Source organism: Candidatus Planktophila sp. (assembly GCF_036734405.1).
In the GTDB taxonomy this organism is placed as follows: domain Bacteria; phylum Actinomycetota; class Actinomycetes; order Nanopelagicales; family Nanopelagicaceae; genus Planktophila.
The window spans coordinates 227,399-285,069 of the sequence record NZ_DAIMYR010000003.1; the positions used below are offsets into that span (position 1 = coordinate 227,399).

At 46.7% G+C, this 57,671-nt stretch carries 53 protein-coding genes and 1 tRNA gene (2 of these 54 running past the window's edge); 46 read left to right on the plus strand and 8 right to left on the minus strand.

Translation table 11 applies throughout. The annotated features are described in order from the left end of the window. The 10 genes from gltB to AC9UC2_RS05205 all read left to right on the plus strand — a co-directional run. Positions 1–2,693: the 3' portion of a glutamate synthase large subunit gene (gene gltB / locus AC9UC2_RS05160; RefSeq protein WP_509526031.1), read on the plus strand. 1,825 nt of this gene lie to the left of the window's left edge; only the last 2,693 of its 4,518 coding nucleotides appear in the window; its start codon lies off the left edge, out of view; the stop codon is at positions 2,691–2,693. After that, positions 2,686–4,140, plus strand: coding sequence for a glutamate synthase subunit beta (locus tag AC9UC2_RS05165; protein WP_509526033.1), 1,455 nt, complete (start codon positions 2,686–2,688; stop codon positions 4,138–4,140). Before gltB ends, AC9UC2_RS05165 begins: the two co-directional genes overlap by 8 nt. 9 nt (positions 4,141–4,149) lie before the next feature. Then, positions 4,150–5,589: a pyruvate kinase gene (gene pyk, locus AC9UC2_RS05170; RefSeq protein WP_509526035.1), complete on the plus strand. Its 1,440-nt coding sequence runs from the start codon at positions 4,150–4,152 to the stop codon at positions 5,587–5,589. 16 nt (positions 5,590–5,605) lie between these two features. Further along, positions 5,606–5,678 (plus strand) — tRNA-Leu (locus AC9UC2_RS05175). A 35-nt stretch (positions 5,679–5,713) separates the two neighbouring features. Continuing rightward, on the plus strand, positions 5,714–6,289 hold the full coding sequence (locus AC9UC2_RS05180) for an ANTAR domain-containing response regulator (RefSeq protein WP_509526038.1): 576 nt from the start codon (positions 5,714–5,716) through the stop codon (positions 6,287–6,289). Between the two features lie 153 nt (positions 6,290–6,442). Further along, the gene (locus AC9UC2_RS05185; RefSeq protein ID WP_509526040.1) at positions 6,443–7,591 is read left to right on the plus strand and encodes a branched-chain amino acid ABC transporter substrate-binding protein; all 1,149 of its coding nucleotides are present in this window, start codon (positions 6,443–6,445) and stop codon (positions 7,589–7,591) included. 105 nt (positions 7,592–7,696) lie between these two features. After that, positions 7,697–8,647: a branched-chain amino acid ABC transporter permease gene (locus AC9UC2_RS05190; protein WP_509526041.1), complete on the plus strand. Its 951-nt coding sequence runs from the start codon at positions 7,697–7,699 to the stop codon at positions 8,645–8,647. After that, positions 8,644–9,666 (plus strand): branched-chain amino acid ABC transporter permease, encoded by a 1,023-nt coding sequence (locus AC9UC2_RS05195; RefSeq protein WP_509526043.1) that lies wholly within the window; start codon positions 8,644–8,646, stop codon positions 9,664–9,666. The genes AC9UC2_RS05190 and AC9UC2_RS05195 overlap by 4 nt, the downstream gene beginning before the upstream one ends. 11 nt (positions 9,667–9,677) lie before the next feature. Beyond that, complete coding sequence (locus tag AC9UC2_RS05200; protein WP_509526163.1) at positions 9,678–10,439, plus strand: ABC transporter ATP-binding protein; 762 nt, start codon at positions 9,678–9,680, stop codon at positions 10,437–10,439. After that, positions 10,429–11,148 carry an ABC transporter ATP-binding protein gene (locus AC9UC2_RS05205; RefSeq protein WP_509526046.1) on the plus strand — a complete coding sequence of 240 codons (720 nt, stop codon included), beginning with the start codon at positions 10,429–10,431 and terminating at the stop codon, positions 11,146–11,148. Before AC9UC2_RS05200 ends, AC9UC2_RS05205 begins: the two co-directional genes overlap by 11 nt. Positions 11,149–11,151: 3 nt before the next feature. On the opposite strand, the gene AC9UC2_RS05210 is transcribed toward AC9UC2_RS05205, so the two are convergent. After that, complete coding sequence (locus AC9UC2_RS05210) at positions 11,152–11,562, minus strand: hotdog fold thioesterase (RefSeq protein WP_509526048.1); 411 nt, start codon at positions 11,560–11,562, stop codon at positions 11,152–11,154. A 34-nt stretch (positions 11,563–11,596) separates the two neighbouring features. On the opposite strand from AC9UC2_RS05210, the gene polA reads away from it, so the two are divergent. Further along, on the plus strand, positions 11,597–14,182 hold the full coding sequence (gene polA / locus AC9UC2_RS05215) for a DNA polymerase I (protein WP_509526051.1): 2,586 nt from the start codon (positions 11,597–11,599) through the stop codon (positions 14,180–14,182). Here polA and AC9UC2_RS05220 read toward each other — a convergent pair whose 3' ends face one another. After that, positions 14,183–15,433: an MFS transporter gene (locus AC9UC2_RS05220; protein ID WP_509526053.1), complete on the minus strand. Its 1,251-nt coding sequence runs from the start codon at positions 15,431–15,433 to the stop codon at positions 14,183–14,185. A gap of 104 nt (positions 15,434–15,537) precedes the next feature. Between AC9UC2_RS05220 and rpsA the strand changes: the two genes are divergently transcribed. The 14 genes from rpsA to AC9UC2_RS05290 all read left to right on the plus strand — a co-directional run bounded on the left by rpsA (position 15,538) and on the right by AC9UC2_RS05290 (position 32,042). Continuing rightward, on the plus strand, positions 15,538–16,890 hold the full coding sequence (gene rpsA / locus AC9UC2_RS05225) for a 30S ribosomal protein S1 (RefSeq protein WP_509526055.1): 1,353 nt from the start codon (positions 15,538–15,540) through the stop codon (positions 16,888–16,890). A gap of 110 nt (positions 16,891–17,000) precedes the next feature. After that, positions 17,001–17,588 carry a dephospho-CoA kinase gene (gene coaE / locus AC9UC2_RS05230; protein WP_509526057.1) on the plus strand — a complete coding sequence of 196 codons (588 nt, stop codon included), beginning with the start codon at positions 17,001–17,003 and terminating at the stop codon, positions 17,586–17,588. Between the two features lie 13 nt (positions 17,589–17,601). Beyond that, the gene (gene uvrB, locus AC9UC2_RS05235) at positions 17,602–19,683 is read left to right on the plus strand and encodes an excinuclease ABC subunit UvrB (RefSeq protein WP_509526059.1); all 2,082 of its coding nucleotides are present in this window, start codon (positions 17,602–17,604) and stop codon (positions 19,681–19,683) included. Then, positions 19,680–22,538 (plus strand): excinuclease ABC subunit UvrA, encoded by a 2,859-nt coding sequence (uvrA, locus tag AC9UC2_RS05240; protein WP_509526061.1) that lies wholly within the window; start codon positions 19,680–19,682, stop codon positions 22,536–22,538. The genes uvrB and uvrA overlap by 4 nt, the downstream gene beginning before the upstream one ends. A gap of 4 nt (positions 22,539–22,542) precedes the next feature. Next, a complete protein-coding gene (gene uvrC / locus AC9UC2_RS05245; protein WP_509526064.1) occupies positions 22,543–24,462 on the plus strand; it encodes an excinuclease ABC subunit UvrC in 1,920 nt (639 codons plus the stop codon). Beyond that, entirely contained in the window at positions 24,462–25,442 is a 981-nt protein-coding gene (locus tag AC9UC2_RS05250; protein ID WP_509526067.1) for a phosphotransferase enzyme family protein, read from the plus strand. The genes uvrC and AC9UC2_RS05250 overlap by 1 nt, the downstream gene beginning before the upstream one ends. 4 nt (positions 25,443–25,446) lie before the next feature. Beyond that, the gene (gene rapZ / locus AC9UC2_RS05255) at positions 25,447–26,310 is read left to right on the plus strand and encodes an RNase adapter RapZ (RefSeq protein WP_509526069.1); all 864 of its coding nucleotides are present in this window, start codon (positions 25,447–25,449) and stop codon (positions 26,308–26,310) included. 2 nt (positions 26,311–26,312) lie between these two features. After that, positions 26,313–27,245 (plus strand): gluconeogenesis factor YvcK family protein, encoded by a 933-nt coding sequence (locus AC9UC2_RS05260; RefSeq protein WP_509526071.1) that lies wholly within the window; start codon positions 26,313–26,315, stop codon positions 27,243–27,245. Positions 27,246–27,261: 16 nt separating this feature from the next. Beyond that, complete coding sequence (whiA, locus tag AC9UC2_RS05265) at positions 27,262–28,239, plus strand: DNA-binding protein WhiA (protein WP_509526074.1); 978 nt, start codon at positions 27,262–27,264, stop codon at positions 28,237–28,239. Positions 28,240–28,371: 132 nt separating this feature from the next. Beyond that, entirely contained in the window at positions 28,372–29,370 is a 999-nt protein-coding gene (gap, locus tag AC9UC2_RS05270; protein WP_509526076.1) for a type I glyceraldehyde-3-phosphate dehydrogenase, read from the plus strand. Then, positions 29,370–30,560 carry a phosphoglycerate kinase gene (locus tag AC9UC2_RS05275; protein WP_509526078.1) on the plus strand — a complete coding sequence of 397 codons (1,191 nt, stop codon included), beginning with the start codon at positions 29,370–29,372 and terminating at the stop codon, positions 30,558–30,560. The genes gap and AC9UC2_RS05275 overlap by 1 nt, the downstream gene beginning before the upstream one ends. Before the next feature lie 22 nt (positions 30,561–30,582). Beyond that, complete coding sequence (gene tpiA / locus AC9UC2_RS05280; protein WP_509526166.1) at positions 30,583–31,365, plus strand: triose-phosphate isomerase; 783 nt, start codon at positions 30,583–30,585, stop codon at positions 31,363–31,365. 57 nt (positions 31,366–31,422) lie between these two features. Then, positions 31,423–31,650 (plus strand): preprotein translocase subunit SecG, encoded by a 228-nt coding sequence (secG, locus tag AC9UC2_RS05285; RefSeq protein WP_509526081.1) that lies wholly within the window; start codon positions 31,423–31,425, stop codon positions 31,648–31,650. 50 nt (positions 31,651–31,700) lie between these two features. Beyond that, positions 31,701–32,042, plus strand: coding sequence for an RNA polymerase-binding protein RbpA (locus AC9UC2_RS05290; protein ID WP_509526083.1), 342 nt, complete (start codon positions 31,701–31,703; stop codon positions 32,040–32,042). A 3-nt stretch (positions 32,043–32,045) separates the two neighbouring features. On the opposite strand, the gene AC9UC2_RS05295 is transcribed toward AC9UC2_RS05290, so the two are convergent. The 4 genes from AC9UC2_RS05295 to AC9UC2_RS05310 are packed head-to-tail and all read right to left on the minus strand — an operon-like array spanning position 32,046 to position 37,583. Next, positions 32,046–33,581, minus strand: coding sequence for a phosphoglucose isomerase-related protein (locus tag AC9UC2_RS05295; RefSeq protein WP_509526085.1), 1,536 nt, complete (start codon positions 33,579–33,581; stop codon positions 32,046–32,048). After that, positions 33,578–34,663, minus strand: coding sequence for a transaldolase (gene tal, locus AC9UC2_RS05300; RefSeq protein WP_509526088.1), 1,086 nt, complete (start codon positions 34,661–34,663; stop codon positions 33,578–33,580). The genes AC9UC2_RS05295 and tal overlap by 4 nt, the downstream gene beginning before the upstream one ends. Further along, complete coding sequence (gene tkt / locus AC9UC2_RS05305) at positions 34,663–36,747, minus strand: transketolase (RefSeq protein ID WP_509526091.1); 2,085 nt, start codon at positions 36,745–36,747, stop codon at positions 34,663–34,665. The genes tal and tkt overlap by 1 nt, the downstream gene beginning before the upstream one ends. Continuing rightward, positions 36,702–37,583: a COX15/CtaA family protein gene (locus AC9UC2_RS05310; protein WP_509526094.1), complete on the minus strand. Its 882-nt coding sequence runs from the start codon at positions 37,581–37,583 to the stop codon at positions 36,702–36,704. The genes tkt and AC9UC2_RS05310 overlap by 46 nt, the downstream gene beginning before the upstream one ends. A gap of 39 nt (positions 37,584–37,622) precedes the next feature. Between AC9UC2_RS05310 and AC9UC2_RS05315 the strand changes: the two genes are divergently transcribed. From AC9UC2_RS05315 to AC9UC2_RS05355, 9 genes are read left to right on the plus strand one after another with little or no spacing between them, the layout of a single operon-like run. Further along, complete coding sequence (locus tag AC9UC2_RS05315) at positions 37,623–38,366, plus strand: helix-turn-helix transcriptional regulator (protein ID WP_509526097.1); 744 nt, start codon at positions 37,623–37,625, stop codon at positions 38,364–38,366. Further along, complete coding sequence (gene sufB / locus AC9UC2_RS05320; protein WP_509526100.1) at positions 38,363–39,772, plus strand: Fe-S cluster assembly protein SufB; 1,410 nt, start codon at positions 38,363–38,365, stop codon at positions 39,770–39,772. Before AC9UC2_RS05315 ends, sufB begins: the two co-directional genes overlap by 4 nt. Beyond that, positions 39,772–40,860, plus strand: a complete 1,089-nt coding sequence (gene sufD, locus AC9UC2_RS05325) for a Fe-S cluster assembly protein SufD (protein WP_509526102.1) — start codon at positions 39,772–39,774, stop codon at positions 40,858–40,860. The genes sufB and sufD overlap by 1 nt, the downstream gene beginning before the upstream one ends. After that, positions 40,853–41,149 (plus strand): non-heme iron oxygenase ferredoxin subunit, encoded by a 297-nt coding sequence (locus AC9UC2_RS05330; RefSeq protein ID WP_509526104.1) that lies wholly within the window; start codon positions 40,853–40,855, stop codon positions 41,147–41,149. Before sufD ends, AC9UC2_RS05330 begins: the two co-directional genes overlap by 8 nt. A gap of 22 nt (positions 41,150–41,171) precedes the next feature. Next, positions 41,172–41,924, plus strand: coding sequence for a Fe-S cluster assembly ATPase SufC (sufC, locus tag AC9UC2_RS05335; protein ID WP_509526106.1), 753 nt, complete (start codon positions 41,172–41,174; stop codon positions 41,922–41,924). Positions 41,925–41,929: 5 nt separating this feature from the next. Beyond that, positions 41,930–43,168 (plus strand): cysteine desulfurase, encoded by a 1,239-nt coding sequence (locus AC9UC2_RS05340; protein WP_509526109.1) that lies wholly within the window; start codon positions 41,930–41,932, stop codon positions 43,166–43,168. Continuing rightward, positions 43,168–43,617, plus strand: a complete 450-nt coding sequence (sufU, locus tag AC9UC2_RS05345; protein ID WP_509526112.1) for a Fe-S cluster assembly sulfur transfer protein SufU — start codon at positions 43,168–43,170, stop codon at positions 43,615–43,617. The genes AC9UC2_RS05340 and sufU overlap by 1 nt, the downstream gene beginning before the upstream one ends. Before the next feature lie 2 nt (positions 43,618–43,619). Then, entirely contained in the window at positions 43,620–43,931 is a 312-nt protein-coding gene (locus AC9UC2_RS05350) for a metal-sulfur cluster assembly factor (RefSeq protein WP_445821317.1), read from the plus strand. A 2-nt stretch (positions 43,932–43,933) separates the two neighbouring features. Beyond that, complete coding sequence (locus AC9UC2_RS05355; protein ID WP_509526114.1) at positions 43,934–45,805, plus strand: ABC transporter ATP-binding protein; 1,872 nt, start codon at positions 43,934–43,936, stop codon at positions 45,803–45,805. Here AC9UC2_RS05355 and AC9UC2_RS05360 read toward each other — a convergent pair. After that, on the minus strand, positions 45,785–46,489 hold the full coding sequence (locus tag AC9UC2_RS05360; protein ID WP_509526117.1) for an SURF1 family protein: 705 nt from the start codon (positions 46,487–46,489) through the stop codon (positions 45,785–45,787). The two genes, AC9UC2_RS05355 and AC9UC2_RS05360, sit on opposite strands and share 21 nt — an antisense overlap. A 3-nt stretch (positions 46,490–46,492) precedes the next feature. After that, a complete protein-coding gene (locus AC9UC2_RS05365) occupies positions 46,493–46,765 on the minus strand; it encodes a DUF3099 domain-containing protein (protein WP_509526119.1) in 273 nt (90 codons plus the stop codon). Between the two features lie 192 nt (positions 46,766–46,957). Here AC9UC2_RS05365 and infC point away from each other — a divergent pair, with 192 nt between their 5' ends. The 12 genes in view from infC to argH are tightly spaced (at most 47 nt apart) and all read left to right on the plus strand, a layout consistent with a single transcriptional unit that may run on beyond the window. After that, the gene (gene infC / locus AC9UC2_RS05370; RefSeq protein WP_509526121.1) at positions 46,958–47,608 is read left to right on the plus strand and encodes a translation initiation factor IF-3; all 651 of its coding nucleotides are present in this window, start codon (positions 46,958–46,960) and stop codon (positions 47,606–47,608) included. A gap of 4 nt (positions 47,609–47,612) precedes the next feature. Beyond that, positions 47,613–47,810, plus strand: a complete 198-nt coding sequence (gene rpmI / locus AC9UC2_RS05375) for a 50S ribosomal protein L35 (protein WP_445821734.1) — start codon at positions 47,613–47,615, stop codon at positions 47,808–47,810. A 12-nt stretch (positions 47,811–47,822) separates the two neighbouring features. Continuing rightward, positions 47,823–48,182 carry a 50S ribosomal protein L20 gene (rplT, locus tag AC9UC2_RS05380; RefSeq protein WP_509526124.1) on the plus strand — a complete coding sequence of 120 codons (360 nt, stop codon included), beginning with the start codon at positions 47,823–47,825 and terminating at the stop codon, positions 48,180–48,182. 9 nt (positions 48,183–48,191) lie between these two features. Next, positions 48,192–48,971 carry a TrmH family RNA methyltransferase gene (locus AC9UC2_RS05385; protein ID WP_509526127.1) on the plus strand — a complete coding sequence of 260 codons (780 nt, stop codon included), beginning with the start codon at positions 48,192–48,194 and terminating at the stop codon, positions 48,969–48,971. A 28-nt stretch (positions 48,972–48,999) separates the two neighbouring features. Next, entirely contained in the window at positions 49,000–50,007 is a 1,008-nt protein-coding gene (gene pheS, locus AC9UC2_RS05390; RefSeq protein ID WP_509526130.1) for a phenylalanine--tRNA ligase subunit alpha, read from the plus strand. Then, positions 50,007–52,463 (plus strand): phenylalanine--tRNA ligase subunit beta, encoded by a 2,457-nt coding sequence (gene pheT / locus AC9UC2_RS05395; protein WP_509526132.1) that lies wholly within the window; start codon positions 50,007–50,009, stop codon positions 52,461–52,463. The genes pheS and pheT overlap by 1 nt, the downstream gene beginning before the upstream one ends. A 47-nt stretch (positions 52,464–52,510) precedes the next feature. After that, positions 52,511–53,533, plus strand: a complete 1,023-nt coding sequence (argC, locus tag AC9UC2_RS05400; RefSeq protein WP_509526135.1) for an N-acetyl-gamma-glutamyl-phosphate reductase — start codon at positions 52,511–52,513, stop codon at positions 53,531–53,533. Then, a complete protein-coding gene (gene argJ, locus AC9UC2_RS05405) occupies positions 53,530–54,672 on the plus strand; it encodes a bifunctional glutamate N-acetyltransferase/amino-acid acetyltransferase ArgJ (RefSeq protein WP_509526138.1) in 1,143 nt (380 codons plus the stop codon). The genes argC and argJ overlap by 4 nt, the downstream gene beginning before the upstream one ends. Further along, positions 54,669–55,454: an acetylglutamate kinase gene (gene argB, locus AC9UC2_RS05410; protein ID WP_509526140.1), complete on the plus strand. Its 786-nt coding sequence runs from the start codon at positions 54,669–54,671 to the stop codon at positions 55,452–55,454. The genes argJ and argB overlap by 4 nt, the downstream gene beginning before the upstream one ends. Beyond that, positions 55,451–56,620 (plus strand): acetylornithine transaminase, encoded by a 1,170-nt coding sequence (locus AC9UC2_RS05415; RefSeq protein ID WP_509526143.1) that lies wholly within the window; start codon positions 55,451–55,453, stop codon positions 56,618–56,620. The genes argB and AC9UC2_RS05415 overlap by 4 nt, the downstream gene beginning before the upstream one ends. Then, positions 56,610–57,092: an arginine repressor gene (argR, locus tag AC9UC2_RS05420; protein ID WP_509526145.1), complete on the plus strand. Its 483-nt coding sequence runs from the start codon at positions 56,610–56,612 to the stop codon at positions 57,090–57,092. The genes AC9UC2_RS05415 and argR overlap by 11 nt, the downstream gene beginning before the upstream one ends. Beyond that, a protein-coding gene (gene argH / locus AC9UC2_RS05425) for an argininosuccinate lyase (protein ID WP_509526147.1) crosses the window boundary here: on the plus strand, positions 57,092–57,671 show its 5' portion. 848 nt of this gene lie beyond the right edge of the window; 580 of the gene's 1,428 nt are visible here — the first part of the coding sequence; it begins with the start codon at positions 57,092–57,094; its stop codon lies off the right edge, out of view. The genes argR and argH overlap by 1 nt, the downstream gene beginning before the upstream one ends.

The window sequence follows — 57,671 nt, forward strand, 5'->3', positions numbered from 1 at the left end:
AAGATGGTGCACGAATAATTGTTTTATCTGATCGAGATGGCGATGCAGAAAATGCGCCGATTCCATCACTGCTTCTTACATCTGCAGTTCACCATCACTTGATTCGCGAAAAGACTCGTACCACCGTTGGCTTAGTTGTTGAAGCCGGCGATGTGCGCGAAGTTCACCATGTTGCACTATTGATCGGTTACGGAGCAGCGTGTGTTAATCCATACCTTGCAATGGAATCGGCCGAAGATCTTGTGCTTCAGGGAGTAATTACAGGAATCACTCCTGAAAAGGCTGTTAAGAATTTGATCAAGAGCCTGGGCAAAGGTGTTTTAAAGGTGATGTCCAAAATGGGTATCAGCACTATTGCGTCCTACACAGGTGCGCAGGTATTTGAAGCTATTGGGCTTTCGCAAGAAGTTGTTGATGAATACTTTGTTGGTACAACTTCTCGTCTGGGTGGAGTTTCACTTGATGTAATCGCTCAAGAAACCATTGCACGCCATCACATCGCTTATCCACCTGGGGGAGAAGTTCCAGGAACAAAGCGTCTGCCCATCGGCGGGGAGTACCAGTGGCGTCGCGAAGGTGAACCTCACCTGTTTGATCCAGAGACTGTATTTACCCTGCAACATTCAACACGCAATAAGCGTTATGACATTTTTAAGCGCTATACCGATCGCGTCAATGAGCAAAGCACTCGTCTGATGACACTTCGTGGTTTATTCCAATTTAAAGATGGCGTAAATCCAGCGATTTCAGTTGATGAAGTTGAGCCAATCAGCGCAATCATTAAGCGCTTTTCAACTGGTGCCATGTCTTACGGTTCTATCTCAGCCGAAGCTCACGAGACTCTAGCAATTGCCATGAACCGACTTGGTGGAAAATCAAATACCGGCGAAGGCGGTGAAGAGGTAGAGCGCAATATCCCGATGGCAAATGGTGATTCAAAGCGTTCTGCAATTAAGCAAGTTGCATCTGGTCGTTTTGGTGTCACAAGTAATTACCTTGTTAATAGTGATGATATTCAAATCAAAATTTCGCAAGGTGCAAAGCCTGGCGAAGGTGGCCAGCTACCTGGTAACAAGGTCTATCCATGGATTGCTAAGGCACGTTACTCAACTCCGGGTGTGGGATTGATTTCACCACCACCACACCATGATATTTATTCGATTGAAGATCTTGCTCAACTTATTCATGATCTTAAGAATGCAAATAAGAACGCACGTGTTCACGTAAAGCTGGTTGCCGAAGTTGGCGTGGGAACAGTTGCAGCGGGTGTATCAAAGGCGCATGCAGATGTTGTTTTGATTTCCGGCCACGATGGTGGAACAGGTGCTTCACCGTTGACATCACTTAAGCATGCCGGTGCGCCTTGGGAACTTGGTCTGGCTGAAACTCAGCAAACCTTGTTGCTCAATGGTTTACGTGATCGCATTGTGGTTCAGACCGATGGACAGTTAAAAACTGGACGCGATGTTGTCATTGCAGCTTTGTTAGGTGCTGAAGAATATGGATTTGCAACTGCGCCGCTAGTTGTTTCCGGTTGCATCATGATGCGAGTGTGTCACTTGGATACTTGCCCAGTTGGTGTTGCAACACAAAACCCTGAGCTTCGTAAAAAGTTCACTGGAAAACCAGAATTCGTGGAAACTTTCTTTGAATACATCGCAGAAGAAGTACGAGAGATTTTGGCCCAACTCGGATTCAGAACCCTGCAAGAGGCTATTGGACATGTTGAATTCCTGGATACTCGAAAGGCGGTTGATCACTGGAAAGCTGCTGGACTAAATCTAGAACCTTTGTTAGTACGCCCAGATGTAGACAGTGCATTGCACAACACAACAAAGCAAGATCATGGCTTAGATGCGGCCCTAGATAATCAACTGATTGCCCTTGCTCAACCGGCATTAACTAAGGGCGAAACTGTAAATATTGATCTGCCAGTCCGAAATGTTAACCGTACGGTTGGAACAATGTTGGGTGCAGAAGTCACTCGCAAGTACGGCGCAGATGGATTACCTGCCGGAACTATTGATGTCACCTTGCACGGATCTGCAGGGCAGTCACTGGGTGCATTTATTCCACGTGGAGTCACAATTCGTCTGTACGGTGATTCCAACGATTATGTTGGAAAGGGAATTTCAGGTGGGCGAGTAGTAGTTCGTCCAGATGTAAAGGCCACTTTCCCTTCACAAGACAATGTGATTGCAGGAAATGTAATTGGTTACGGTGCTACCGCTGGAGAAATCTTTATTCGAGGAATTGTTGGCGAACGTTTCTGCGTGCGCAACTCCGGCGCACTAGCAATTGTTGAAGGCATTGGTGATCACGGTTGCGAATACATGACCGGGGGAACCGTCATCGTCCTTGGTCGCACTGGTCGAAACATTGCTGCAGGTATGTCAGGTGGACGCGCATTTGTTTTGGATCTAGATGCTGCAAATGTAAATGCGGACATGGTTGATGTACTGGCAGTTCCGCAGGATCAGAAAGAAATTCTGAAGGATCACATTTCAAAGTACTTTGCAGAAACTGGTTCTGAAATTGCAAACGCGCTACTGAAGGATTGGGAGAAGAGCTTGGCTCGAATCTCACTCATCATGCCGCGAGATTATGCGCGCGTACTTGCCGCGATGGAGCGAGCTACACGTGAAGGATTACCGGTTGATGCACTAGTGATGGAGGTTGCGGCAAATGGCTGATCCAAAAGGGTTTATGACAACGCCGCGCGAAACTCCAAAGCGACGTCCAGTTGATGTGCGCATCAAAGACTGGCGCGAAGTGTATGAACCACAGAGCATGGAACACCTGCAAAAGCAGGCTGGTCGTTGCATGGATTGTGGAATTCCTTTCTGTCATAACGGTTGTCCGCTAGGAAACCTCATTCCTGAATGGAATGACTTGATGTATCGCGGTGACACAAATGAGGCAATTGATCGCTTACATGCGACCAATAACTTTCCTGAATTCACCGGACGTTTGTGCCCAGCCCCATGCGAAACCGCATGTGTTGTTGGGATCAACCGCGATGCAGTGACAATTAAGCAAATTGAATTACGCACTATTGAAGAAGCATTTGGAGCAGGAACCGTTAAACCTTTAGCACCAGATCGCCTTACTGGTAAGACTGTTGCAGTTATTGGCTCTGGCCCTGCAGGTCTTGCAGCAGCACAACAGTTAACTCGTGCTGGCCACACCGTTGCCGTTTATGAGCGTGCTGACAAAATCGGTGGGTTGTTACGTTATGGAATTCCAGAGTTCAAGATGGAAAAGCACATTCTTGATCGCCGATTAGAACAAATGGAAAAAGAGGGAACTCGTTTCCGTCCGGGTGTTGATGTTGGAAATGAATTAACTGGTTCTGACTTGCGAAAGAAGTATGACGCAGTTGTTTTGGCGGTCGGATCTACACAGTGGCGCGATCTTTCAATTAAAGGTCGCGAACTTAAGGGTATTTACCAAGCTATGGAATTTCTGCCATGGGGCAATAAGCAAGCGCTAGGTGAGATAGAAGCACCACCAATTAATGTTGCAGGAAAGCATGTAGTAATCCTTGGTGGCGGAGACACCGGAGCAGATTGCTTAGGAACATCTGTTCGACAAGGCGCAGCAAGTGTTACTCAACTCGAAATTATGCCTCGCCCAACTGATGAGCGTCCATCAGGTCAACCTTGGCCGACTTACCCAATGATTTATCGAGTATCTAGTGCTCATGAAGAAAAAGACAATCGTATGTTTTCAGTGAGTACAGAGGAGTTCCTGGGGGATGGTCAAGGAAATCTACGTGCGATCAAGATTGTTGAAACGCAATTTGTTAATGGAAAGTTTGAAGCTGTGACTGGATCTGAAAAAGAAATTCCATGTAATTTTGTCTTCATGGCAATGGGTTTTACGGGTCCTGAAAAGTCTTCACTAATTACACAACTTGAAGTTCAATTAGATGAGCGCGGGAACATCAAGCGAGACAAAGATTTCCAAACAACAGAAGAGGGAATCTTTGTGGCAGGTGATGCTGGTCGCGGTCAGTCATTAATCGTGTGGGCAATTGCTGAAGGTAGAAGTGCCGCGGCTTCAGTTGATAGGTATCTCACGGGACGCACACAACTTCCTTCACCTATAGCGCCAACTGACCGCCCATTGATGGTTTAAGGTAGACACATGCGTAGAGCGAAAATTGTTTGCACGATGGGTCCTGCCGTTGAATCTGCCGAAAAAGTAAAGGAACTCATCGACGCCGGTATGAATATGGCGCGTTTGAACCTTTCTCACGGCGGATATGAAGAGCACCAAAACCGTCTTGATCGCGTGCGCGATGCAGCAAAAGCTGCAGGAAAGCCGATTGCAATTCTGGTCGACCTTCAAGGTCCAAAGATTCGTCTTGCACGATTTGCAAACGGTCCACATGAATTAGAGCGTGGGGATATTTTTACAATCACAACCGATGAAGTTGAAGGCACCAAGGATCGCGTTGGCACGACCTACAAAGGCTTACCAGGAGATTGCAAGCCAGGAGATCGCATTCTAATTGATGATGGAAAGGTAACTGTCGAAGTTGTCGAAGTTAAGGGCAACGATGTGGTTACAAAAGTTATTCAGCCAGGTGCGGTCAGCAACAGCAAGGGAATTAACCTTCCAGGTGTAGCGGTTTCGGTTCCGGCGCTATCTGAAAAAGACAAAGAGGATTTACGTTGGGGAATGAAAGCTGGTGCAGATTTTATTGCACTTTCATTTGTTCGAAACGCTGCCGACATTAAAGATGTCCACGCCATCATGGATGAAATTGGTTTTCGCATTCCAGTAATTGCAAAAATTGAAAAGCCACAAGCAGTAGATAATCTTGAAGAAATCGTGGCGGCGTTTGATGGCATCATGGTAGCCCGCGGTGATCTTGGCGTAGAGATGCCAATCGAGGAAGTACCACTAGTCCAGAAGCGCTGTATTGAATTAGCCCGCGAAGCTGCCAAGCCCGTCATCGTTGCAACACAGATGCTTGATTCGATGATCACGAACTCTTCACCTACTCGCGCTGAAGCTACCGACTGTGCCAACGCAGTTCTAGATGGCGCAGATGCATTGATGCTGTCTGGTGAAACTTCTGTTGGCGCTTTTGCAATCGAAGCGGTTGCAACAATGGCCCGCATCATCGCGCGCACTGAAGAAGGTGGCTTTGAAATGATTCGTGCATTGCGCACAACTCCAAAGACAAAAGGTGGCGCGATCACTCGTGCTGCAGCTGAAGTAGGCGCAATTGTTGGTGCAAAGTACTTGGTTACCTTTACTCAATCCGGCGATTCGGCTCGTCGAATGGCACGTCTTCGCTCACCTATTCCTATTGTTGCCTTTACACCTGAAGTTGGAACATATAACCGCCTTGCCTTGTCATGGGGAGTTGAACCAGAAGTAACTCCAATGGTTAAACACACCGATGAGATGGTGAAGCAGGCTGATACTTTGTTGATTCAGTCTGGCCGCGCCCAAATCGGCGAAAACGTTGTGATTGTTGCGGGATCTCCTCCAGGAATTCCTGGTTCAACCAATGCAATGCGCGTTCACGTTGTGGGAGATGCCGTTGGCGGAGTGGTTGCTGCTTACCGCTAAGATTGCCTCATTAAGAGCCTCGGTACTCCAACGGTAGAGAGGGCAGTCTCAAACACTGCATAGTGTCGGTTCGAATCCGACTCGAGGCACGCACTGTATGAATTCTGAAAGGGATCAATCGATCATGACGGTTCGCATTCTCGTTGCTGAAGATGAAACCTTAATTCGCATGGATCTTGTAGAAATGTTGCAAGCTGCCGGTTATGAAGTAGTTGCTCAGGCAACCAATGGTCAAGAAGCAATCGATCTAGCGGCCCTGCATACTCCAGATTTAGCAATTCTTGATGTGAAGATGCCAATCCTTGATGGAATTTCAGCGGCCGAAAAAATCATTGAAATAGCGCCAGTTTTGATGCTGACTGCGTATTCGCAAAAAGAGTTAGTAGATCGTGCACGAGATGCCGGAGTAATGGCCTATGTTGTTAAGCCATTTACTATCGGCGATTTAATGCCAGCAATTGAAATCGCAATCAGCCGTCATACCCAGATGAAATCTTTGGCTGCCGAAGTCGCAGATCTTCATGATCGACTTGAAACTAGAAAGCTCATTGATCGAGCTAAGGGATTGTTAATGAAAGCCTTAAACCTTTCTGAACCCGAAGCTTTTTCCTGGATTCAACGGGCCGCCATGGATCGTCGACTGACCATGAAAGAGGTTGCCGAAGCGGTTGTTAACCCCAACGCCGTTCTGGACAAATAGACCTTGGGCCTGTCTCAATAATTGATACCGCAATCCCATTTATAACGAAACTGAGACCTTCTACGCCTACTTTGACCTTGTCTAACGCTCACCCCTGCCATTACTCTTTCAGCCTCCCTGTCCCGGGACACAAGAACAGGAAAGGCAATACCTATGAATAAGAAGTTAACAACTTCGCTGGTCTTTGCTTCAGTAGCTTCGCTTATTTTTGGCGTCACTACAGCATCGACTGCGCAAGCTGCCCCAAAGAAAATCACTCTTGCATTCCAAGGTCCGCTAACTGGTGAAGAAGCACAAGTTGGTCAGGATGAGGTTGCAGGCGTCGAGTACGCAATCAAACTTTTCAATGCTAAGTACAAGAACAAGTATGTAGTTTCACTTGTAAAGGCTGACGATCAGGGCGCACCTGATCAAGCAGCAAAGGTTGCTCCAGGAATTGCATCAAATGCAAAGATCATCGGTCTAGTAGGCGCTGCTTACTCCGGTGCAACAATTGCATCTCTTCCATACTACAAGCAACGTAACCTTCCAATGGTTTCACCATCTGCAACACGTGTATCAATCACAGACCCTTCAGCTGGAGCAATCGGTTTCCCTGTATTCCACCGTGTCGTTGTGACAGACAAGGTTCAGGGTCCATCTCTATTCAAGCTAGCTACAAAGGGTGTAACAGGACCTAAGGCATTTATTGTTGATGACCAATCAGCGTACGGTGTCGGTCTAGTTGACTACATGAAGCCAGGAATTCCAGCTGGACAATCAGTTGGTTTCGACAGCGTTTCAGATAAGACAACTGACTGGTCTGCAACAATTTCTAAGATCAAGACAGCTGGCGCAAACGTTGTGATCTACACAGGTTACTTCCCACAAGCTGCTCCATTCTTTAAGCAGCTTCGCGACAGTGGTTACACAGGAATCCTCGCCGGTGGCGATGGAGTTCTTAGCCCAAGCTTCCCAACACTTGCTCCAGCAGCAGTTCTTGAGGGAGTTCGTCTAACAGCAGGAACTGTTCCTCTATCTGAAATTTCAGCGAAGATGGAAGCAGACTTCAAGAAGAAGATGGGTAAGGCTTCTGGCGTTTACGCAGCTGAGTCAATCGATGCTGCAAACGTATTCCTAAGCTGTGTTGCAAAGGGTGTTTCTACTCGCGCAGCAATGCTTAAGTGTGTCAAGGCTTACAACGGCAAGTCTCTTGCTGGTGCAACCATCAAGTTTGACATTAATGGCGATGTTGCTGGTGGCGCAATGAACGGATTTGAAGTCCGTAGTGGCGTTATCAAGTTCACTGGTCCAATTAAGTAAGTCAAAAGTTCAATAAATTAGATCCAGCAGGCCAAACCAAAAGTGCGGCCTGCTGGGTTTGATTTTTCAGTTTGTCACTCCTTCAACTGTTAGGACGTACGTCGCTTGATAGGTAATTTCTTAGATCAGTTCTGGTCCCTGACCTTTGGTGGATTGAGCCTTGGGTTCATCTACATTCTTATTGCTCTTGGCTACACCCTGGTTTATGGCGTTTTGCGAATGATTAACTTTGCAAACTCTGAAATTTTTATGGTTGGAACTTTCGCCACAGTGATTGTTGTACGAGATCTCTTTAAATTCACGCAAAGTTCCGAGTACGCCACTGGTGTCCGACTTTGGTTTGTTTTAGGAACCGCCCTCATCATCACGATGATCATTTCAGGTCTATTGTCAGTGGTAGTTGAGCTAGTTGCCTATCGTCGATTACGCCGCCGCAACTCCGGAGTCCTCGCACCGTTGATTTCTGCAATCGGTGTTTCAATGGTTTTGGCCGAGTCTGTTCGAATAATGACAGATTCCCGCCCAGTGGCTAGCCCACGTGCCATGGAGAAGAGTTTCATAGGTAAGTTCTTTGATGCGGACATTCGCCTAGACAACACAATCATTGTGATAGCAGCGTTATTACTATTTTTCACTCTTTGGAATTTTATTAATCGAACACGACTTGGTAAAGCAATTAGAGCGGTATCAATGAATCCAAGTGCAGCAAAGTTAATGGGCATTGATATCGACAAAATAGTCTCGGCAACATTCTTAATTGGTGGTGTCATGACAGGAGCTGCAGGATTCTTCTACGTATTAAAGTATGAAAACACAGCTTCGAGTATTGGCTTTGAGTTAGGAATTGCAGCATTTACCGCTGCAATTTTAGGAGGTATCGGAAACATCAAGGGCGCGTTCTTTGGCGGTCTGGCACTTGGCTTGCTTGAGACATACGCTTCTTTCTTCCTTGGTACACAGTGGAAGGCCGTGACAGTCTTTATTGTTTTGGTCATGGTTCTTTACACAAGACCTAATGGTCTCTTCGGCGAATCAATCACACAGACGAGGGTATGATGATAAATATTCGTGATAAAGGCGCGGAAATTTGGGAAAACTCTGGCAAAACAGGCAGAGTGGCAATAGCTACGCTTTCCATTGCGCTGGTTGCCTCACTTCCCTTCATGGGCGGAACAATTTTAAATACACCAATTGCGAGCTATGAGTCTGTTTTAGTTTATCCAATCGCGATGTTCGTTCTGATGGCGATAGGTCTCAACATCGTAATCGGTAAGAGCGGCCTATTGGATCTTGGGTACGTAGCTTTCTTTGCAATTGGTGCCTACACCATGGGTTTATTGGGAACCAAAACTGGACTCAATACTTGGGAGATCCTTCCTATCGGTATCGCAATGTCTATGTTTGCAGGCTTAGTGCTGGGAGTACCGGCGCTTAAGCTCCGCGGTGACTATCTTGCGATCATTACCTTAGGTTTTGGTGAAATTGTTCGAATTGTTGCTCTCAATCTCGGTGCACTTGGCCGTTCTGAGGGAATTATTGGAATTCCAACGCCTCCGCCAATCTTTGGTGTCGAGTTCTCATTCGACAGCCACAGAATTTATTACTGGACTCTTCTCATAATGATTCTCTTTGCAATTTGGATGGTACGTCGACTCTCAGCACGTCGAGCAGGTCGTGCATGGGAATCCATTCGTCAAGATGAGGATGTCGCAGAACTGCTAGGTGTTCCAACCTTCAGGTACAAGATCTGGGCATTTGTGCTTGGCGCATCCGTTGGTGGAGCAGCAGGCGTAATCTATGCATCGAAAACATTATTTATTGCTCCCGACAACTTCACATTGCAGATTTCAATTCTGATTCTTGCATGTGTGGTTTTCGGAGGCATGGGAAATATTTGGGGCGTGATCCTGGGCGCCGTTGTGCTTGGGTACTTACCTGACCGAATTCGTTTCTTGTCAGAGGCTCGACTTTTAGTCTTTGGGTTGGTCCTAGTAATCATGATGAACCTACGCCCAGATGGACTCTTGCCTCGCAAAAAGCGAGAAAAAGCCATTGAAAAGAAGGAGGCAAAGTGAGCACACCAATCATGTCATTGAAAAATGTCACCATGCAGTTTGGCGGCGTTAAAGCTCTCAATGATGTCTCTTTTGACATTAACAAGCAGGAGATCCTTGGTCTGATTGGACCAAATGGTGCAGGTAAAACTACCGTCTTCAATGTTGTCACTGGTGTTTACCAAATCAATTCAGGTGAAATTAATTTCGAGGGAAAGTCACTTGCTGGAGTAAAAAGATACAAAATTACTCAGGGAGGAGTTGCTCGCACATTCCAAAATATCCGTCTTTGGGGGGATATGACATCTTTGGAAAATGTAGTCACCGCAACTGATACTCATAAAAAGTCTGGATTACTTTCTGGCTTATTTGGTATGCCAATTTCTCGTCGAGAAGAAAAAAGAGATAAAGCCCGAGCTCAAGAACTCCTCGACTTTATTGGAATAGGCGAGTACTCAGATCGATTAGCCAAGAATTTGCCGTATGGCGTGCAGCGCCGTCTGGAGATTGCTCGGGCTCTTGGAACTGAGCCGAAGTTGCTTCTGCTCGATGAACCGGCAGCAGGATTCAACCCAGCCGAGAAAGTGGAACTTGCAAATACGATACGAAAGATTCGTGATGCGGGATACACCGTTCTCTTGATCGAGCACGACATGTCCTTAGTTATGCAAGTTTCAGATCGAATCGTTGTTTTAGATTTCGGTGAGAAAATTGCAGAGGGAACCCCATCTGCTATTCAGAATGATCCCCGCGTGATTGAAGCATATTTAGGAGTACAAGAAGATGCGTCTTGACATTAAGGACCTAAGAGTTGCCTATGGAAAAATTGAGGCGATCAAAGGTATATCGATTACGGTCAATGAAGGTGAAATTGTCTCTCTTATTGGTGCAAATGGTGCGGGAAAGACAACGCTTCTAAAGACTATTTCCGGACTTCTAAACCCAACATCGGGAAGTATTGAGTACGGTGGCGAGAGTGTTCTCAAGCATAAAGCGCACAAGAGAGTTTCATTAGGAATTTCTCAAGCACCTGAAGGACGCGGCATCTTTCCTGGTATGACGGTCTTAGAAAATCTAGAGTTGGGCAAGTACCACCTAAAGATGAAGAAGGATGAGATCGAAGAGGACCTGGTTAGAATTTACGAACTTTTCCCTCGGTTGAAGGAGAGAACAGCCCAGGCTGCTGGAACTCTGTCTGGTGGAGAGCAACAAATGCTATCTATCGGCCGTGCATTGATGGCAAAGCCAAAGGTTTTACTCCTAGATGAGCCTTCAATGGGACTTGCGCCTTTGATGATTCAAAATATTTTTAACATCATCACAGAGATCAATAAATCTGGAGTGACGATCTTGCTTGTAGAACAGAATGCTCAGCAGGCATTGCAACGTTCTGATCGTGCCTATATTTTGGAAACTGGAAACATTGTTAAAGAGGCTAAGGCCTCTGATCTTCTCAATGATCCAGCGGTGAGAGAAGCTTACCTTGGAACAGGTGCGCACTAACTCTTAGCGGTCGGCAAGAATCATGCAAGTGATACGGGCAGTGCAGGTGCGCTGTCCGTTTTCATTTGTAATGACAATATCCCAACAGCACAAGGTCTTGCCGATTGAAACTGCTGTTGCAACTCCTGTAACTATTCCTGTTGCAGTGGCTTTGTGATGGGTTGCATTGATATCAATTCCAACGATTCTTCGATTTTCACCTGCATTTAACTGCGTACCGACAGAACCAAGTGATTCAGCTAAAACAACATTAGCTCCACCATGCAAGATGCCCATGGGTTGAGTGTTTCCATCAACTGGCATTGTTGCTACAAGTCTGGTCAATGAGGCTTCGGTAATCTCGATGCCCATCTTCTTATCCAGGGCGCCGCTTCCACGCTCTTTAATAATTGCAAGATAGTCCGGTTCAGTCATGGGCAGAGTCTAACTGGCACTCTACGATGCATCCATGACCAAGCGCCTATTACTTATCGATGGGCATTCAATGGCGTATCGGGCCTTTTTTGCATTACCAGCTGAGAATTTCACCACCGCACAAGGTCAGCACACCAACGCAATTTATGGCTTTGCAACAATGCTGCTATCGCTGCTGTCTACGGAAAAGCCAACACATGTGGCCGTTGCCTTTGACGTCTCACGTAAGACCTTTAGATCTGAAATTTTTCCCGAATACAAGGCTAACCGAGCAAAGACCCCAGATGAATTTCGATCACAAATGTCATATCTGCATGAACTAGTGACAGCCTTTGGAATCACTACCTTTGAAGTTGAAGGCTTTGAAGCAGATGACGTAATTGCAACCATCACTAAGCAGGCCGAGCGCGAGAATGCTGAAGTTTTTATCTGTACAGGTGATCGTGACTCATTTCAGTTAGTTAATGAAAAGACCACGGTGCTTTATCCAAAGCGCGGCGTCAGCGATCTTGTTCGAATGACACCGGCTGCTGTACAAGAAAAATACGGAATGTCTCCGGAACAGTATCCAGATTTTGCCGCACTTCGCGGAGACCCCAGTGACAATCTGCCTTCGGTACCCGGTGTTGGTGAAAAGACTGCCGCAAAATGGGTAGTCGAATATGGTTCATTGCACGAACTGATTGCAAACATCGACAAACTGGGCGGCAAAGTTGGTCAGTCATTACGCGATTCAATTAGTGATGTCATTAGAAACCGAGAACTAACCCAACTAGTTGCCAATGTTCCTTTGGATTTGAGTATCGATTCTTTGGCGTGGAGCGGTGTGGATGAAAACAAAACTAATCCGCTCTTTGAAAAACTAGAGTTCAAAACCCTTAAGGAGCGAATGAAGCCGATTCTACTCAAGGGCACAACTAAGACGGTTGCCCCTGAATTTGAATTATTCGCAGTTGAGATCGCTGAAGGTGTTCTGACTCCTGAAGAAGCGTCAACAAAGATTGCGCAGCATTCGGGTGACATTGCCATTGCATATCAATTAGTTGATGAGAAGCTACATCGTTATGCGGTTGCATTAACGCCAGATGATGTCTTTTTAGTTCATGGTTCAACGATGGGGGATTGGGCAACCAATAAACAAGTTACCAAGATCGCTCATGATGCAAAGTCATTAGCCCGCATCAACGGTTTAACGGGAGTCTGTTTTGATACTTCACTTGCGGCCTATCTAGTTAACCCCGGCGTTCGAAGCCAAGAGCTAAAGGACATACAAGAGCGTTGGGGGGATGGCTCAGCTATCAATGGATCTTCTCCCGAACGGGAACTGTTAACTTCTGCCAGGGCCATGTTGTCCTTGCGAGATTCACTCACGCGCGAATTAAAGGAACGTAACCTGCTCGATCTTTTTACAACTTTGGAACTACCGGTTGCTGATCTCTTGGGACGCATGGAGGCTGTAGGTATAGCGGTCAATAAGAAAGGATTAGAGACACTGGCTGCCTTTTTCGAGGGTGAAGTGAACCGCGAAACAAAAGCGGCGCATGATTCTGTCGGCCACGAATTCAATGTGGCATCTCCTAAGCAGCTACAAGTTGTTTTGTTTGATGAGCTCAACCTTCCTAAAACAAAGAAGATTAAGACCGGCTACACAACTGATGCTGAAAGCCTGGATTGGTTGCATCAAAAAAGTGGGCATCCGGTTTTAACCTCTTTGCTTCGAATTCGCGAAACCAAAAAATTGGGAACAACTGTTGAAGGTCTGATTGCTGAAATTGCCAAAGACGGACGCATTCATACTCATTTCCAGCAGACCGTTGCCGCAACCGGTCGTCTTTCATCAACTGGGCCTAATTTGCAAAACATTCCGGTCCGCACAGAAGAAGGACGCAAGATTCGCGACTGTTTCACCGTTGGCAAAGGTTATGTCGCATTGTTGACTGCAGATTACAGTCAGATCGAAATGCGCATCATGGCTCACTTGTCCCATGATGAAAAATTGCTGGCAGCCTTTGCTTCAGGTGAAGATCTTCATGCAACAGTTGCTGGACTTGTGTTTGGTGTTAAACCATCTGAAGTAGATCCTGAAATGCGTCGACAGATGAAAGCCATGTCGTACGGACTAGCTTATGGACTTTCTTCATATGGTCTAGCGATTCAATTAGATATTTCTCCACCTGCAGCCCAACAATTGATGGACACCTACTTTGAACGATTTGGTGGAATTAGAGACTACTTAAAAACAGTTGTCGAAGATGCGCGCAAAGTTGGTTACACCGAAACAATTATGGGTCGACGTCGTTACTTGCCAGATTTAATGCATGACAATAGACAAAGACGCGAAGTTGCAGAGCGCATGGCGCTCAACGCTCCGATTCAGGGCTCTGCGGCAGACATCATCAAACTGGCGATGCTTAATGTTCAGCGGGCAATTGAAACCGAGAAATTAAACTCTCGCTTACTTTTGCAGATCCATGATGAGTTAATCCTTGAAGTTGTGGCTGGCGAGGAAGAAAAAATAAGTGAACTAGTCAAGCGTGAAATGGGTTCTGCCTATCCTCTGAAAGCACCACTAGATGTTAATGCGGGTCTTGGCCTTACCTGGCATGAAGCGGCGCACTAATTACTTATCTGGATCAGAATTTTCTTTCATGGCCTGAAGGTCTTCTTCATCAGTCGGAACATCATTAGCGGCACTCAGGCGTTCTCGGCCGATAGATAAAATTATAAGACCAATAAAAATCATAACTGGCATAATTGCTAAACCAATTTGTGGAGAATAAGTTTCAGACACGACGCCGCCGGCGGCAGCACCAATTGCCATGAATGAACCTTCTACAGTCCAGATCCAACCAAGTGAAGATGTTTGTGAACCTTTTGGTCTAACCGCTTCCAGGATTTCGAAGTAGAAAACTTTTTGCGCACCACCCAAGAGACCAATGCAGGCGCCAACCAGAGCCATGGTCCAATCAGGATAAGTAAATGCCATTGGTATGCATGCGATAAACCAAAAAATGTAAACTGTTCTAAAGGCAGATAATGGAGCAAGTTTTCTGGAAACTAAGCCTCCCAATAAACCACCAATTACCGTGGCTGCACCATACGTCGCAAGAATCCATGCAACCCGATATTGAACTCCTTCTTGAGTAGCAAAGGCTGGAATCGCAACTGTAAATACCCCTGAGCCAAAGCCGATAAAACAACCCTCTAACATCAGTAGCTGAATAGCTCGATCCCGCCATAACTTTTGCTGATTCTTATGTTTCTTTTCCGGAATCCAATCACGAGAAACGGGAGTGAGCGATAGTGCGATGCCACCGACAAACATCAATGCAGCCGTAGTTCCTAAGCCAAATCCTGGGTGAGAAGAAAGCGATAGCGCAGTAATGACAATTGGCCCAACAACACTTGTTGAACTCATCATTGAAGAATCAAACGCGTACGCCGTACGCAGATACGAATCCGGAACAATGTCTTTCCATAGTGGACGAACAGATAAGTTAATTGGGGGAGCGGTAATTCCCAAAATAAATGCGGTGATTAAAATGGATTCTCTTGTTTCCATTGTGTTGAGCAACAGGATCAGTCCCGAATACAAAGGAACCAAAATACGAATCGGCCACTTTTGACCAAATTTATCCATCACTGAACCGCGAAGTCCTGCAGTCAAAGAACCGGCTAGGGAGTTCAAACCAATGGCAAAGCCAGCCACTGCAATGGAGCCAGTTTCTTGCTCCGCTTTGAAAAAGATACCTAGACCGATCATGCCGTAGGCCAATCGCGCTGGAAATGCGCTAATTCCAAGTCGAATGACCTGTGGGAAAGCCATGAGCTCTCTATATCTATTCATAACGACTGTCAGTCTATCTTTCACGCTCAGGAAAGTAAGTGGATTTGCCCATATGAGCGTGCAAACCGTACCCTTTCCCTTCAGCCGCGAAAGCGGGAACTACTACTTTCTATCCCTACGGAGCACAATTGTCTACACCACAAATTGCAGTAAATGACATCGGATCAGCTGAAGATTTTCTAGCAGCGATCGAAGGCACAATCAGAAACTTTAATGACGGCGACCTAGTATCAGGTGCAGTTGTTCAAGTTGGACGCGAAGAAGTTCTTGTTGATATCGGATACAAGACTGAAGGAGTTATTCCAGCTCGCGAGCTTTCAATTCGCCACGATGCAGATCCAAACTCAATTGTTAAAGTCGGTGAGATTATAGAAGCTCTTGTTCTTCAGAAAGAAGATAAAGAGGGTCGCCTAATCCTTTCCAAGAAGCGCGCACAGTACGAGCGTGCCTGGGGAGACATTGAAGGCAAGAAAGAGCGCGACGAAGTTGTCGTCGGAACTGTTATTGAAGTTGTTAAGGGTGGACTTATCGTGGACATCGGTCTACGTGGATTCCTTCCAGCATCTCTTGTCGAGATGCGCCGCGTACGCGACCTGACTCCATACATTGGCAAGCAGGTTGAAGCACGCATCATCGAACTAGATAAGAATCGCAACAACGTTGTACTTTCACGTCGCGCATTCCTAGAGCAGACACAATCAGAATCACGCACAACATTCCTGAACCAGCTACAAAAGGGCCAGGTTCGCACAGGTGTTGTTTCATCAATCGTTAACTTCGGTGCATTCGTTGATCTTGGTGGCGTAGATGGTTTGGTTCACGTGTCAGAGCTTTCATGGAAGCACATTGATCACCCAGGTGAAGTTGTTGAAGTTGGTGACGAAGTAACTGTTGAAGTTCTCGAAGTAGATTTCGAGCGCGAGCGTGTATCGCTTTCACTTAAGGCAACACAAGAAGATCCATGGCAGGCATTTGCTCGCACCCACACAATCAATCAGGTTGTTCCAGGTGTTGTGACAAAGCTTGTTCCATTTGGTGCATTTATCCGTGTTCACGAGGGAATTGAAGGCCTTGTTCACATCTCAGAGTTGGCAGAACGCCACGTTGAGATTCCAGAGCAGGTTGTTCAGGTTGATGATGAACTCTTTGTAAAGATCATCGATATCGATCTAGAGCGCCGTCGTATCTCACTTTCATTGAAGCAAGCTAATGAAGGTACAGAGATTGAGATCGAAGCATTTGATCCAACTCAGTACGGAATGGCTGCTCGTTACGATGCAGCAGGAAACTTCATTTACCCTGAAGGTTTCGATGCAGATTCACAAGAGTGGAAGCCAGGATATGAAACACAGCGCGAAGAGTGGGAAAAGCAGTACGCCCAAGCTCAAGAGCGTTTCATGGCACACAAGAAGCAGAAGGCTGAAGCAAAGGTGGCTGATGCCGCTGCAACTCCAGCAGAAGAAGTTGCTGCTGCCGAATAAGTAAGAAAGATTCCGACAAAGGAGTCCAGCTTGAAGCCGCGAGAAAAACGTTTGACACTCGCTTACTTCAACTGGACTCCTTTCTCTTTATCCAAAGATAAGATTCAAGCATGCGGGTAATAGCTTTAACGGGTGGCATTGGCTGTGGTAAGTCATTGGCAGCGCAGTACTTTGCTGAACTAGGTGCCCTTGTAATAGATGCGGATCAGTTAGCGCGTGCTGCGATTGAACGTGGCTCAGATGGTTTTGATGAAGTAGTCGCACTTTTTGGTGATTCAATTTTAAAGGATGGAAACATTGATCGCCGAGCTTTGGGTGAGCTTATTTTTAAGGATCCAAAAGCTAGAGCTGAATTAGAGGGAATCATCCATCCTTTTGTCCGTCGCGAATTTGAAGAAGCGGTTGCATCACTCAAAGGCGACGACGTACTTGTTTATGAAATTCCTTTGCTATACGAAACTAATGCGCACGAAAGATTTGACCTTGTCATAACCGTCGAATCAGAATTAGAAAACAGAGTCACTCGCTTACGGGATAGAGGGATGCATATTTCTGAAATCGAGGGCCGAATTGCTGCGCAGGCCACACGGGAACAGCGCATAGAGATTGCCGATTTCCTGATTGAAAATGATGGCAGCGAAGATGAGCTGCTGCGCCAGGTCGAAAACATTTGGGATAGCCTTCACGATAGTAAATAAGTAGGCTTAGCAAATGCGCCCGATATCTGATCTTCAACGCAGGGTCGAGCCCTTTCAAGTAATCAGCGATTATGTTCCGGCAGGAGATCAGCCTGCCGCGATCGCTGAAATAACTAAACGAATCAATGCCGGCGAACGCGATGTTGTTCTGCTGGGTGCAACAGGTACTGGAAAGTCAGCTACAACTGCGTGGCTGATCGAACAGCTGCAGCGGCCCACCTTGGTCCTTGCACCTAATAAGACACTTGCTGCCCAGCTGGCAAATGAATTTCGCGAACTATTACCGAACAATGCCGTTGAATATTTTGTTTCTTACTACGACTACTACCAACCCGAAGCCTACGTACCACAAACCGATACCTTCATTGAAAAGGATTCCAGCGTTAATGAGGAAGTAGAGCGACTTCGACATTCTGCGACGAACTCGCTGCTAACTCGCCGCGACGTCATCGTTGTAGCAACGGTTTCATGTATCTACGGTTTGGGCACACCGCAGGAATACGTAGACCGGATGGTGCGTTTGCGTGTCGGCGAAGAAATCGAACGTAACGCTTTGCTTCGCAGATTTGTAGATGTTCAGTACAAGCGCAATGACATGGCCTTCGAGCGCGGAACTTTCCGGGTTCGTGGCGACACCATCGAGATCATTCCTATGTATGAAGAGCTGGCTATTCGCATTGAGATGTTTGGGGATGAGATCGAGAAGCTATCGACTCTGCATCCCCTAACTGGCGAAATAATTCGCGATGAAGAAGAGATCTTCATTTTTCCTGCCACGCACTATGCGGCCGGCCCCGAAACCATGAAGCGAGCTATCGGCGATATCCAGGATGAACTACAGGTTCAGCTGAATCTATTTGAAAAGCAGGGCAAACTTTTGGAAGCCCAGCGGCTTCGGATGCGCACAACTTTTGACATAGAAATGATGGAACAAATCGGATTCTGCAGTGGAATCGAAAACTATTCCAGACACTTGGATGATCGTGCAGCTGGATCTGCGCCGCATTGTCTACTCGATTACTTCCCGGAAGATTTTCTAGTGGTTATTGATGAAAGTCACGTAACAGTTCCGCAGCTAGGTGCGATGTTTGAAGGCGATGCCTCCCGAAAGCGAACTCTGGTGGAACACGGTTTCCGTCTACCAAGTGCTTTAGATAACCGTCCGCTTAAGTTTCCAGAGTTTGTTGAACGAACTGGTCAAACACTTTACCTGTCAGCAACACCTGGCAAGTACGAACTAGCTAAGGTCAATGGAGATGTAGTCGAGCAGGTTATTCGTCCAACAGGATTAGTAGATCCACAAATTGTGATCAAACCGATTAAGGGTCAGATCGATGATCTACTTAATGAAATCAATATTCGTGCCGCCAAAAATGAGCGTGTTCTAGTAACTACTCTGACCAAGAAGATGTCTGAAGACTTGACTGATTATCTGCAAGAGCGCGGCGTCAATGTTCGCTACTTACACTCTGAAGTAGATACTTTGCGCCGCGTCGAATTACTGCGCGAACTTCGTACCGGTGATTACGATGTACTGATCGGTATCAATTTGCTGCGCGAAGGTTTGGATTTACCGGAAGTATCTTTGGTGGCAATCCTGGATGCTGATAAGGAAGGCTTCCTTCGTTCATCAACATCGTTGATTCAAACAATTGGTCGAGCTGCTCGAAATGTCTCTGGCGAAGTTCATATGTATGCCGATCGAATTACTGATTCCATGGCCAAGGCAATAGATGAGACAAACCGACGTCGGGCAAAGCAGATTGCGTACAACCTAGAACGTGGAGTCGACCCTCAACCGCTGCGCAAAAAGATTGCAGATATCACTGACCTGATTAATCGCGAAAGTGAAGACACCGAAGAACTTTTGTCCCATGAAAAGGGTGGAGCCAAGAAAATTGCCTCATCTGCTGGAATTTACGACAAGTCCTCTACCTCTTTGCCGCGCAAGGATCTGATCGCATTGATAGGCTCGCTCACCGATCAGATGCGCAATGCAGCATCTGAACTTCAATTTGAGGTCGCCGCTAGATTGCGCGATGAAATCAAGATATTGAAGAAAGAGCTACGAATGATGGAAGAGGCCGGGGTTTGAGCATCGATAAGTTGGTTGTACGTGGAGCGCGCGAACACAACCTAAAAAATGTTTCCATCGAACTTCCGCGAGATTCGCTAGTCGTTTTTACGGGCCTGTCAGGTTCGGGAAAATCATCACTCGCCTTTGACACAATTTTTGCTGAAGGTCAGCGTCGATATGTTGAATCCTTATCAGCCTATGCGCGTCAGTTCCTTGGTCAAATGGACAAACCAGATGTGGATTTCATTGAAGGCCTCTCACCTGCGGTATCTATTGATCAGAAATCAACTAATCGAAATCCACGCTCGACCGTGGGAACAATTACTGAAGTTTACGATTACCTGCGTCTGTTGTTCGCTCGTGCAGGAACACCTCATTGCCCTAGCTGCGGCAAAGTTGTCACTCGACAATCGCCTCAACAGATTGTTGATCAGATTCTGGAACTTCCGGCAACGACAAAATTCCAAGTTCTGGCACCAGTTGTCAGAGCCCGTAAAGGCGAATTTGTTGAACTCTTCAATGATCTGATCACTCAGGGGTATTCCCGTGCACGCATTGATGGGGAAGTAGTCCAACTCTCTGATGCCCCTAAGTTAAAGAAACAAGAAAAACATACGATCGAAGTTGTTATTGACCGTTTGACCGCTAAGGCTGAAAGCAAGACGCGCTTAACAGATTCCATTGAAAACGCGTTGCGGTTGGCATCGGGAATTGTCATTCTTGATTTCGTTGATGCAAAAGGTGAGGATAAAGAACGCACTTACAGCGAGCACTTAGCCTGTCATGATTGTGAATTGTCATTTGAAGAATTAGAGCCTCGCTCCTTCTCATTCAACTCTCCATTTGGAGCGTGTGCCGAGTGTTCTGGAATTGGAACAAAGAAGGAAGTGGATGAAGATCTGATCATCCCTGATGATTCAATTTCAATTAATGAAGGTGCGATTGCGCCGTGGTCTGGTGGGCAATCCTCTGATTACTTCTTGCGTTTATTAGAAGCACTTGCCAAGGATCTTCCTTTTTCTCTGGATACGCCGTGGAAGAAGGTGTCAGCAAAAGCTCGTGAAGCGATCTTGAATGGCTACGAGTATGAAATCAAAATGAAGTACAAGGGGCGCTATGGAGCGCGCAACTACACCACCGGGTTTGAAGGTGTTATTCCCTTTATTCATCGCCGACATGAAGAAACTGACAGTGATTACAGCCGCGACAAGTACGAGGCATATATGCGCGAGATTGCGTGCGAAACCTGCAACGGCGCACGACTTAAGCCAGAAGTACTTGCGGTAACTATTGGTAACAAGAACATCTCTGAAATATGTGAACTTTCCATCGCCGATTGTGCAGTTTTCCTGAAGCAAATCAAGCTCAACAAGCGCGAAGCACAGATCGCAGAACGAGTTATGAAAGAGGTCAACGCCCGTCTTGGCTTCTTGCTAGATGTAGGTCTTGATTATTTATCGTTGGCCCGTCCTGCTGGATCGCTATCCGGTGGTGAGGCACAACGCATTCGATTAGCAACTCAGATCGGTAGCGGACTTGTTGGAGTTCTCTATGTTCTAGATGAACCATCAATTGGCTTGCACCAACGCGACAATAAGCGCTTGATTGAAACGCTCACACGTTTACGCGATTTGGGAAACACCTTGATTGTTGTTGAACATGACGAGGAAACAATTCGAACTGCGGATTGGATTGTTGATATTGGTCCGGGTGCCGGAGAACATGGTGGAAAAGTTGTCGTCTCTGGAAGTTATGAAGAACTGATCGCATCCAAAGAATCCATCACGGGTGCGTACTTATCTGGTCGCAAATCTATCGAAATTCCTAAAAAGCGTCGCCCCATTGATCCAAAGCGAAAGCTTGTGGTCAAGGGTGCAAAGGAAAATAACCTCAAAGACATCGAAGTCGAAGTTCCACTGGGTGTATTTGTTTCGGTAACTGGTGTTTCTGGATCTGGTAAATCCACCTTGGTGAATGACATTTTGTACACAACCTTGGCTAACAAGTTAAACGGTGCTCGATTGGTTCCTGGTCGACACAGAACAGTTACTGGTATCGAACTTTTGGACAAGGTTGTGCATGTGGATCAATCTCCGATTGGCAGAACTCCACGGTCAAACCCAGCTACGTACACTGGTGTTTTCGACAAGATTCGTGCGCTGTTTGCCGAAACTAGTGAAGCAAAAATTCGCGGATATCAGCAAGGTCGCTTCTCTTTTAACGTTAAGGGCGGCCGCTGCGAGAACTGTTCTGGTGACGGAACTATCACTATTGAAATGAACTTTTTGCCAGATGTCTACGTTCCTTGCGAGGTCTGTCATGGCGCGCGTTACAACCGTGAAACGCTAGAGGTTCATTACAAGAACAAGACCATTGCAGAAGTACTGAATATGCCTATTGAAGAGGCTGGCGGTTTCTTTGAATCCGTACCGGCAATCGCTCGCTACCTAAAGACTTTGAATGATGTTGGTTTGGGTTATGTTCGGCTAGGCCAATCAGCACCTACCTTGTCGGGCGGAGAAGCTCAGCGCGTAAAGCTTGCAACAGAGCTACAGCGCCGATCAACTGGTCGCACAATTTATGTACTAGATGAACCAACAACAGGATTGCACTTTGAAGATGTCAATAAGTTGTTAACGGTGCTTAATCGTTTGGTTGATACCGGAAACACGGTTGTCGTTATCGAACACAACTTAGATGTCATCAAATGCTCTGACTGGGTTATCGACATGGGGCCTGAAGGCGGTTTCCGCGGAGGATTGGTTGTTGCTGAAGGAACGCCAGAACAAGTAGCTGCAGTCAAAGAGAGCTATACCGGGCAGTTCTTGGGTGAGATTCTAAAGTCAAATAGAAAAGCCCCAGCAAAGAAGTAGTCCAATGGCAGATCCTCAAAGTTATCGGCCTACAAACATCCCGGAACACCCTGGGGTATATCGCTTTTACAACAAATTGGACAAAGTTATCTACGTTGGCAAAGCAAAGAATCTTAAGAATCGCTTAAGCAATTACTTTCAAGCAAATCTTGCGACCAAAACGTATCGCATGGTTCACGAAGCAGTTCGTGTTGATTGGACCATTGTTAGTACCGAACTTGAAGCCTTAGCGCTGGAATTTAGTTGGATCAAGCAGTATCAACCTAAGTACAACGTTCAGTTTAAAGATGACAAGTCCTATCCATATTTAGCCTTATCGCTCAATGATGAATACCCAATGATTTTCATAACGCGCAAGGACAAGCGACCTGGGCTCAAGTACTTTGGCCCTTACACAAACGCCTGGGCGCTACGAAATACTTTTGAAGTTTTGCTCAAGGTTTTTCCGGTCAGATCATGTTCATCAGCTAACTTCACGCGCGCACAGCGCAGTAAGCGCCAATGTTTATTGGGGGACATCGGAAAATGTGCAGCACCATGTGTTGGGTGGATATCACAAGAAGATCACAAACAATTAGCTGGTCGCCTAAATGAATTCATGGAATCGGGTATGGAAAACATCCTGCCTAAGCTTCATGAAGAGATGAACACAGCTGCGGGAAATGAAGAATTCGAGCGCGCAGCACGCTTGCGAGATCAAATCGAATCCTTTGAAAAGGCGCAGAAATCTACTGAAGGCAATTTTTCAGATGATCTGGATGGTGATTTCATTTCGATTTACCACGATGGTTTCCACGCAGCTGGATCGATATTTTCTATGCAACGTGGATCGGTTAAGGGTTCCAGGTCGTGGATTGTGGATCAAGAGATGGTTCTAGAAGGTCAAGATGTCTTGACCTCACTGCTCTATTCAATCTATGGAACCGGTGCGATTGCAGTTCCACGCAATATCTACATTAACGCTGAACCGGTAGATAAAGAGCAGTTAGAACAATGGCTGGGTGGAATTGGATCAACCAAAGTTGAAATCAAAGTGCCACAACGAGGCGAAAAAGTTGAGCTACTCGACACTGTAAAACGTAACGCCCAGTATTCCTTGATTCAATACTTGAGCAAGCGGGCAACAGATGCTGCGGTAAGTGGCAAGGCTTTGACTGAAATAGAAGAGCATCTCAATTTAGGACGAACACCATTGCGGATTGAATGTTTTGATATTTCCAACATTTCAGGCACATCAGTTGTTGCATCCATGGTGGTTTTCGAAGATGGCATGATTAAGAAGAGCGAATACCGACGATTCATCATTGATACCAGCGAAGGATTTGATGACACTCGTGCGATGCACCAAGTGATTACTCGCAGACTTAAGCGTTTGCTTGATGATCGCAAAGAGAATGAAGCCGAAGTTGCAGAACTCGGCGGCAAACCAAGCAAGTTTGCTTATCCGCCTCAGCTCATCGTGGTGGACGGTGGTCAGCCGCAAGTAAATGCCGCACAGCGCGCATTGGATGAGTTAGGGATAAAGGACATTGCGTTGTGCGGATTAGCTAAGCGCTTAGAAGAAGTGTGGATGCCAGGATCGAAGGATCCTCTTATCCTGCCCCGCAACAGCGAAGGGTTGTACCTATTGCAGCGGATTAGAGATGAAGCCCACCGCTTTGCTATTACCTTTCATAGATCACGTCGTTCAAAGGTAATGTTGGAGTCAATTTTGGATGAGATTCCACAATTGGGCTCAGCCCGCAGAGCATCATTGTTAGAACGTTTTGGTTCGGTCGCGGCAATACGTAAAGCAACGGTAGAAGACATCGCAGCAACTCCGGGGATTGGCTCTAAAATTGCCTCAATCATTGAATCTCATCTGTCTTCAATTGCCAGCCAGGGAATCAATACTGAAACTGGCGAGATCTTGGAGAACAAGTAATGGGCAGTGAGTTTTTTGAACTACCGGCAGAAGAGCAACAAAAATCCCTAACCGCTTTTGCTCATGAGTTACTGACTAACTATGGCATCAGCAATACGAAAGTTTCCTGCATCAACTTTGAGTTCAACGCGACTTTTTCGGTCGAAACTGAAACAGGCGTCAAGTACGCCTTACGAGTTAACATCAACTCAACTAGAACGATTAAGAACATGATGGCTGAGATCGAATGGGTCCGCCAACTCAACCGGACGTCGGGCATCAATACCCCCGCACCAATTGCAACTTTAAAAGATGATTTTATTGTTTCCGCCGTCCATCCCGAAACCGGACAGACATTATCTGCCGTGATGTACTCATGGTTAGAAGGGGAAGAAATAGGCGATGAACCAACTTCGGATCAGCTACATGAAGTCGGTAAGGCAATGGCGCTTCTGCATCAAGAATCTTCAGAATTTGTTCTTTCAAGTCGATCCGAATTGCCAACTTTCGATAATTTCTTTTGGGGCACAGAAGATTTTCTCTTCTCTGAAAAATCTAGACTTTCAGTTGCCGATCGAAGTTTGATTCAAGAGGCCCATGATCACATCATGGCGTATACGCGTGATTTGTATGAGACATCACCAGTACACATCATTCACGCAGATTGTCATGGTTGGAATTTGATGTGGCACGAAGGAAAACTTTCAATCTTTGATTTCGATGACTGTGGCTTTGGTGTCCAAGCGCAGGATCTAGCTGTCGCGTTGTATTACTTGGATACGCCAGAGCAAGAGCAAGCCCTTCTGGCTGGCTACGCAAGCGTTAAGCCACTGCCGACTTACTCTGAAAATGCCATGAAAGCACTTCTGCTGCAGCGGCGGTTGTTTCTTTTGAATTACTTGTTTGAAACCAAGAACCAGGAGCACCAAGAGATGCTGCCGGCCTATCTGGAAAAGAGCCTTGAGCGTGTTTCGACCTTCTTGACAGATGTAAGAGGATAAGAGCATGAGCGGACACGAGACCTTAATTCTAACTGGCATGTCAGGTGCTGGGCGATCAACAGTTGCTCACGCCCTTGAAGACTTAGGTTGGTATGTCGTCGACAACTTGCCGCCTGCGCTGCTTCCGGCATTAGTTAGTAAAGGAACGGGGCCACAAGGAAAAGAGTTAGCCGTTGTTGTCGATGTTCGCGGTGGAGAGTTTTTTGATGAATTAACCACTGCACTAGCTGAGTTAAAGAAAAGTAAATCTGCCTATCGTTTAGTTTTTCTAGATGCGACCGATCAAGCATTAGTTCAGAGATTTGAATCAACTAGACGGCCACATCCATTGCAGGGCAAGGATCGAATCGTTGATGGGATCGCACGTGAACGTGAAAAGCTAGAAGAGATTCGCTCTCAATCCGATGTTGCAATCGATACTTCAAACCTCAACGTTCATCAATTAGAAAAGCGAATCGGTGAAATATTTGGTGCAGGAAAGTTGCAAAGAATTCGAGTCAACGTCCTCTCATTTGGGTACAAGTATGGAATTCCAGTTGATTCAGATTTAGTTCTTGACTGTCGGTTTATTCCTAACCCGCATTGGATTCCAGAGCTACGTCCACTAACGGGATTGACTCCACAAGTAAGCGAAAAGGTTTTGGGTAGCGAAGGCGTCAGCGATTTTGTTCAGGATTATGTTCAGTTAGTAAATTCCATGATGCCGGGGTATATGCGCGAAGGCAAGAAATATGTAACGATCGCAGTTGGTTGTACAGGTGGAAAGCACAGAAGCGTTGCTATCACCCAGGAAATCGCACGACAACTCAATGAAATTGGTGCCGAAATTTCAGCACATCCAACGCACCGTGATGTAGGTCGTGAATAGTTTTGACTAAAGTTGTTGCATTAGGTGGTGGCCATGGTTTAGCCGCCACATTGACCGCTTTGCGTCAGATCACTCATCAGTTAACTGCAATCGTTACCGTTGCAGATAACGGTGGTTCTAGCGGACGTTTGCGTGCAGAGTTTCCAATTTTTCCCCCGGGTGATTTACGAATGGCGTTAGCCGCCCTATGCGCAGATGATGAATGGGGTCGTACCTGGGCCCAAATAATGCAACACCGCTTTGAAAGTGATGGCGAACTCAATGGGCATGCGATGGGTAATCTCTTGCTTGCATCAATGTGGAACGCTGGAGAAGATCCCGTTGTAGCTTTAGACAGAGTAGGTCAACTGTTAAAAGTTATTGGTCGCGTCCTGCCAATGGCATCTGTCGCCTTGGATATCGAAGGAACCTTTAATACATCGACCGGAAGAATTGTTGTGCGCGGTCAAAAAGAGGTTGCAACGGCAAAGGGACACATTGAATCTCTGCGCATAATTCCGGAGGATCCTGCTGCGCGAACCGAAGCACTAGAGGCAATTGCTGATGCACAGTGGATCACGATGGGACCGGGTTCATGGTTTTCGAGTGTGATCCCACACTTATTAGTACCTGCCCAACTTGAGGCGTTGCAAAGCAGTAAGGCCCGCAAGATTTTAATTTTGAATTTAGATGCAACTTCACATTCTCAAGGTGAAGAGTTCGCAGGTTCCACCCCTGAAGAGCATCTCAACTTTTTTCATCGATATGCCCCTGGTGTAAAGGTGGATTATTGCCTAGTAGACCATTCAGTTGTGCGGGATGAGCAAGCTTTGCAGCTAGCAGCATCAACCTTGGGTGGAGAGATTGTCGCGGCAGATATTCGTAAAGCACCGGGCAGCATCCATCATGATGCCCAAAAATTAGCTCTCCATTTGGGCCACATTCTCGCTCGGTAAATGGTTGGATTACCCCATGGCAATGACAGCATCAGTTAAAGACGAATTATCTCGTCTCGCAATTACCAAACCATGTTGTCGCAAGGCCGAAGTCTCCTCACTTCTTCGTTTTGCTGGCGGACTGCACATCGCGGCAGGAAAGATTGTTATCGAAGTAGAACTCGATACCTCACAGAGTGCGCGCCGACTTCGAAAAGATATCGCTGACATTTACGGGCATGACTCAGACTTGGCCGTTCTTTCATCCAGCGGTTTACGTAAGGGCTCTCGTTATGTCGTTCGCGTCATCAATGAAGGTGACGCACTTGCCCGCCAAACCGGTTTGGTCGATTCAAATGGTCGACCAGTGCGCGGGCTTCCACCACAAGTAGTTTCAGCTGCAACTTGTGATTCAGAAGCAGCATGGCGCGGTGCATTCATTGCTCACGGTTCATTGACTGAACCAGGTCGTTCATCATCATTAGAAATTACCTGCCCAGGTCCCGAAGCTGCCCTTGCTTTAGTAGGTGCAGCTCGTCGATTAGGAATTGTGGCAAAGGCGCGCGAAGTTCGTGGAGTTGATCGTGTTGTCATTCGTGATGGCGATGCAATCGGTGTGCTGCTTACTCGACTTGGCGCACATGAAAGTGTGATGGCTTGGGAAGAACGCCGCATGCGACGCGAGGTTCGAGCAACTGCTAACCGACTTGCAAACTTTGATGATGCAAATCTTCGCCGTTCTGCTCGTGCAGCAGTTGCCGCCGCCGCGCGTGTGCAACGGGCGATGGAAATTCTTGGGCCAACAATTCCAGATCATCTGAAAGAGGCGGGGGAGTTGCGCATCAATCATGGCCAGGCTTCACTAGAAGAACTCGGTTCATTGGCCGTTCCTCCTATGACGAAGGATGCGATTGCTGGTCGAATTCGACGATTACTAGCCATGGCCGATAAACGCGCTGCAGAGCTTGGAATTCCCGATACTGAGAGCGGCCTCTCGCCAGATTTGCTCAATTAGCCCGCTGATACTTAAGAGTTCACGCATTCTTCACTGGTAAGGTTCTACCTAAGACCCCAGCGTTGTGGCAGTTCTACGAACCACCAGCAGCTGGGCTTTTTCATGTGCCCCACTAGTAGCAAGGACACTTTCATGATTAATGTCGGAATCAATGGTTTTGGACGCATCGGACGTAACTTCTTTCGCGCTTCACTTACAAACCCAAATATCAATATCGTCGGAATCAACGACTTAACACCAAACGAGACTCTTGCTCACCTTTTGAAGTACGACTCAATCTTGGGTCGCCTCGGTCTAGAAGTTACTTTCACAGATGATTCAATCACTGTGGGCGGAAAGACGATCAAAGTTTTCTCAGAGCGCGATCCAGCAAACTTGCCATGGGCATCGGTTAAGGCAGATGTTGTTGTTGAATCTACTGGTATTTTCACAAAGGCTGCAGATGCGCAAAAGCACATCACAGCTGGAGCCAAGAAGGTCATCATCTCTGCGCCAGCAACTGATGAAGACATCACAATCGTTATGGGTGTAAACCACACTCAATATGACGGAGCCAAGCACAACATCATTTCAAACGCATCATGTACAACAAACTGCCTAGCTCCAATGGCCAAGGTACTTCAGGATAACTGGGGAATTGTTAAGGGCTTGATGACAACAATTCACGCCTACACAAATGACCAGGTAATCCTTGATTTCCCACACAAGGATCTTCGTCGTTCACGCGCGGCTGCAACAAACATGATTCCTACATCTACAGGTGCTGCAAAGGCGATCTCACTAGTTATGCCAGAGCTCAAGGGCAAGCTAGATGGTTACGCAATGCGCGTTCCAGTTCCAACAGGATCTGCAACAGATCTAACTGTTGAACTAGCAAAGGAAGCAACAGCTGCCGAAATCAACGCAGCGATGAAGGCGGCAGCAAATGGGCCACTCAAGGGATTCCTTACATACACTGAAGATCCAATTGTTTCTTCAGACATCGTGACCGATCCATCATCATGTATCTTCGACGCAGGTCTCACCAAGGTAATTGGTAACCAGGTCAAGATCGTTGGTTGGTATGACAACGAATGGGGTTACTCAAACCGCCTCGTTGACTTGATCGATTACGTTGGCAAAACTCTGTAATGCCAGATCTTTCAACAATTGATGTAGCAGGAAAGCGGGTCTTTCTTCGTTGCGATCTTAATGTTCCCTTGAAAGAGGGAGTTATTAAGGATGACGGACGAATCAAAGCCTCGCTTCCTACTATTCAAGCGCTACTTGAAAAAGGTGCATCCCTTGTTATTGCAGCACACCTGGGTCGACCAAAAGGTGAAGCAAAGCCTGAACTCTCACTTGCACCAGTAGCACAACGTTTGGCTGAACTACTTGGTCAAGAAGTGAAATTTCCTGGACAGGTAACAGGTGCTGCGGTAACAACAGCGGCGCAAACGCTTACAGCAGGTGAAATTCTTCTTCTCGAAAATATACGTTTCAGTGCAGCAGAGACCAGCAAAGAAGAGACAGAGCGCGCAGCATTTGCGGGCGAACTTGCACAACTTGCCGACTTCTATGTTGGAGATGGTTTTGGTGCGGTGCACCGCAAACATGCATCAGTTTTTGATCTACCAAAATTGCTTCCACATGCAGCAGGAAAATTAGTTGCTGCCGAAGTTGAGGTTCTGAAGAAGCTAACCCAAAACCCAGAACGCCCATATGGTGTTGTTCTTGGTGGCGCAAAGGTTTCAGACAAATTAGGTGTAATAGAAAACTTGCTAGGCAAGGTTGATGTTCTAGCTATAGGCGGAGGAATGGTTTTCACATTCCTGAAAGCTCAAGGTAAAGAGATCGGTACCTCACTTGTTGAATCAGAAATGCTGGATGTGGTCAAAGGGTTAATTGCTACGGCAGAAAAGAATGGCGTCAAGCTTTTGCTCCCAACTGACATTGTTGTTGCACCTGCCTTTGCTGCAGATGCAACCCCAACACTGGTTGCTGCAGATGGAATACCAGCGGATCAAATGGGTCTAGATATCGGACCGGTATCAGCTGCGGCATTTGCTGCAGAAATTGTTAAGTGCAAGACCGTATTCTGGAATGGTCCGATGGGAGTTTTTGAGTTTCCTAACTTTGCCGCTGGAACTAAAGTCGTTGCACAAGCTTTAACACAGGTTTCAGGAATATCTGTTGTTGGTGGGGGAGACTCTGCAGCCGCGGTTCGCGCTCTGGGTTTTGCAGATTCTCAGTTCGGCTACATCTCAACCGGAGGCGGGGCTTCACTGGAATATCTAGAGGGCAAAGAACTTCCCGGACTAAAAGCACTAGAATTAATTTAATTGAACTTGCTGAACATAGGAGCTGACAATGCGTAAACCATTAATGGCAGGAAACTGGAAGATGAACCTCAATCATCTTGAGGCGATCGCAGTTGCTCAAAAGTTGGTTTACGGGCTGGAAGATAAGGATTACGACGCCGTAGATGTCGCTGTTATTCCTCCATTTACAGATATTCGTTCAATTCAAACTTTGGTTGATGGAGATCGTTTGCGCTTGCAGTACGGAGCACAGGATCTTTCCCCAGAGACCAGCGGTGCATTTACTGGTGATATCTCAGGGTCAATGCTTGCAAAGCTTGGCTGTACTTTTGTTGTTATCGGCCACTCAGAGCGACGCGCAATTCATCAAGAATCAGATGCGCTTATCAACCGCAAGATTAAAGCCGCACTTGCTAATGAGTTAACACCAATTTTTTGTGTCGGTGAAGAGCTTGCAATCCGCGAATCAGGAACACATGTAAGTCATGTAATCCGACAGATTCGTGCAGGTCTCGAAGGATTTACAAAGCCAGAGCTGAAGAAGATCGTTATTGCCTACGAACCAGTATGGGCAATTGGAACAGGAAAGACTGCAACCCCTGAAGATGCCCAAGAAGTATGTGCGGCAATCCGTGAAGAGGTCGAAAACATTGGTTCACCTGAAATTGCAGCAAATATGCGCATCCTCTACGGCGGTTCTGTGAAGTCCTCTAACATTGTAGAAATCATGAAGAAGCCCGATGTTGATGGTGCTTTGATCGGCGGAGCGAGCCTAGATCCTGAGGAATTGGCTAAGATCGTTAAATTCCACGCGGTGAAGGAGTAAGCATTACCCCCTTCAGGCGGGTATCCTTACCCCCTACGAACTAGGAGTTTAAGAAAAGTGAAACTAGCTCTATCTATCGCACTTGTTATTACAAGCATCCTCATGATCCTGTTGGTACTTCTTCACAAGGGTAAGGGAAGCGGTCTATCCGACTTATTCGGCGGCGGCATCTCATCTAACTACGGCGGTTCATCAGTGGTTGAAAAGAACCTGGATCGAATCACCATCGTTGCAGGTGGATTGTGGTTTGCTCTAGTTGTTGCGCTCTCGCTTGTGCTCAAGTAAACCAATAACATATTTTCATAATTAACGAAGGTTCTAACAAGGGGATATAGATGGCAAGTGCAATTCGCGGAAGTCGTGTCGGTGCCGGCCCAATGGGCGAGGCAGAGCGTGGCGATTCAATCGCACGTGCTTACGTCTCATACTTTTGCGCTAACGGACACGAAGTTCGTCCATCATTTGCTGTAGAAGAAACCGTTGTTATTCCAGCTGAATGGGATTGCCCTAAGTGTGGTTACCCAGCAGGGCGCGATCGCAACAACCCGCCTAGCCCTGAAGTAAATGTGCCTTACAAGACGCACCTTGCTTATGTGAAAGAGCGCCGCACAGATGCCGAAGGCGAAAAACTTCTTGAAGAAGCTTTACGCAAACTTCGTGGCGAAGACGACGAATAAAAACTAAAGAGATTTAACCGCATCTAGTAGTTCAGATATGCCCATTGCTCGATTTGTAAGATTAAATCGAAGTAGTGGGTATTTTCTTGATGCCAGTGCTTTTCCATCGCCCAACGCTTGCGCTGCTACCAAAGTTTCAAAACCATAGTTTTGTCCTGGAATCGCAATATCTTTCTTTACATCACCCGTAATCTGTAAGAAGACACCATTTTGCTGCCCGCCTTTATGGAACTGTCCCGTTGAATGCAAGAAACGTGGACCCCAACCAAAAGTTACAGGTCGGCCAGATTTATCAGCCAAGATTGCTCGAAGTTCGGCAACTGCGGCATCATCCTTGCGATCAAGGTAAGCCATGATCGCGATGTATCCATCTGTTGGAATTTTTCCGATGAGTTGAGTCAAGGCATCAGTTGCACTGTTTCCAGCACCAAAAATTTCAATTGCGCCATCGGTTACATCTGCAGCAAATGACGGCAGAACACCTTTCCATTCATTCAGAAGCGCTGAAGTTTGTTCCTTGGCTTCTGTGACATTTGGCTGATTGAACGGATCAATCGCAAGAGCTGCGCCAACAAGTGCCGTTACCCATTCCCACACAATGAATTGTGAAGCTAAGTCACCTTCGACAACTAAATCAGCAGCTCCAGCAAAGGCAATAGTAAATGCGCTGCCTTCGCGTCCATTATGAGAATTCTCTGCAACAACAGGCAGGCGACCTACTTGGTTTTTGCCAGTTGATTCAGCAACAAGTTGTTCAATCCAATCGCTCAGTCCTGGCATTCCAGATGCATCATCTGTATACGCCACGTATTGATCAGAAACATATGACAACAGATAGGCGATATCACACACTGTTTGTGAATTAACAAAGAATGCTTTCTTAGTATCGCTTGCATTGTCTAGCAGGACCGAAACATCTACATCTATCAATGCCGCAGGGACCAAACCAAATGGACTCAGCACACTAAATCGCCCGCCTACATGTGGGTCGGCATTTACAACAGTAAATCCACCTTCACGAACTTGTTTATCAAGTGGCGAACCAGGGTCGGTTACAAAGACCATGTGATCTACAGGATTTAATCCGGCATCCTTGAACGCACCCTCAAAGAGTGCGCGCTGTGAGGCGGTTTCAATAGTAGATCCTGATTTTGAACTAACAACTACTACGCTCTTTGAAAGATCAAAAGCTAATGAATGTGCGACATAGTTAGGATCGGTTGAATCTAAAACGAATAACTTCTTTGAGAAAGTTTGTGCAATTACTTCTGGACCAAGGGATGAACCACCCATGCCACACAAGATCACATTGCTCTTATCTCTGTGTTTTGCGGCAAGGGCATCAAATTGCGGCAGTAAATCACGAGAGCTCTCAGGTAAATCAATCCAGTTCAGACGAACTGAAGCTTCGGCTTGGGCTTCTGGTCCCCAGATGGTTGAATCTTTTGTCTTCAATCGCTCATGAAATGCTTGCAGAGATTTGTACTCTGCAGAGCTACGATCGACTTTGGATAAAGCATTTCCCTTGATTGCAATCATTGTTGTTGCGCAGCCTTTACATTTGCTAATAACTCTTCCCATGCTTGGGCAAACTTCTTCACACCATCTATTTCTAGCTCGGTTGTCACCTCATCTAATGAAATTCCCATGGCAGATAGCGCCTTAAGAACTTCGACCGCCTCTGCATAGTTGGTCGAAATAGTGTTACCCCGAACTACGCCATGATCGATTACGGCATCAAGGGTCGATTGAGGCATCGTGTTTACTGTGTCAGGTGCAATTAATTCAATGACATATCGGGTATCTGGATATGCCGGGTCCTTCACTCCAGTAGAAGCCCATAAAGGACGTTGCTTATGTGCACCCTTTGCAGCAAGTGCGCTCCAACGTTCGGAGACAAATTTCTCCTCAAAGAGTTGATAGGCCAAGTGAGCATTTGCAATTGCTGCCTTGCCTAACAAAGCTGTCGCCTCTGGTGAACCATTCTTCTTGAGCAGGCCGTCGATAGATGAATCAATACGGCTAATGAAGAAGGAGGCAACTGAATGCACCTTTGAAGGATCTTCACACTGCTCAACTCCCTTAATGTAAGCCTCAATTACTTGGCCATATCTTTTAACCGAGAAGATCAAAGTCACATTGACGCTAATACCCGCGCTAATCAATGCGGTAATCGCTGGTAAGCCTTCAAGAGTGGCTGGAACCTTAATCATCAAATTTGGGCGATCAATAATTGCCCAAAGCTCCTTACCCGCAGAAATTGTTCCTTCGGTGTCATGAGCTAGACGTGGATCAACTTCAATACTGACACGTCCATCTACACCTTTGGAAGAGTTGTAAATCGAGGTGAACAAATCACACGCTTGGCGAACATCATCAGTAGTCAACTTCTTGACTACCTCATCCACTGTCGAAGCTTTCATCACAGCGATATCGGCGGCGTATTCTGCAGCGCCACTTATTGCCGCACTGAAAATACTGGGATTTGTAGTGACCCCAACGACACCGCTATTTTTGATTCGAGCTGGCAAGGCGTGTGGATCGGTTGATGTTATTTTTGCTCGCGACAGATCATCGAGCCAAATAGAAGTCCCTGCAGTTGCAATATCCTGAACTGACATTAAATTGCCTTCTTTACTTGAGCTACAACGTTTTCGACTGAGAAACCAAACTCCTTGAACAATGTTTTTGCATCAGCAGATGCGCCATAGTGTTCAAGTGAAATTGCTACACCCGAATCACCAATTAACTCGCGCCATCCCTGGGCGATACCGACTTCGATACTGACTTTCAGAACACCGGGGGATAGAACTGAATCTCGATATGTCTTGTCTTGTTCGGCAAACCATTCAAGACAAGGAGCACTCACAACGCGAACATTGATTCCATCTGCAGCAAGTGCGGTTTGGGCATCTATTGCAAGTGAAACCTCGGAACCAGTTGCAATCAGAATTGCCTGTGGGTTTGGAAGATCCTTTAGAACATATGCGCCTTGCGCCGTTCCTGAAGCAGGTTGGCAGGTTGCGCGGTCAAATACCGGCAGGTTTTGACGTGATAACAAAATTCCGCAGGCCCGTCCGCGGGTAATGATCTTTTTCCAGGCTTCCGTTACTTCGTTGGCATCTCCAGGTCGAATTACATCTAGGCCAGGAATCGCGCGAAGTGCGGCAAAGTGCTCGATCGGTTGATGTGTTGGTCCATCTTCGCCAACGCCGATTGAATCATGCGTCCACACAAAGGTTGCCGGAATATTCATTAATGCCGCAAGACGTACCGCAGGGCGCATGTAATCACTAAAGACGGCAAAGGTTCCACCAAATGAGCGCGTTAGTCCATGCAAAGAAATGCCATTTAAAATCGAGCCCATTGCATGCTCACGAATTCCAAAATGAATAATTCGCCCGTATGGATTTGCGCCTTCGATCGAACTACTTGCAGGCAGGAATGATCCACCACCCTTAATGCTTGTGTTATTTGATCCTGCTAAATCTGCAGATCCACCCCAGAACTCGGGCAAGACTGCCGCGATGGCGTTGATTACTTCACCAGAGGCCGCGCGCGTTGCAACATCCTTGCCTGGTGCAAATACTGGAAGCTGCGAATCCCATCCAGCCGGAAGTGATTTTGTTTGTAAACGTTCCAGAAGTTTTGCTTTCTCTGGATTACTACCTTTCCAGGTTGCAAAACGTGTGTTCCACTGTGATCGGGCTTGTGCGCCACGATCTTTAACCAATCGGGCGTGCGCTAGAACTTCAGTTGGCATTGCAAAGTGTTCTTCAGGGTTAAGTCCTAATGCGATCTTTGTCTGTGCAATTTCTTCAGCTCCCAAAGCAGATCCATGCGATGCTGCAGTGCCTTGCGCTTTAGGTGCAGGCCAAGCAATAACAGATTTCATACGGATAAGAGATGGCTTAGTACCTTCTTTCTTTGCCGCCAGCATCGCAGCATCTAGTGCAGCAATATCAACGCTTCCATCCTGTGCTGCAGCCACATCAATTACCTGCCAACCATAAGCACGGTAGCGCGCAGAAACATCTTCGGTAAATGCATTATGAGTATCGCCTTCAATTGAAATTCGATTGTCATCATAAATAATGTTGAGATTTCCCAATTCTTGCGTTCCAGCTAATGATGAAGCTTCTGCGCTAACACCTTCTTGTAAATCTCCATCTGAACAAATAACCCAGATTGAGTGATCAAAAATTGATTGATTACTTGCAGCCGCTGGATCAAGTAATCCACGTTCAAATCGAGCAGCCATGGCCATGCCAACAGCGGTTGCTACGCCTTGGCCTAGTGGACCCGTTGTCATTTCCACACCCGCGGTGTGACCATATTCGGGGTGGCCAGGAGTTAATGAACCCCATGTACGAAAACTCTCTAGATCCTTCATCTCTAATCCATAGCCACTTAAGTACAGTTGTATGTAGAGCGTCAACGATGAATGTCCACAGGAAAGAATAAATCGATCGCGTCCCAGCCATTGAGGATCTGATGGATCATGAATCAAATGACGCTGAAACAATGTATATGCAACTGGAGCAAGGGACATTGCAGTACCTGGGTGGCCATTTCCAACTTTTTGAACAGCATCTGCAGCTAACGCTCTGGCATATGCAACTGCTTGATCATCAAGTGTGGACCAACCCGATACTGTGCTCATTTGCTTTCCATTCTCTTTGTCACCGATAACCACACCCTCCATGAAGCGATCCACACCAAAGTCGATCCAACTAAATGCAAACCAACCAATAGTTCTGGTAGATCTTTAAACCATTGCACATAACCAATTAATCCCTGACCCAGAGCAAAAGCTAGAAAGATCTTCAAACGTTTTTTCGTATGAGTTGAAACTCCATGTACAACAAATAATCCAAAAGTTATTCCAAACAAGGCAATGACTGAATCTGCATGAATCCATGCCATGGTTCGCAGATCAAATGGAAACCTAGGCGCAGTGGCATCTCCGGCATGAGGACCAGAACCTGTCACCATGGTGCCCAAGAAGAGGACGACAAAAGAGGCAATAATGTGAGCGGTCGCAATCTTTTTTACTAAAGGCGCTGGTTCATTCTTCTCTAAAGGTGCAAACCTTTGGGCTCGCAGCGAGGTCGCACCCGCAATCAAAATTATGGACAGCAAAAAATGTGCGGCAACAGTTGCAGGGTGTAAACCGGTTAGTACAGTAATCCCACCGAGAATTCCTTGACCCACAATCCCAAGAACTTGTCCCAAGGCAAGACCCCGCAAATCTTTTCTTCCTGCAGCTAAAACGCTGATCAGAACAATTATTGCGACAAGTACTAGGACAAAGGTGAGCAAACGGTTGCCAAACTCAATCCAAACCTTTACTTGTTCTTCGACTTGGTAAGGCTTTGGGGTATATGAACCCGGGGTGCATTCAGGCCAGGTAGGACAGCCCAATCCAGAACCGGTTAAGCGCACCGCACCGCCGGTCACAACAATTGCGGCTTGGGCAAAGAGCAAGAATCCGCTAGCCGGGGACAGAACTCGTGCCGCCCGTGCTCGCAATGTGCCCATGGTCGTAGCCTATGACTCAGGCGACCCGCACGCTTACGAGTGGCTGAACGTGTCGAATTACGACACAATAGTGTTGTGAAATTAATTGGTGGACATGTAGCAGGGGATGACTCGCGCACCCGTGACCTTGTCGCCCGTTCAATTCTTGAAAACGGCCCATCTACCGCTGCGGTTCTAGGCGAGCGTTTAGGGCTCACACCTGCTGGTATCCGTCGTCATTTGGATTTACTGGTTGCCGATGGAGTGCTTGAGGCACGTGATCCTCGCGCCTCTTCAATCCGCGGTCGCGGTCGACCTTCAAAGGTTTTTGTTATGTCAGACAAAGGTCGCGAAACATTTGAACATTCATATGATGACTTAGCTGTTGCTGCACTGAAATTCATGTCGGTGCAATCTGGGGAGCATCTGGTTAATGCATTTGCCCAATCACGTGCCGATGACATTGAACGAAAAGCAACAGTTGCCATCGCAAAGCGCTCGCACAAAGTTGATGCGCTCGCAACATTTCTTTCTGACCAAGGCTATGCGGCAAGTGTCACGCAAAAGCCTATGGGTGAAGAACTGTGCCAACATCACTGTCCCATAGCTCATGTAGCAGCTGAATTTCCACAGTTGTGTGAAGCCGAGACTGAGGCTCTATCAAAAGTTTTAGGAACGCATGTTCAGCGTTTAGCAACCATTGCCCATGGTGATGGCGTATGTACAACTTTCATCCCCACCGCACAAAACTCAAAAATCCAAAGTTCACAAACAAACACAAGCAAGGGAAAGGTCCGTGCATGACTACAGCACATCCAGAACTCGACGGTCTCGGCAACTATGAATATGGTTGGTCAGATAAGAGTGCGATTGGCGATAACGCCAAGCGTGGACTTAATGAAGATGTAGTTCGTGACATCTCAGCAAAGAAGTCTGAGCCGCAGTGGATGCTTGACCTTCGTCTTAAGGGACTTTCCTTGTTTGAAAAGAAGCCGATGCCTAACTGGGGATCAGATCTTTCTGGAATCTTCTTTGACACAATCAAATACTTCGTGCGTTCTACTGAAAAGCAAGCAACAACGTGGGATGACCTGCCAGATGAGATCAAAAATACTTATGATCGTTTGGGTATTCCAGAAGCTGAAAAGCAGCGTCTGGTGTCAGGCGTTGCAGCACAGTACGAATCTGAAGTTGTATATCACTCAATTCGCGAAGATCTAGAAGCCCAAGGCGTAATTTTCCTTGATACTGATAGTGCGTTGAAACTGCACCCAGAACTATTCAAGGAATATTTCGGAACGGTTATTCCAGTGGGCGATAACAAGTTCGCAGCTCTTAATACTTCAGTATGGTCAGGTGGCTCATTTATTTACGTGCCTAAGGGCGTTCATGTAGATATTCCATTACAGGCATACTTCCGAATTAACACTGAAAATATGGGTCAGTTCGAGCGAACCCTGATCATTGCAGATGAAGATTCATACATTCACTATGTTGAGGGATGTACTGCGCCAATTTATAAGTCAGATTCACTTCACTCTGCAGTTGTTGAAATCATTGTTAAGAAGGGTGCGCGCGTTCGTTACACCACGATTCAGAACTGGTCGAACAACGTGTACAACTTGGTAACAAAGCGTGCAACATGTGCCGAGGGCGCAACTATGGAATGGGTAGATGGAAATATCGGTTCCAAGGTAACCATGAAGTACCCAGCAATTTTCTTGATGGGTCCTCACGCAAAGGGTGAAACCTTATCTTTGGCTTTTGCTGGAGAAGGCCAACATCAGGATTCAGGAGCCAAGATGGTTCACGCCGCTCCGTACACATCTTCATCTGTAATTTCAAAGTCTGTCGCCCGTGGTGGAGGTCGTACTTCGTATCGCGGACTTGTTCAAGTACAAGAAGGCGCACACCACTCCAAGAGCACAGTTAAATGCGATGCACTATTGGTAGACACAATTTCACGATCAGATACATATCCGTATGTTGATATTCGTGAAGATGATGTCTCGATGGGGCACGAAGCAACTGTTTCAAAGGTGAGCGATGATCAGTTGTTCTATTTGATGTCACGTGGGCTAAATGAAGATGAAGCCATGGCGATGATTGTTCGTGGATTTATCGAGCCAATCGCACGCGAACTTCCAATGGAGTACGCGCTAGAGCTCAATCGTTTGATTGAACTTCAGATGGAAGGTGCTGTCGGTTAATGTCAGTTCTTACTACAAACTACTTAACTCCCACGGGTCGTGAAGAAGCTTGGCGTTTCACACCGCTGAAGCGTCTTCGCGGACTTCACGATGGGTCGGCAGTTCAATCTGATCGCTCAACTTTGATTCCCAAGGCTGCGTTGCCTTCGGGAGTTACATTTAGCCGCGAAAATTTAGAGCCACTATCTGTATCCGATGATGTAATCATCGAGCGAGTTAGAGGTGCTGCGGTCCCTGTGGCACATTTAGCTATCGCTGCAAATACTGAAGTGGCTGAACCAATTTTCTTACGCCGCTCAGCAGGAGCGCTAGACACCGCTGAATTTTCACGTGTTCGCATAACACTCGGTACCCATGCGGTGGCAACGGTTATTGTCGAAAATACGACGGACACAGTGTTAGCTGAGGATTTAGAGATTTATTTGGCTCCTGGTGCAAACCTCAAGTTCGTTACCTTGCAAGAGTTTGAATCAAAATCTGTTTACACCGCACGTCACCATGCATTAGTTGATAAGGATGCAACATTTAAATCAATTACGGTGACTGTCGGGGGAGATGTTGTTCGAATCTTGCCAACTGTTGAATTCAAAGCACCGGGAGCATCTGCGGATCTTCTCGGTGTTTACTTTGCAACTGCTGGGCAATTCTTTGAGCACCGAAATCACATTGACCATGCAGTACCTCATGCAAAGTCCAATGTGAATTACAAGGGCGCTTTGGCCGGAAAAGATGCGCACACAGTGTGGATTGGCGATGTTTTGATCCGCGCAGCCGCAGAAGGAACCGATACTTACGAACTCAATCGCAACCTTTTGCTTAGCGATGGTGCACGTGCAGATTCGGTGCCGAATCTTGAGATTGAAACCGGCGAAATTGTTGGTGCAGGTCACGCAAGTACTACAGGTCGCTTTGATGATGAACAGCTTTTCTATTTGATGTCACGAGGAATCGCAATGGCAGATGCGCGTCGTCTAGTTGTACGCGGCTTCTTCAATGAGATTGTTATGGAAATCGGTAATGAAGAGGTACAAAACCGAATTATGGACCGCATTGATGCCGAACTCGAAAAGGCGGCGCACAATGGCTGATTTAACTCTGGAGCAATTGACCGAAGGAAAGCCTGTCCTTATTGAAAAGGATGGCAAATCAATCTGTGTTGCCCGTGTTGGTACTGAAGTTTTTGCAGTGGCCGACACTTGTACTCATTCAGATGCATCACTTTCTGAAGGTGATGTCACTGGCTTCAAGATCGAATGTTGGCTACATGGTGCCGAATTTGATTTACGCACAGGTGAAGCTCTAACGCTTCCTGCAAACATTCCATTAGAAACATATGCAGTATCAATCGACGGAAATGCCGTCACGGTAGAGATTTAGTAACGAGAGAAGAGAGAAGACGATGAGCACACTAGAAATCCGTAACCTGCAGGTATCGGTTGACACTGACAATGGAACGGTTGAGATCCTTAAGGGTGTCGATCTAACAATTAAATCAGGTGAAACCCACGCGATCATGGGACCAAATGGTTCTGGTAAATCAACTCTTGCTTACTCAATTGCCGGTCACCCTAAGTACACAATTACAGGTGGAACCGTCACGCTTGATGGTGCAGATGTTCTCGACATGACTGTTGATGAGCGCGCAAAGGCTGGATTATTCCTAGCTATGCAATATCCGGTTGAAGTACCTGGCGTATCAGTGTCGAACTTCTTGCGTACCGCAGCAACTGCATTACGCGGCGAAGCACCAAAGCTTCGTACGTGGGTCGGCGAAGTTAAGGATGCGATGGAAGCTTTGGCAATGGATCCTTCTTTTGCTACTCGTAATGTCAATGAAGGTTTCTCGGGTGGAGAAAAGAAGCGCCATGAAATTATGCAGCTTGAACTTCTTAAGCCAAAGATGGCGATTCTGGATGAAACAGATTCAGGTTTAGATGTCGATGCACTTCGCATCGTTTCTGAAGGCGTTAATCGCGCAAAGGCAGCTAATGACCTTGGCGTCATTTTGATTACGCACTACACACGTATCTTGCGTTACATCAAGCCTGATTTCGTACATGTTTTTGCTAACGGGCGTATCGTTGAACAAGGCGGACCGGAGCTTGCTGAAAAGCTTGAAGCAAATGGTTACGCAGATTATGCGAGCAAGTAAGGAAAATGAGTTTCAATGTTGCGAAGGTACGCAAAGATTTTCCAATCTTTGAACGTACTATTCGTGACGGAAAAAAGCTTGTTTATCTAGACAGCGGAGCGACAAGCCAGAAGCCGCTTTCAGTTATTGAAGCTGAAAGTAATTTCTATAAGTTACATAATGCAGCGGTGCATCGCGGTGCGCATCAATTGGCTGAAGAAGCGACTGATGCTTACGAAGGCGCGCGGGCTAAGGTGGCAGGTTTCTTAGGTGCGAAAGAGGAAGAAATCGTTTTCACAAAAAGTGCTACCGAGTCTCTTAATCTGATTGCTTATGCAATGGGAAACGCCGAACCTGGATCTCGTTTTGCGCTCACCTCAAAGAATCGAATTGTTGTGACTGAGATGGAACACCACGCAAATCTGATTCCTTGGCAACAACTTGCAGCGCGCACTGGTGCGCAATTGTCATGGTTTGAAGTAACACCAGAGGGACGTTTGGATCTTTCCAATATCGACGCTGTCATCACACAAGACACCAAAGTTGTGGCTTTGACTCACCAATCCAACGTTTTAGGAACGATTAATCCTCTTGATGCAATAGTTAAGCGTGCGCATGAAGTAGGCGCGGTAGTTGTTCTTGATGCCTGCCAATCTGTGCCGCACATGCCAATAGATGTAAAAACTTTAGGTGTGGACTTTGTAACTTTTTCTGGTCATAAAGCGGTAGGACCAACAGGTGTCGGTGTTTTATGGAGCTCTGTGCTCAATGATTTGCCACCATTTTTGTTTGGTGGATCCATGATTGAAACAGTCACGATGACCTCTGCTACCTGGGCTCCAGCTCCACGTAGATTTGAAGCAGGAGTTCCAAACATGGCGCAAGCAGTTGGCTTAGGTGCTGCCGTAGATTATTTATCTGCACTTGGTATGGATGCTGTCTTTAAGCACGAAGTTGAATTAACTGGTTATCTCATCAAGGGATTGTTGGATATACCTGAACTTTCTATTGTTGGACCAAATAACACCGAAGCGCGTGGTGGCGCAGTTTCATTTACAGTAGGTCAGATTCATCCACATGACTTAGGTCAGTACTTAGATAGTCAAGGTGTAGCGGTTCGTACTGGACACCATTGTGCATGGCCGTTAACCAGAAAATTAGGCGTGCCCGCTACAACTCGTGCTTCCTTGTATTTGTACAACGATGAATCAGATTGCGAAGATTTATTTGACGCAATCATGGGCGCTCAGAAATACTTTGCATGATGCAACTAGATAGTCTTTATCAAGAGGTCATTCTTGATCACTACAAACATCCGCTGAACAAGGGATTAGCGAGCACTTATGGCGCGCAGGTTCACCATGTAAATCCAAGCTGTGGCGATGAAATCACACTCAACGTCTCTGCTAAAGATGGGGTAATAACCGCGATTACTTGGGATGGTGTTGGCTGCTCAATCTCGCAGGCAAGTGTCTCTATTGCTAGTGATCTTTTGGTCAATAAGAGCTTTGCCGCCGCCGATGCAATTCTCAATGAGTTCACTGAGCTCATGCAGAGCAAGGGCACAAAAGAGGGAAATCCTGATGTGCTTGAGGACGCAGTGGCACTTGCTGGCGTTTCCAAATTTCCCGCGCGCATCAAATGCGCACTTCTTGGGTGGATGGCCTTTAAGGATGCAGCAGTTAGAATTAACACCACAACAGGGGGAGAGTAACAATGGCTACTAGCGTTGATGATGTAACAGAGGCGATGAAGGATGTTGTTGATCCAGAACTCGGTATCAATGTTGTCGATCTAGGTCTGATCTACGATGTCATGGTTGATGAAGCCAATATCGCGATTCTCAACATGACACTAACTTCAGCTGCTTGCCCACTTCAAGATGTAATTGAAGATCAAACTCGCGCCGCACTTGCTGGAATGACTACTGATGTGAAAATCAATTGGGTATGGATGCCACCTTGGGGCCCAGACAAGATCACCGATGATGGAAGAGATCAGCTGCGCGCTCTTGGCTTTACCGTTTAATTATGTCAATGCATGCAGCGTGGATGACCCACCGCTCTATGACGGCAGATCCTTCAGTGAAGGAACAGAAGTTAAAACCGGGCACCGTTAAAAGAATTTTTTCTTTTGCACGTCCTTACAGAACAAATATCTTCATTTATTTGGCCACAGTTGTGGTGGATGCTGCCTTGGTTGTTGCTACTCCTTTACTACTAAAGCGTTTGATCGATGATGGTGTAATTCCAAAAGACGCGTCGGTAGTAACAAATCTAGCAATTCTGGTTGGACTAATTGCAATTGCTGATGCAGCCTTTAATATGTTGGGGCGATATTTTTCTTCGCGTATTGGAGAAGGTCTGATTTATGATCTTCGCTCATTAGTCTTTTCGCATGTGCAGAAGCAATCAATTGCTTTTTTCACCAGAACCCAAACCGGCGCGCTCATTTCTAGAATCAACTCTGATGTAATCGGAGCTCAGCAGGCCTTCACAGCGACGCTGTCGGGTGTCGTAAGCAATGTTGTAAGTCTATTTTTGGTCACCATCACAATGCTCATTCTTTCCTGGCAAATCACTATTTTCTCTCTTTTACTATTACCTGTCTTCCTAATTCCCACTAAATGGGTCGGCCGCAGATTGCAATCTTTAACCCGTGAGTCCTTTGGCGTTAACGCCGAAATGTCCAGCACGATGACTGAACGTTTCAATGTTTCGGGAGCGATGCTCGTGGCTCTGTATGGGGAACCAGCACGCGAACGCGAATACTTTAGAAGCCGAGCGCGTCGAGTAGCTGATATCGGGATAAAGATGGCGATGCTCAATCGACTCTTCTTCATCGCACTTACTAGCGTGGCGGCAATTGCTACGGCTTTTGCCTATGGCATTGGTGGCCACTTAGCCATTCAAGGTGGAGTAACTGTTGGAACTCTTCTTGCAATTACCGCACTTCTTGCTCGTCTCTATGGCCCACTTACTGCGCTTTCAAATGTTCGCATTGATGTAATGACTTCACTTGTCTCTTTTGAACGCGTCTTTGAAGTTTTGGATCTTGAGCCAATGGTGAAAAATCGCGAGAACGCAATTGAGCTAAAGACTGCGCAGCCTCGCATTGAATTTAAGAACGTTAACTTCTCGTATCCTCGCGCTGAAGAAATTTCACTTGCATCACTTGAATCTGCGGCTAAGGAAGAAACCGTGCAAAGCGGCCAGGTACTCAATGATCTTTCCTTTGTAGCCGCACCCGGAACTATGACCGCTTTAGTTGGTCCATCGGGTGCTGGAAAAACAACCATCAGTGCCTTGCTACCTCGTCTTTACGATGTAACGGATGGCGCTATTTCTATCGATGGTCATGACATCCGTGATCTAACCTTGGAATCACTTCGTGATTCAATCGGTGTCGTAATGCAGGATGCTCATTTGTTCCACGAAACAATTGCGGAAAACCTTCGCTATGCAAAGCAAGATGCGACAGAAGAAGAGATGATTCAAGCGTGCAAGTCCGCTCAGATCTGGAACCTCATAGATTCATTACCAAATGGTTTTGAAACAATGGTCGGAGAACGTGGACATCGATTATCTGGTGGCGAGAAACAACGTTTAGCAATTGCCCGCCTGCTCCTTAAATCACCATCAGTTGTAATTTTGGATGAAGCAACTGCTCATTTGGATTCTGAGAATGAACAATTGGTACATGCCGCACTACAAACTGCACTGAAGGGTCGAACAAGTATTGTTATTGCCCATCGCTTGAGCACCGTCAGAGATGCCGATCAAATTTTGGTTCTAGAAAAAGGTTCAATTGTCGAACGTGGCACACATGATGAACTAGTTGCTAAAGGTGGCCTGTATTCAGATTTATACAACCGTCAAGATTTAACGGGTACGGCGAATTAGAATTCGTCCGTAAATAATCAAACCACCAAAAAATAGCCACTGCAGTGCATATGCCTTGTGCGGACCATCGCTAAGTGGTGGCAACTGGGCAGGTGCAGCCGGGGTAAGTGATGGATCAGATCCACTCAGTAAATCAATGTAAAACTTTTCGGTATCCATTTGTGATTGTGCATTAAGTTCGGAGACCAAACCTTGACCAGTAGCTGGTAAAGCAAAGAAAGAACCACGGGGTAGGGATGAGTCCAAGCGCAATCGCCCGGTAATAGTTACATCGCTATCTGGCACGCTAGTGACTTTTGGTGGTGTCGTTGCTGTAGCGCCTGCTTTTACCCAACCTCGGTCTACCCAAAACTTTTCACCAGATGAACTTGTGAACAAAGTTAAGACTTCATATCCGTACTTACCCTCCCAGTAACGGTTACGAAGCAGTATCTGTTGGGATGAATCAAAACGTCCATTGGTAGTGACGCTTTGCCATTCGTTGTTACCCAGGATCACATCTCTTGCTTCTAGATCAATCGCAGATCTAGCTATGCGCTCTTCAATAACATTGTTTCTTGCCTGTCGGTCAACGCCGCGTGTGTATTGCCAATCGGCTGCCCAGATGCACAACAACACCAGAGCCAAAGCGATTATGGTTTTGAAAAAAGACCAGGGTTCTTTTGTTTTGATTTCAGAGGACATGAATTAATCGAGTGCTAATGGCTTGTCTTCTACGATGTCAGATCCTCTAGTAACTGTCTCGCGACCAGCATTTGCAATGACAACAGCAAAATAAGGCAAGGTCACGGCGCCGGCTAAAGCAAACCAACGATATGGGCTAGGCAGAATTACGGTCAGAATGAAACACGCTGTACGGATCATCATCGAAATGAAGTAGCGCTTCTGGCGGCCAGCTTGATCACGGGTAAGCGCATTTTGCGCACTCGTGATGTCGAAAATCTTCTTTTCCTTGGCCATGGTTCAAGGGTAGTGCTCCGCCCTTGCCTTCGCCCCTTGGGATTAGGCTCAATTTCTCCTTTTCGGCCCCAACGGGTAATCTTTGCCCCAGACCAGTGGCGTAACAACCACTGCAAGAGGAGTTACCGCTCCCACCTTCATCGCCACTAGTGCGGGCTGGTTTGTCGGATAAGAGAAGTATTTCTCTTGCCCTTGCGGTTTTCTTTTGCAGCGCTGTTACACCAAAGCGTTTACGAACCGAAGGAGCACAAAGTCAGCACTGAACCACGCATTAATGATCGAATTCGCACACCCCAAATTCGTCTGATCGGTTACACCGGTGAACAAGTTGGAGTAGTAGATATCGATACAGCGTTAAAGATGGCAGATGAAGTCGGCCTCGACCTAGTTGAGATCGCACCTGAAGCCAATCCACCTGTTTGCAAAATCATGGACTTCGGAAAGTACAAATACGAAGTTGCACAGAAGGCACGGGAAGCGCGTCAGAACCAGACCCACATTGTGGTGAAGGAAGTGCGGTTGACACCAAAGATCGAAAACCACGATTACGAAACAAAGCGTAGTCAGGTTGAGAAATTTCTTAAGGGTGGCGACAAGGTTAAGGTGACAATGAAGTTCCGCGGACGCGAACAAACGCGACCTGAGTTGGGTTACAAGATGTTGCAACGTCTTGCAGAAGATATTGCAGCGGTAGGTTTTGTTGAGTTTGCTCCCAAGCAAGAGGGACGAAACATGACCATGGTTCTTGGGCCAACAAAGAAAAAGACAGAAGCAGTTGCAGAAGCAAAGGCAGCACGCAAGGCGAAAGCTACTGCAGCTGCAGAGACTACGGATGGAGCTTAAGAAGATGCCAAAGATGAAAACACACAGTGGTGCGAAGAAGACATTCCGCATCACAGGTTCTGGAAAGGTTATGCACGAGCGCGCAGGAAAGCGCCACTTGCTCGAGCACAAATCTTCACGAGTCACACGTCGTCTATCGACAGAGTCAGCTGCAAAGCCAACTGTCGCAGTAACCGCCAAGCGCATGCTTGGTTTGAAGTAAGGAGCCGGTTAAATGAGAGTAAAGCGCGGAGTACACGCAGCTAAGAAGCGTCGCACAACTCTTGAACGTGCCAGCGGATATCGCGGACAACGTTCACGTCTTTTCACAAAGGCGAAAGAGCAAGTTACACACTCAATGGTTTATGCATTCAATGACCGCAAAGATAAGAAGGGCGATTTCCGTCGCCTATGGATCCAGCGCATTAACGCTGGTTGCCGCGAACACGGTCTTACATACAACCGCTTCATCCAAGGCCTTAAGGCTTCAGGTGTCGAAGTAGATCGTCGCGTTCTTTCAGATCTTGCGACAAATGATCCAGCAACTTTCAAGACTCTTGTGGATGTAGCTCGCAAGAGCCTTGCATCACTCTAAGTTCCAATAATGATTGAGAGCCTTAACTCGCCACATATCGCGCGAGTTAAGGCTCTTATTGGTTCTAGGGGAGTTAAGGAAAGAAAGAACGCGAGAGAATTTGTTGCTGAAGGTTTGCAATGTGCGCGTGAAGCCCTTGTTGCCAAGAGTGGCCCGAAAGTAGAAACTCTGTACTTAACAGTAAATGGTCGCGCTAAAGCCGAGGAAATTGCTGAGTTGTCGCAGTTCAACACGGTTGATGTCAGTGATGAAGTCATGAAGCAAATGACTGAAACAATTACTCCGCAGGGAATAATCGCAATCTGCAAGATCCCTGATACACGCTTAGATTCAATTTCACTTAACGGTTCACGTAAATTCATTTATTTGTCCGAGGTACAGGACCCAGGAAATGCTGGAACTATTCTGCGTTCGGCTGATGCTTTCGGAATGGATGCCGTAATTACATCACCAGGTAGCGTGGATATGTTTTCGCCGAAGGTTGTGCGAAGTACCGCCGGATCGCTGTGGCATATTCCTGTTTTTGAATCCGTTGCTCTGGAGGATCTAGTCAATCGCGGAGTTCGTGGATTTTCATTGGGAGCTACCGGAAGTAAGAGTTTAAACGAATACGTATCAGCTGGTGACACCGTTGCGATCTTCGGTAATGAATCACGAGGCCTTTCTACTGGTGGCAATCTCAGTAGCATCGAGAGTGTAAATATCCCGATGCCTGGCAAAGCAGAGAGCCTCAACTTGTCGGCAGCAGCCTCGATTGTTATGTATCACCTATCAAATATGCCGCGTTAAAAAGGCTGTTCCCGATAGAGTTCTCCCTATGCGCGTTGAGGAGATTTCATCCTGGGTTGAAGATGCCCGAAAGGCTTTCGCCTCCGCAACAGATTTAGATTCACTCAAAGTTGCCCGTTTAGCCCATGCCGGAGATAAATCACCAATCGCTCTAGCCTCACGTGGTCTGGGCACACTTTCTCCTGAAGATAAAGCATCCTTCGGAAAAGTTATCGGTGACGCTAAAGCTGCAATTGCCGAAGCCTTGGCACAGGCAACCGCAACTTTAGAAGCAGAGCGCGATCGTAAAGTTTTGCTCGAAGAAGTAGTCGACATTACCTTGCCGGTAAACCGTTCACACCGTGGTGGGTTACATCCGATCTCAATCATCAAAAATGAAGTCTCGGACTTCTTCATCGAACAAGGCTTTGCAGTAGAGGAAGGTCCTGAACTTGAATCGGGTTGGTTGAACTTTGACGCGCTGAATATTCCAGCAGATCACCCAGCTAGAACAATGCAGGACACCTTCTTTATCGAACCGATCGAATCAGGGATGGTGCTACGTACACATACTTCTCCAGTTCAAATTAGAACGATGTTGACCCAGCAACCACCAATCTATGTTGTCTGTCCTGGTCGAACTTTCCGTGCTGATGAATTAGATGCAACGCATAGCCCGGTGTTTCACCAAGTCGAAGGCCTTGTGATCGATAAGGCAATCACGATGGCCCACCTTAAGGGCACGCTCGACAACTTTGCTCGACATATGTTTGGTCCAGATGTAACTACGCGTCTTCGACCATCGTTCTTTCCGTTCACCGAACCGAGTGCTGAAGTAGATATTTTCTTTAATAACCGTTGGATCGAGTGGGGCGGTTGCGGAATGGTTAATCCTAAAGTTCTTGCAACATGTGGAATCGATACCGATGTTTATAGTGGTTTTGCTTTTGGAATGGGTCTAGAGCGAACGCTTATGGTCCGCCACGGCATTACAGATATGCATGACATTGTTGAAGGCGATTTGCGTTTTACCCGTCAGTTTGGGGTAGGTCTCTGATGCGCGCACCCTTAAGTTGGATTAAAGAGTTCGTTGATATTCCTGCTTCAGTGACAGCTGAACAAATCTCTGATGGGCTCATTCGGGTTGGGTTTGAGGTAGAAGAGATCATTAAGCAGGGTGCTGATTTAACCGGACCCTTGAAGTTTGCAAAGGTGCTTTCCATCGAAGAGATCACCGAATTCAAAAAACCTATTCGCTACGTTGGTCTTGATTGCGGCGAAGGTGAAACTCGTTACGTCATTTGCGGAGCAACCAACTTTGCAGTGGGGGATTTAGTGGTTGCAGCACTTCCTGGTGCGATTCTTCCGGGGGAATTCACAATTGGTGCACGCGAGACTTACGGTAAAACCTCTAACGGCATGATTTGTTCAGCCCGTGAACTTGGAATCAGTGATGACCACGCAGGCATCATGGTCTTTGCCGAAAAAGAAGTCACCGTAGGCGCTGACGCGATAGAGGCTTTGCAGATTAATGATGTGATCTTTGATGTAGCGGTTAATCCCGATCGTGGATACGCACTTAGTATCAGAGGTATCGCACGCGAAGTTGCAGCCTCGCTCAATCTAAAGTTCACTGATCCTGTTGATGCACTTCGAACACTTAAGTTTGAGGACAGCGGCAAAGGTGTGTCAGCAAAAATCGCCGATAAGTCAACCGCTTCAGTTTTCTATCTTCGCACGCTTTCTGATTTTGATCCAAAAGCAACTACACCTATTTGGATGCGACGTCGTATCGAGAAAATGGGAATGCGCTCGATCTCTCTGGTTGTAGATGTCACAAACTATGTAATGCTGGAACTAGGGCAGCCGCTGCACGCCTTTGATAAAGACAAAATCAAGAGTGGACTTACGATCAAGCGCGCAGGTAAAGCGCAAAAATTTAAAACTCTAGATGGAGTAGAGCGCACATTAGATCCTGAAGATTTAATGGTGTGTGATGATGAACAACCTTTAGCACTCGCCGGAACTATGGGCGGTCTCTCATCTGAGATAACCGAGACAACAACAGGGATCGCTCTAGAAGCGGTTCACTTCTGTGAAGTCTGCATCGCAAAGAATTCACGTCGTCACAAGCTTTCTTCTGAGGCCTCACGTCGATTAGAACGCAGTGTTGATCCTTCATTAGCCGAATTCGCATCAGCGCGTTTTGTTCAACTTCTAATGGCTCATAGTTCAGCCAAGCACGTGGCAACTGTGGTTGATGGCGAACCGATTTATGCACCCTTGGTCAAGATTGACCCTGATTACGTCTCAAAGATTTTAGGTTTTGATGTTCCTGCTAAGCAGGTCGCAGAACTCTTACGTGTAGTGGGCTGCGATGTCGATGAAAAGAGTTTCACCATTGACCCACCTTCGTGGCGCGCGGATTTGCTAACGGCAGCAGATTTCACCGAAGAAGTAGCCCGCATGATCGGCTACGACAAGATTCCATCCATTCTGCCACCGCGTCCATTGCACGCATCGTTGACTGCGACTCAGAAGCGTCGTCGTGCGGTTGCGACAATGCTTGCAAGTCGTGGATTAGCCGAAGTTCAGACCTTTCCATTTACTAATCAAGCAACCATAGATTCAATGGGTTTTGTCGGAGAACGAGCTGCAACGTACAAGGTAGCAAACCCTATGTCAGAAGAATTCCCATTAATGCGTGTGCATTTAGTGCCGGGACTCATCGAAGTTGCGCAACGCAACATCAGCCGCGGAGCCAAAGATTTTGCGATTTTTGAGATGGGCTCAATCTTCCGCAGTTCACAGAAATTAGTTCCAGCTATTTCACCTAATCTCACAAAGCGTCCAGACCAAAAGATTATTGATCAGATCTTTGCAAGCGTTCCAGCTCAGGGATATCACGTTGCAGGCTTATTAGTAGGCAAGACAGAAAATGAGAACTGGCAAGGCAAAGCGCGAAGCTATAACTGGCAGGATGCAATTGCCTTCGCACAAGATGTTCTAGCGCTGTGCAACCTTGAATGGACAGTAGCGCGATCAGATCTTGCTCCATGGCATCCAGGTCGCTGCGCAGAATTAGTAGTAAATGGCAAAGCTGTAGCTCATGCAGGAGAGCTTCATCCACGAATAGTTGCGGCGTATGGTCTTCCAGAACGCTCTGTCGCTTTCGCAGTTGCGTTGAGCGCTCTTCCTGATTCACAGCTAGTAAGGCCGACTACGGTTGGAACAATGCCTGCCGCTGTCCAAGATGTGGCTTTAATCGTTGATTCAACAGTAAGTGCTGCCAATGTGGAAGCTGCTTTACGCGAAGGCGCCGGAGAGCTCCTTGAATCGATCACACTCTTTGATCGTTATGACAAAATTGGTGATGGCAAAATTTCGCTGGCTTTCACTTTGGTTTTCCGCGCCGCCGATCGCACCCTGACTGGCGAAGAAGTTTCGCTCATGCGCGAAGCGGCCACAGCCCTGGCCGGGGCAAAGTTCGGAGCTGTAGTCCGAACCGCATAATTATGCATAAGGTTGCATAATTATAGATCATCCTTTACTCTTTACTCATGAAAACAGCGGTGATTGGTGCTAGCGGGTACGCGGGCGGAGAGTTGCTAAGGCTACTTGCTACCCACCCACATTTTGAGGTGACGGTTGTGAGCGCGCATACAAATGCAGGGGAGCAAGTAACCTCGGTGCACCCTCAACTGCAAAGCTATTCAGGTCGCACCTTCGTTAATGTCGATTCAATCAATTTCGCAGAGATCCAGTTGGTGTTTCTTGCTTTGCCTCATGGCGAATCGGCTGCATTGATTGCAAAGATTCCTCCACATGTAAAGATCGTGGATCTCGGCGCCGATTACAGATTAGAAGATTCTTTGCAATGGGAGAAGTATTACGGTGGAAAGCACGCAGGTGCCTGGGTATATGGAATGCCAGAACTCGCTCCAGGTCAGCGTGAAGCGATTAAAAAAGAGAGCAAGGTTGCTAATCCGGGCTGCTATGCAACTTCAATTGCACTCGGCATCGCACCAGCTATCAGCGTCATTGATTCTTCAGACATCGTTGTTGTGGCCGCATCAGGTACAACTGGAGCTGGACGCAGCGCGAAGATCAATTTAATTGGTAGTGAAGTAATGGGCTCTCTGACCTCATACAAATTCGGTGGTGTACACCAACACACGCCTGAAATAGAACAAGCATTATCTGCAGTTGCTCAAAAAGAGGCAAAGATTTCATTCACACCGATTCTAGCTCCGATGCCTCGTGGAATCCTGTCAACGATTACGGCAAAGCTTATAAAGCCTATGACAACACAACAGGCGCATGAACTATATGCAAAGCATTATGCAGATGAATTCTTCATAGATCTATTGCCTGCGAGTCTAATGCCGAAAACAAGTGCAGTAACAGGAAGCAACAGGGTTCAGCTACAAGTTGCAGTAGATCAGCACACAAATCGTTTAGTGGTTTCAGTTGCTATCGATAATCTTGGTAAAGGTGCTGCAGGTCAAGCGATTCAAAATGCTAATTTGATTTGTGGATTATCCGAAATAAGTGGCCTTGCCTTAGATGGAATAGGTGCATGAAACTTCCACAAGGGTTTAGATCTGGATCAGTTGCGGCGGGTTTGAAAAGTACCGGAGCACTTGACTTAACTCTGATAGAAAACCAGGGCCCACACTTCACATCGGCGGCTGTGTTTACAACGAACAAGGTCGTGGCTGCCCCTGTAATTTGGTCACGTCAGGTGGCAAAGGGCGGGATAGTTCGCGCAGTTGTTCTCAATAGTGGCGGTGCTAACGCTTGCACAGGCCCACAGGGTTTTGCCGACACACATAGAACTGCCGAACATGTAGGTCAGTTGCTCAACGTTTCAGCAGGTGAAGTAATTGTGTGCTCAACTGGCTTGATCGGGGAGCTGCTTCCCATGGACAAAATTATGATTGGACTTGATTCAATTGCACCAGTTTTGAGCATTGATGGCTTGGATGGCAGTGCTAGAGCAATCATGACAACGGATTCAGTTCCAAAGATCGCCGCGGCTTCAATCAACGGCGCCGAGTTTACCGGTATCGCGAAGGGTGCAGGAATGCTGGCTCCAGCGCTAGCAACAATGTTGTCTGTAGTTATGACCGATGCAATAGTTAGTGGAAATGCACAGCAGATCTTCGAGCGCGTGACTGACCGTACCTTTAACCGTATTGATTCCGATGGATGCACTTCAACCAATGACACGGTTCTGTTAATGGCTTCTGGAGCCAGTCACGTAACGATCTCTGACCAGGAATTAGAGCAGACCTTGATGCAGGTATGTGGTTCTTTGGCAGAACAATTGATTGCAGATGCTGAAGGCTCCACCAAAACTGTTGCGATCACTGTGGTAAACGCTGCTAGTGAGAAAGATGCGGTGGAAATTGGCCGTGCTTGCGCACGCAACAATCTCTTGAAAGCGGCCATATTTGGCGGTGATCCCAACTGGGGAAGAGTATTAGCTGCGGTCGGTACCGCCGATGCGCACATGGATCCGTTGGCTATTGATGTGAAACTCAACGGTGTTCAGGTCTGTTCCAATAGCGCACCTGATGCCAACAAAAACTTAGTTGACTTTGCTAGTCGATTAGTAGAGATTGAAATTGATGTAAAGGTTGGTCAAAAGAGCGCAACCGTACTTACCAATGACTTGTCTCATGATTATGTGCACGAGAATTCGGCGTATTCAACATGATAGTTGTGAAATTTGGTGGTCACGCCATGAAAGATGAGAACGGCAATTTTGCCAAAGCTATTTCTGCGGCCTTAGGTACAGGTGAAAAGGTTGTTGTTGTGCACGGTGGTGGGCCTCAAATAGATGCAGCCCTTAAGGCACGCAATATCGATAGCGATTGGATAGGCGGATTTAGAGTAACGACTAAGGAAATCTTTGATGTCGTTGAAGATGTTCTTGTTAATCAAGTGGGACAAGAAGTTGCAGCAACTTTGAGCGCCTCAGGTATTAAAGCCAGAGCAATTTCAGCTCGGCAATTGCCTACAGTTATTGCAAAGCGAAGAACAACTTTGATCGATGGAACACCGGCAGATCTGGGATATGTGGGTGAAGTTCACTCGGTCGATCCCGGACAACTTCTAGAACTTCTAAATGATGGAATAGTGCCCGTGGTCGCACCTGTTTCCTCCGACCAAGATTTGAAAACCGGATTAAACGTCAATGCAGACTTTGCTGCTGCAGCAATCGCGGCGGCCCTGGGCGCATCAGCGTTAATCGTTATGACCGATGTTGCGGGGATTTACCGCTACTGGCCTGATCAGAGTTCATTGATTGATCAAATCAGTGCAGTCGAACTTGAATCAATCAAAAACAGTTTTGCCGAAGGCATGGCTCCTAAGGTTCAAGCGGCGCTAGATGCATTGTCATTTGGAGCTAAGGCGGTTCGAATTATTGATGGAACAGATCCCGATAGCTTTGCATCAGCTTTGGCTGGTAAAGGCGGAACACTGGTAGTCGCATGACAAATAAAAAAATTCTCAATCGTTGGAATACAGTTGTACAAAACAACTATGGAACGCCCTCTATTGCCTTAATTAAGGGAAAAGGAATCGTTGTCACAGATGCCGATGGCAAGGATTATCTTGATTTTTTAGGTGGTATTGCGACTAGCATTTTGGGACATGCTCATCCTGCGATTGTTAAGGCGGTAAGCAAGCAAGTTTCTACTCTTGGACACGTTAGCAATTTTTACGCACATCCAAACGCAATCGTTTTAGCGGAAAAACTAGTACGCATGACCGGTGACAAAGTTGCCAAGGTTTTCTTCTGTCAATCAGGTGCCGAAGCCAATGAAGCAGCCTTTAAGTTATCCAGACGTACCGGGAAAGTTCGAGTTGTAGCAGCTCAAGGCGCTTTCCATGGACGCACTATGGGAGCCTTATCTCTGACCGGCCAACCTGCTAAACGTGAACCTTTCTTGCCTTTGATTAAAGGTGTTAAGCACGTTCCTTATGGTGACATCGGGGCGATGCGCAAAGCGGTAACCAAGAAAACAGCTATGGTAATTATCGAACCAATAATGGGTGAAGCCGGAGTAATAGTTCCACCGGCAGATTATCTGCAACAACTTCGCACACTCTGTGATGAAAAAGGTGCTTTGCTAGTAATTGATGCCGTGCAAACCGGAATGGGTCGCACCGGTGATTGGTTTGGATATGAGTATTCGGGAATTACGCCAGATGTAATCACCGTGGCAAAAGGCTTAGGTGGGGGATTGCCATTGGGAGCAATGATCGCGTTGGGCAAAGCGGCCGATTTATTCCAACCGGGCGATCACGGTTCTACATTTGGAGGTAATCCCGTAACAACGGCGGCGGGGCTAGCGGCAATTGATGTCATTGAATCCAAGAAATTGCTCGCAAAAGTTAAGAAGCAGGGAGCATATTTAATTCAAGAGTTGGCGCTTATCCCCGGCGTTAAAGAAGTACGTGGCGCAGGCTTATTACTTGGCATAGAACTTGATTCCCTAAAGGCGTCGGACATAGCTACGACAATGCGCAACGCAGGAGTTTTGGTCAATGCAGCCAATGAAACAACTATTCGAATAGCGCCAGCTTTAATCGTGACAGATGCACAAATCAATAAATTTATTTCCATTTTTAGAAAGGCGATTTCAGATGGCAAGTAATGCTCAATCAGTTTCGGCCCGTAGAGCTAAGGCAATCTCTTTAATTCAAGCCGGCAAAGTGCATTCACAATCTGATTTAGTAACTCTGCTTAAAAAAGCTGGGTACAAAGTTACTCAAGCAACAGCTAGTCGTGATCTAGAAGAGATCGGTGCAGTTCGTGCTCGCAATAAAGCTGGTGAAAGTACCTATCAAATCCGGGAAAGTTCAGATGATGCCATTGTGCGAAGCACGCCACTTCCATCTAAATTGATTCTCTCCGTTGACCACAGCGCCAATTTGGCGGTCATTCACACTCCTCCGGGAGCAGCGCAATTTCTAGCAAGTTCTTTGGATCATGCTGGGCTCACTGGAGTAATCGGAACCATTGCAGGGGACGACACGATTATTTTGGTATCCAAGAAAGCCACGGGTGGAGCCCATTTAGCGAAAGAATTGCTCGCTTACGCACAAGGTGACGGAAAGAGGAAGTAATGGCTCTATGGGGCGGACGTTTTGCGCAGGGTCCAGAGGACTCAGTCTTTGCCCTGTCTAGAAGCGTGCACTTTGATTGGCGCTTAGCTCCGTATGATCTTCGTTCATCGATGGCTCACTTAGCTATCTTGAACAAAAGTGGCTTGATCGCGCCTAAGGATGCGGCTGTGATTAGCAATGCCTTAAAGGAACTGACTCAAGAAGTCGCTGCTGGCACCTTTGTTGCCAACGATAGTGATGAAGATGTTCATAGCGCTTTAGAGCGCGGATTAACTGAAAAATTAGGCGCAGTAGGTGGATCACTTCGAGCAGGTCGCTCTCGTAATGATCAAGTCACTACTGACCTTAGGCTTTTTTCAATTGACCACATGCTAGAAATTGCAACACTAGTTACCGCTTTGCAAACTGCAATCTTGGAAAAAGCAGCCGAATACGTCAACGATCCTGCACCCGGCTTTACCCACATTCAACATGCACAACCAGTTTCATTTGGTCATGAATTAGCAAAGCATGCCCAAGCTTTTGCGCGAGATTTAGATCGAATTAATGATTGGTTGTCCCGTACATCGGTTAGCTCCT

Excerpts from the sequence above, each read along its gene's own strand:
- pheS (WP_509526130.1), top strand. The coding sequence starts at position 49,000 with ATGCGCGTTGAGGAGATTTCATCCTGGGTTGAAGATGCCCGAAAGGCT.
- AC9UC2_RS05355 (WP_509526114.1), top strand. The coding sequence starts at position 43,934 with ATGTCAATGCATGCAGCGTGGATGACCCACCGCTCTATGACGGCAGAT.
- polA (WP_509526051.1), top strand. The coding sequence starts at position 11,597 with ATGACCAAGCGCCTATTACTTATCGATGGGCATTCAATGGCGTATCGG.
- sufD (WP_509526102.1), top strand. The coding sequence starts at position 39,772 with ATGTCAGTTCTTACTACAAACTACTTAACTCCCACGGGTCGTGAAGAA.
- AC9UC2_RS05165 (WP_509526033.1), top strand. The coding sequence starts at position 2,686 with ATGGCTGATCCAAAAGGGTTTATGACAACGCCGCGCGAAACTCCAAAG.
- AC9UC2_RS05195 (WP_509526043.1), top strand. The coding sequence starts at position 8,644 with ATGATGATAAATATTCGTGATAAAGGCGCGGAAATTTGGGAAAACTCT.
- whiA (WP_509526074.1), top strand. The coding sequence starts at position 27,262 with ATGGCAATGACAGCATCAGTTAAAGACGAATTATCTCGTCTCGCAATT.
- sufC (WP_509526106.1), top strand. The coding sequence starts at position 41,172 with ATGAGCACACTAGAAATCCGTAACCTGCAGGTATCGGTTGACACTGAC.
- AC9UC2_RS05415 (WP_509526143.1), top strand. The coding sequence starts at position 55,451 with ATGACAAATAAAAAAATTCTCAATCGTTGGAATACAGTTGTACAAAAC.
- rapZ (WP_509526069.1), top strand. The coding sequence starts at position 25,447 with ATGAGCGGACACGAGACCTTAATTCTAACTGGCATGTCAGGTGCTGGG.
- AC9UC2_RS05210 (WP_509526048.1), bottom strand. The coding sequence starts at position 11,562 with ATGACTGAACCGGACTATCTTGCAATTATTAAAGAGCGTGGAAGCGGC.
- AC9UC2_RS05330 (WP_509526104.1), top strand. The coding sequence starts at position 40,853 with ATGGCTGATTTAACTCTGGAGCAATTGACCGAAGGAAAGCCTGTCCTT.
- pheT (WP_509526132.1), top strand. The coding sequence starts at position 50,007 with ATGCGCGCACCCTTAAGTTGGATTAAAGAGTTCGTTGATATTCCTGCT.
- AC9UC2_RS05350 (WP_445821317.1), top strand. The coding sequence starts at position 43,620 with ATGGCTACTAGCGTTGATGATGTAACAGAGGCGATGAAGGATGTTGTT.
- rplT (WP_509526124.1), top strand. The coding sequence starts at position 47,823 with ATGAGAGTAAAGCGCGGAGTACACGCAGCTAAGAAGCGTCGCACAACT.
- AC9UC2_RS05290 (WP_509526083.1), top strand. The coding sequence starts at position 31,701 with ATGGCAAGTGCAATTCGCGGAAGTCGTGTCGGTGCCGGCCCAATGGGC.
- coaE (WP_509526057.1), top strand. The coding sequence starts at position 17,001 with ATGCGGGTAATAGCTTTAACGGGTGGCATTGGCTGTGGTAAGTCATTG.
- AC9UC2_RS05180 (WP_509526038.1), top strand. The coding sequence starts at position 5,714 with ATGACGGTTCGCATTCTCGTTGCTGAAGATGAAACCTTAATTCGCATG.
- AC9UC2_RS05250 (WP_509526067.1), top strand. The coding sequence starts at position 24,462 with ATGGGCAGTGAGTTTTTTGAACTACCGGCAGAAGAGCAACAAAAATCC.
- AC9UC2_RS05200 (WP_509526163.1), top strand. The coding sequence starts at position 9,678 with ATGTCATTGAAAAATGTCACCATGCAGTTTGGCGGCGTTAAAGCTCTC.
- tkt (WP_509526091.1), bottom strand. The coding sequence starts at position 36,747 with ATGGAGGGTGTGGTTATCGGTGACAAAGAGAATGGAAAGCAAATGAGC.
- uvrB (WP_509526059.1), top strand. The coding sequence starts at position 17,602 with ATGCGCCCGATATCTGATCTTCAACGCAGGGTCGAGCCCTTTCAAGTA.
- AC9UC2_RS05365 (WP_509526119.1), bottom strand. The coding sequence starts at position 46,765 with ATGGCCAAGGAAAAGAAGATTTTCGACATCACGAGTGCGCAAAATGCG.
- AC9UC2_RS05205 (WP_509526046.1), top strand. The coding sequence starts at position 10,429 with ATGCGTCTTGACATTAAGGACCTAAGAGTTGCCTATGGAAAAATTGAG.
- AC9UC2_RS05360 (WP_509526117.1), bottom strand. The coding sequence starts at position 46,489 with ATGTCCTCTGAAATCAAAACAAAAGAACCCTGGTCTTTTTTCAAAACC.
- argR (WP_509526145.1), top strand. The coding sequence starts at position 56,610 with ATGGCAAGTAATGCTCAATCAGTTTCGGCCCGTAGAGCTAAGGCAATC.
- argJ (WP_509526138.1), top strand. The coding sequence starts at position 53,530 with ATGAAACTTCCACAAGGGTTTAGATCTGGATCAGTTGCGGCGGGTTTG.
- sufB (WP_509526100.1), top strand. The coding sequence starts at position 38,363 with ATGACTACAGCACATCCAGAACTCGACGGTCTCGGCAACTATGAATAT.
- pyk (WP_509526035.1), top strand. The coding sequence starts at position 4,150 with ATGCGTAGAGCGAAAATTGTTTGCACGATGGGTCCTGCCGTTGAATCT.
- rpmI (WP_445821734.1), top strand. The coding sequence starts at position 47,613 with ATGCCAAAGATGAAAACACACAGTGGTGCGAAGAAGACATTCCGCATC.
- argB (WP_509526140.1), top strand. The coding sequence starts at position 54,669 with ATGATAGTTGTGAAATTTGGTGGTCACGCCATGAAAGATGAGAACGGC.
- sufU (WP_509526112.1), top strand. The coding sequence starts at position 43,168 with ATGCAACTAGATAGTCTTTATCAAGAGGTCATTCTTGATCACTACAAA.
- AC9UC2_RS05385 (WP_509526127.1), top strand. The coding sequence starts at position 48,192 with ATGATTGAGAGCCTTAACTCGCCACATATCGCGCGAGTTAAGGCTCTT.
- AC9UC2_RS05340 (WP_509526109.1), top strand. The coding sequence starts at position 41,930 with ATGAGTTTCAATGTTGCGAAGGTACGCAAAGATTTTCCAATCTTTGAA.
- AC9UC2_RS05295 (WP_509526085.1), bottom strand. The coding sequence starts at position 33,581 with ATGATTGCAATCAAGGGAAATGCTTTATCCAAAGTCGATCGTAGCTCT.
- AC9UC2_RS05185 (WP_509526040.1), top strand. The coding sequence starts at position 6,443 with ATGAATAAGAAGTTAACAACTTCGCTGGTCTTTGCTTCAGTAGCTTCG.
- gap (WP_509526076.1), top strand. The coding sequence starts at position 28,372 with ATGATTAATGTCGGAATCAATGGTTTTGGACGCATCGGACGTAACTTC.
- uvrC (WP_509526064.1), top strand. The coding sequence starts at position 22,543 with ATGGCAGATCCTCAAAGTTATCGGCCTACAAACATCCCGGAACACCCT.
- tal (WP_509526088.1), bottom strand. The coding sequence starts at position 34,663 with ATGTCAGTTCAGGATATTGCAACTGCAGGGACTTCTATTTGGCTCGAT.
- AC9UC2_RS05275 (WP_509526078.1), top strand. The coding sequence starts at position 29,370 with ATGCCAGATCTTTCAACAATTGATGTAGCAGGAAAGCGGGTCTTTCTT.
- AC9UC2_RS05310 (WP_509526094.1), bottom strand. The coding sequence starts at position 37,583 with ATGGGCACATTGCGAGCACGGGCGGCACGAGTTCTGTCCCCGGCTAGC.
- argC (WP_509526135.1), top strand. The coding sequence starts at position 52,511 with ATGAAAACAGCGGTGATTGGTGCTAGCGGGTACGCGGGCGGAGAGTTG.